54 protein-coding genes, 1 pseudogene and 1 riboswitch (2 of these 56 cut by a window edge) are annotated in these 54,791 nt (G+C 64.6%); of the genes and pseudogenes, 26 read left to right on the forward strand and 29 right to left on the reverse strand.

Annotated features, from left to right (window positions below; all coding sequences use genetic code 11):
* From EJ067_RS35040 to EJ067_RS02245, 3 genes are all read right to left on the reverse strand, one after another.
* Positions 1-143 carry the 5' portion of a hypothetical protein gene (locus EJ067_RS35040; protein WP_245468139.1) on the reverse strand. The gene continues 394 nt to the left of window position 1, outside the view, so the window shows 143 of its 537 coding nt (coding positions 1-143); the start codon lies at positions 141-143; its stop codon lies off the left edge, out of view.
* Positions 144-195: 52 nt separating this feature from the next.
* Positions 196-1,020, reverse strand: a complete 825-nt coding sequence (locus EJ067_RS02240; RefSeq protein WP_126084472.1) for a DUF2189 domain-containing protein — start codon at positions 1,018-1,020, stop codon at positions 196-198.
* Positions 1,021-1,180: 160 nt separating this feature from the next.
* Positions 1,181-1,885, reverse strand: coding sequence for a glutathione S-transferase family protein (locus EJ067_RS02245; protein ID WP_126084473.1), 705 nt, complete (start codon positions 1,883-1,885; stop codon positions 1,181-1,183).
* Between the two features lie 115 nt (positions 1,886-2,000).
* On the opposite strand from EJ067_RS02245, the gene EJ067_RS02250 reads away from it, so the two are divergent.
* Together EJ067_RS02250 and EJ067_RS02255 are read left to right on the forward strand one after the other, a co-directional pair.
* Entirely contained in the window at positions 2,001-2,354 is a 354-nt protein-coding gene (locus EJ067_RS02250) for a helix-turn-helix domain-containing protein (protein ID WP_126084474.1), read from the forward strand.
* Between the two features lie 67 nt (positions 2,355-2,421).
* Positions 2,422-2,937 carry a CAP domain-containing protein gene (locus EJ067_RS02255; protein ID WP_126084475.1) on the forward strand — a complete coding sequence of 172 codons (516 nt, stop codon included), beginning with the start codon at positions 2,422-2,424 and terminating at the stop codon, positions 2,935-2,937.
* A 7-nt stretch (positions 2,938-2,944) separates the two neighbouring features.
* Here EJ067_RS02255 and EJ067_RS02260 read toward each other — a convergent pair whose 3' ends face one another.
* The 5 genes from EJ067_RS02260 to EJ067_RS02285 form a co-directional block, all read right to left on the reverse strand.
* Positions 2,945-5,683 (reverse strand): EAL domain-containing protein, encoded by a 2,739-nt coding sequence (locus tag EJ067_RS02260; protein WP_245468140.1) that lies wholly within the window; start codon positions 5,681-5,683, stop codon positions 2,945-2,947.
* 218 nt (positions 5,684-5,901) lie between these two features.
* Complete coding sequence (locus tag EJ067_RS02265) at positions 5,902-7,434, reverse strand: DHA2 family efflux MFS transporter permease subunit (RefSeq protein ID WP_126084476.1); 1,533 nt, start codon at positions 7,432-7,434, stop codon at positions 5,902-5,904.
* A 406-nt stretch (positions 7,435-7,840) separates the two neighbouring features.
* Positions 7,841-9,109 (reverse strand): HlyD family secretion protein, encoded by a 1,269-nt coding sequence (locus tag EJ067_RS02275; protein ID WP_245468141.1) that lies wholly within the window; start codon positions 9,107-9,109, stop codon positions 7,841-7,843.
* Entirely contained in the window at positions 9,106-9,582 is a 477-nt protein-coding gene (locus EJ067_RS02280; RefSeq protein ID WP_126089466.1) for a MarR family transcriptional regulator, read from the reverse strand. Before EJ067_RS02280 ends, EJ067_RS02275 begins: the two co-directional genes overlap by 4 nt.
* A 101-nt stretch (positions 9,583-9,683) precedes the next feature.
* Positions 9,684-10,103: a Rid family hydrolase gene (locus EJ067_RS02285; RefSeq protein ID WP_245468388.1), complete on the reverse strand. Its 420-nt coding sequence runs from the start codon at positions 10,101-10,103 to the stop codon at positions 9,684-9,686.
* 204 nt (positions 10,104-10,307) lie between these two features.
* Here EJ067_RS02285 and EJ067_RS02290 point away from each other — a divergent pair, with 204 nt between their 5' ends.
* The 6 genes from EJ067_RS02290 to EJ067_RS02315 all read left to right on the forward strand — a co-directional run bounded on the left by EJ067_RS02290 (position 10,308) and on the right by EJ067_RS02315 (position 16,240).
* Positions 10,308-10,916, forward strand: coding sequence for a CDP-alcohol phosphatidyltransferase family protein (locus EJ067_RS02290; RefSeq protein WP_126084479.1), 609 nt, complete (start codon positions 10,308-10,310; stop codon positions 10,914-10,916).
* Between the two features lie 36 nt (positions 10,917-10,952).
* Positions 10,953-12,758, forward strand: a complete 1,806-nt coding sequence (locus tag EJ067_RS02295) for a bifunctional alpha/beta hydrolase/class I SAM-dependent methyltransferase (protein WP_189510326.1) — start codon at positions 10,953-10,955, stop codon at positions 12,756-12,758.
* 122 nt (positions 12,759-12,880) lie between these two features.
* Complete coding sequence (locus EJ067_RS02300) at positions 12,881-14,209, forward strand: phosphatase PAP2/dual specificity phosphatase family protein (RefSeq protein ID WP_126084481.1); 1,329 nt, start codon at positions 12,881-12,883, stop codon at positions 14,207-14,209.
* On the forward strand, positions 14,206-14,649 hold the full coding sequence (locus tag EJ067_RS02305; protein WP_126084482.1) for a hypothetical protein: 444 nt from the start codon (positions 14,206-14,208) through the stop codon (positions 14,647-14,649). The genes EJ067_RS02300 and EJ067_RS02305 overlap by 4 nt, the downstream gene beginning before the upstream one ends.
* The gene (locus tag EJ067_RS02310) at positions 14,646-15,305 is read left to right on the forward strand and encodes a lysophospholipid acyltransferase family protein (RefSeq protein ID WP_126084483.1); all 660 of its coding nucleotides are present in this window, start codon (positions 14,646-14,648) and stop codon (positions 15,303-15,305) included. Before EJ067_RS02305 ends, EJ067_RS02310 begins: the two co-directional genes overlap by 4 nt.
* Positions 15,305-16,240, forward strand: coding sequence for a phosphatidate cytidylyltransferase (locus EJ067_RS02315; protein ID WP_126084484.1), 936 nt, complete (start codon positions 15,305-15,307; stop codon positions 16,238-16,240). The genes EJ067_RS02310 and EJ067_RS02315 overlap by 1 nt, the downstream gene beginning before the upstream one ends.
* Positions 16,241-16,251: 11 nt before the next feature.
* Here the strand turns inward: EJ067_RS02315 and EJ067_RS02320 are convergent, their stop codons facing one another.
* The 3 genes from EJ067_RS02320 to EJ067_RS02330 are packed head-to-tail and all read right to left on the reverse strand — an operon-like array spanning position 16,252 to position 19,046.
* Positions 16,252-17,238, reverse strand: a complete 987-nt coding sequence (locus EJ067_RS02320) for an iron ABC transporter permease (protein WP_126084485.1) — start codon at positions 17,236-17,238, stop codon at positions 16,252-16,254.
* A 30-nt stretch (positions 17,239-17,268) separates the two neighbouring features.
* Positions 17,269-18,216: an ABC transporter substrate-binding protein gene (locus EJ067_RS02325; protein ID WP_126084486.1), complete on the reverse strand. Its 948-nt coding sequence runs from the start codon at positions 18,214-18,216 to the stop codon at positions 17,269-17,271.
* Between the two features lie 41 nt (positions 18,217-18,257).
* Positions 18,258-19,046, reverse strand: a complete 789-nt coding sequence (locus tag EJ067_RS02330) for an ABC transporter ATP-binding protein (protein WP_126084487.1) — start codon at positions 19,044-19,046, stop codon at positions 18,258-18,260.
* Between the two features lie 206 nt (positions 19,047-19,252).
* A riboswitch (cobalamin riboswitch) is annotated at positions 19,253-19,459 on the reverse strand.
* A gap of 309 nt (positions 19,460-19,768) precedes the next feature.
* On the opposite strand from EJ067_RS02330, the gene EJ067_RS02340 reads away from it, so the two are divergent.
* From EJ067_RS02340 to EJ067_RS02360, 5 genes are all read left to right on the forward strand, one after another.
* The gene (locus EJ067_RS02340) at positions 19,769-20,908 is read left to right on the forward strand and encodes an efflux RND transporter periplasmic adaptor subunit (RefSeq protein ID WP_126084489.1); all 1,140 of its coding nucleotides are present in this window, start codon (positions 19,769-19,771) and stop codon (positions 20,906-20,908) included.
* 2 nt (positions 20,909-20,910) lie between these two features.
* Positions 20,911-22,479, forward strand: coding sequence for an FAD-dependent monooxygenase (locus EJ067_RS02345; protein WP_126084490.1), 1,569 nt, complete (start codon positions 20,911-20,913; stop codon positions 22,477-22,479).
* Positions 22,480-22,595: 116 nt separating this feature from the next.
* Positions 22,596-25,697, forward strand: a complete 3,102-nt coding sequence (locus EJ067_RS02350) for an efflux RND transporter permease subunit (RefSeq protein ID WP_281058956.1) — start codon at positions 22,596-22,598, stop codon at positions 25,695-25,697.
* A 75-nt stretch (positions 25,698-25,772) separates the two neighbouring features.
* The gene (locus EJ067_RS02355; RefSeq protein WP_126084491.1) at positions 25,773-26,183 is read left to right on the forward strand and encodes a hypothetical protein; all 411 of its coding nucleotides are present in this window, start codon (positions 25,773-25,775) and stop codon (positions 26,181-26,183) included.
* 28 nt (positions 26,184-26,211) lie between these two features.
* Positions 26,212-26,544 (forward strand): hypothetical protein, encoded by a 333-nt coding sequence (locus EJ067_RS02360; protein WP_126084492.1) that lies wholly within the window; start codon positions 26,212-26,214, stop codon positions 26,542-26,544.
* Between the two features lie 122 nt (positions 26,545-26,666).
* Here the strand turns inward: EJ067_RS02360 and EJ067_RS02365 are convergent, their stop codons facing one another.
* Entirely contained in the window at positions 26,667-28,160 is a 1,494-nt protein-coding gene (locus EJ067_RS02365; RefSeq protein WP_126084493.1) for a winged helix-turn-helix domain-containing protein, read from the reverse strand.
* Positions 28,161-28,312: 152 nt separating this feature from the next.
* Between EJ067_RS02365 and EJ067_RS02370 the strand changes: the two genes are divergently transcribed.
* Positions 28,313-29,146: an AraC family transcriptional regulator gene (locus tag EJ067_RS02370; protein WP_126084494.1), complete on the forward strand. Its 834-nt coding sequence runs from the start codon at positions 28,313-28,315 to the stop codon at positions 29,144-29,146.
* An 83-nt stretch (positions 29,147-29,229) separates the two neighbouring features.
* A complete protein-coding gene (locus tag EJ067_RS02375) occupies positions 29,230-30,183 on the forward strand; it encodes an IS5 family transposase (RefSeq protein WP_126084495.1) in 954 nt (317 codons plus the stop codon).
* A 268-nt stretch (positions 30,184-30,451) separates the two neighbouring features.
* On the opposite strand, the gene EJ067_RS02385 is transcribed toward EJ067_RS02375, so the two are convergent.
* The 4 genes from EJ067_RS02385 to EJ067_RS02405 all read right to left on the reverse strand — a co-directional run bounded on the left by EJ067_RS02385 (position 30,452) and on the right by EJ067_RS02405 (position 35,304).
* On the reverse strand, positions 30,452-31,387 hold the full coding sequence (locus tag EJ067_RS02385) for a helix-turn-helix domain-containing GNAT family N-acetyltransferase (protein WP_126084497.1): 936 nt from the start codon (positions 31,385-31,387) through the stop codon (positions 30,452-30,454).
* A gap of 286 nt (positions 31,388-31,673) precedes the next feature.
* The gene (locus EJ067_RS02395; RefSeq protein ID WP_126084498.1) at positions 31,674-32,807 is read right to left on the reverse strand and encodes an alanine racemase; all 1,134 of its coding nucleotides are present in this window, start codon (positions 32,805-32,807) and stop codon (positions 31,674-31,676) included.
* Positions 32,804-34,105: a D-arabinono-1,4-lactone oxidase gene (locus EJ067_RS02400; RefSeq protein ID WP_126084499.1), complete on the reverse strand. Its 1,302-nt coding sequence runs from the start codon at positions 34,103-34,105 to the stop codon at positions 32,804-32,806. Before EJ067_RS02400 ends, EJ067_RS02395 begins: the two co-directional genes overlap by 4 nt.
* Positions 34,106-34,119: 14 nt before the next feature.
* Complete coding sequence (locus EJ067_RS02405; protein ID WP_245468142.1) at positions 34,120-35,304, reverse strand: MFS transporter; 1,185 nt, start codon at positions 35,302-35,304, stop codon at positions 34,120-34,122.
* A gap of 123 nt (positions 35,305-35,427) precedes the next feature.
* On the opposite strand from EJ067_RS02405, the gene EJ067_RS02410 reads away from it, so the two are divergent.
* On the forward strand, positions 35,428-36,054 hold the full coding sequence (locus tag EJ067_RS02410) for a TetR/AcrR family transcriptional regulator (RefSeq protein WP_126084501.1): 627 nt from the start codon (positions 35,428-35,430) through the stop codon (positions 36,052-36,054).
* Positions 36,051-36,253: pseudogene (locus EJ067_RS35045) on the forward strand (3-oxoacyl-ACP reductase); the annotation flags it as partial. The gene EJ067_RS02410 and the pseudogene EJ067_RS35045, both read left to right, overlap by 4 nt.
* On the opposite strand, the gene EJ067_RS02420 reads toward EJ067_RS35045, so the two are convergent.
* A complete protein-coding gene (locus tag EJ067_RS02420) occupies positions 36,250-37,101 on the reverse strand; it encodes a hypothetical protein (protein ID WP_126084502.1) in 852 nt (283 codons plus the stop codon). The pseudogene EJ067_RS35045 and the gene EJ067_RS02420 sit on opposite strands and share 4 nt — an antisense overlap.
* A 72-nt stretch (positions 37,102-37,173) precedes the next feature.
* Here EJ067_RS02420 and EJ067_RS02425 point away from each other — a divergent pair, with 72 nt between their 5' ends.
* The 3 genes from EJ067_RS02425 (at position 37,174) to groL (ending at position 40,212) form a co-directional block, all read left to right on the forward strand.
* Positions 37,174-37,974, forward strand: coding sequence for a class I SAM-dependent methyltransferase (locus EJ067_RS02425; RefSeq protein WP_126084503.1), 801 nt, complete (start codon positions 37,174-37,176; stop codon positions 37,972-37,974).
* Between the two features lie 226 nt (positions 37,975-38,200).
* Positions 38,201-38,497 (forward strand): co-chaperone GroES, encoded by a 297-nt coding sequence (gene groES / locus EJ067_RS02430; protein ID WP_040975262.1) that lies wholly within the window; start codon positions 38,201-38,203, stop codon positions 38,495-38,497.
* 62 nt (positions 38,498-38,559) lie between these two features.
* Complete coding sequence (gene groL, locus EJ067_RS02435; RefSeq protein ID WP_112097870.1) at positions 38,560-40,212, forward strand: chaperonin GroEL; 1,653 nt, start codon at positions 38,560-38,562, stop codon at positions 40,210-40,212.
* A 313-nt stretch (positions 40,213-40,525) separates the two neighbouring features.
* Here the strand turns inward: groL and EJ067_RS02440 are convergent, their stop codons facing one another.
* Together EJ067_RS02440 and EJ067_RS02445 are read right to left on the reverse strand one after the other, a co-directional pair.
* Positions 40,526-41,041 (reverse strand): OsmC family protein, encoded by a 516-nt coding sequence (locus EJ067_RS02440; protein WP_126084504.1) that lies wholly within the window; start codon positions 41,039-41,041, stop codon positions 40,526-40,528.
* 57 nt (positions 41,042-41,098) lie between these two features.
* A complete protein-coding gene (locus tag EJ067_RS02445) occupies positions 41,099-41,524 on the reverse strand; it encodes a GFA family protein (protein ID WP_126084505.1) in 426 nt (141 codons plus the stop codon).
* Between the two features lie 192 nt (positions 41,525-41,716).
* Between EJ067_RS02445 and EJ067_RS02450 the strand changes: the two genes are divergently transcribed.
* The gene (locus EJ067_RS02450) at positions 41,717-42,736 is read left to right on the forward strand and encodes an AraC family transcriptional regulator (RefSeq protein ID WP_189510328.1); all 1,020 of its coding nucleotides are present in this window, start codon (positions 41,717-41,719) and stop codon (positions 42,734-42,736) included.
* Between the two features lies 1 nt (position 42,737).
* Here EJ067_RS02450 and EJ067_RS02455 read toward each other — a convergent pair whose 3' ends face one another.
* Entirely contained in the window at positions 42,738-43,349 is a 612-nt protein-coding gene (locus tag EJ067_RS02455; RefSeq protein WP_126084507.1) for a LysE family translocator, read from the reverse strand.
* A gap of 98 nt (positions 43,350-43,447) precedes the next feature.
* Here EJ067_RS02455 and EJ067_RS02460 point away from each other — a divergent pair, with 98 nt between their 5' ends.
* Positions 43,448-44,416 carry a hypothetical protein gene (locus EJ067_RS02460; protein ID WP_126084508.1) on the forward strand — a complete coding sequence of 323 codons (969 nt, stop codon included), beginning with the start codon at positions 43,448-43,450 and terminating at the stop codon, positions 44,414-44,416.
* 171 nt (positions 44,417-44,587) lie between these two features.
* Here EJ067_RS02460 and EJ067_RS02465 read toward each other — a convergent pair whose 3' ends face one another.
* From EJ067_RS02465 to EJ067_RS02485, 5 genes are all read right to left on the reverse strand, one after another.
* Complete coding sequence (locus EJ067_RS02465; RefSeq protein ID WP_348639512.1) at positions 44,588-44,968, reverse strand: YkgJ family cysteine cluster protein; 381 nt, start codon at positions 44,966-44,968, stop codon at positions 44,588-44,590.
* Between the two features lie 211 nt (positions 44,969-45,179).
* On the reverse strand, positions 45,180-45,959 hold the full coding sequence (locus EJ067_RS02470) for an SRPBCC domain-containing protein (protein ID WP_126084509.1): 780 nt from the start codon (positions 45,957-45,959) through the stop codon (positions 45,180-45,182).
* Positions 45,959-46,279, reverse strand: a complete 321-nt coding sequence (locus EJ067_RS02475) for a metalloregulator ArsR/SmtB family transcription factor (protein WP_126084510.1) — start codon at positions 46,277-46,279, stop codon at positions 45,959-45,961. Before EJ067_RS02475 ends, EJ067_RS02470 begins: the two co-directional genes overlap by 1 nt.
* An 87-nt stretch (positions 46,280-46,366) precedes the next feature.
* Complete coding sequence (locus tag EJ067_RS02480) at positions 46,367-47,122, reverse strand: SDR family NAD(P)-dependent oxidoreductase (RefSeq protein ID WP_126084511.1); 756 nt, start codon at positions 47,120-47,122, stop codon at positions 46,367-46,369.
* 115 nt (positions 47,123-47,237) lie between these two features.
* Positions 47,238-47,897, reverse strand: coding sequence for a glutathione S-transferase family protein (locus EJ067_RS02485; RefSeq protein ID WP_126084512.1), 660 nt, complete (start codon positions 47,895-47,897; stop codon positions 47,238-47,240).
* Positions 47,898-48,065: 168 nt separating this feature from the next.
* Here EJ067_RS02485 and EJ067_RS02490 point away from each other — a divergent pair, with 168 nt between their 5' ends.
* Entirely contained in the window at positions 48,066-48,245 is a 180-nt protein-coding gene (locus EJ067_RS02490) for a CsbD family protein (RefSeq protein ID WP_126084513.1), read from the forward strand.
* 130 nt (positions 48,246-48,375) lie between these two features.
* On the opposite strand, the gene EJ067_RS02495 is transcribed toward EJ067_RS02490, so the two are convergent.
* The gene (locus EJ067_RS02495) at positions 48,376-49,509 is read right to left on the reverse strand and encodes a metallophosphoesterase (RefSeq protein WP_126084514.1); all 1,134 of its coding nucleotides are present in this window, start codon (positions 49,507-49,509) and stop codon (positions 48,376-48,378) included.
* Positions 49,510-49,633: 124 nt separating this feature from the next.
* On the opposite strand from EJ067_RS02495, the gene EJ067_RS02500 reads away from it, so the two are divergent.
* Complete coding sequence (locus EJ067_RS02500) at positions 49,634-50,221, forward strand: hypothetical protein (RefSeq protein ID WP_126084515.1); 588 nt, start codon at positions 49,634-49,636, stop codon at positions 50,219-50,221.
* 327 nt (positions 50,222-50,548) lie between these two features.
* Positions 50,549-51,811, forward strand: a complete 1,263-nt coding sequence (locus tag EJ067_RS02505) for an ABC transporter substrate-binding protein (RefSeq protein ID WP_348639513.1) — start codon at positions 50,549-50,551, stop codon at positions 51,809-51,811.
* A gap of 164 nt (positions 51,812-51,975) precedes the next feature.
* Here EJ067_RS02505 and EJ067_RS02510 read toward each other — a convergent pair whose 3' ends face one another.
* Positions 51,976-52,626, reverse strand: a complete 651-nt coding sequence (locus EJ067_RS02510; RefSeq protein WP_245468143.1) for a TetR/AcrR family transcriptional regulator — start codon at positions 52,624-52,626, stop codon at positions 51,976-51,978.
* 237 nt (positions 52,627-52,863) lie between these two features.
* On the opposite strand from EJ067_RS02510, the gene EJ067_RS02515 reads away from it, so the two are divergent.
* Positions 52,864-53,637, forward strand: a complete 774-nt coding sequence (locus EJ067_RS02515; protein ID WP_126084516.1) for an NIPSNAP family protein — start codon at positions 52,864-52,866, stop codon at positions 53,635-53,637.
* A 63-nt stretch (positions 53,638-53,700) separates the two neighbouring features.
* Here the strand turns inward: EJ067_RS02515 and EJ067_RS02520 are convergent, their stop codons facing one another.
* Positions 53,701-54,186, reverse strand: coding sequence for a sulfocyanin-like copper-binding protein (locus EJ067_RS02520; protein WP_245468144.1), 486 nt, complete (start codon positions 54,184-54,186; stop codon positions 53,701-53,703).
* A 208-nt stretch (positions 54,187-54,394) separates the two neighbouring features.
* Positions 54,395-54,791: the 3' portion of an alpha/beta hydrolase gene (locus EJ067_RS02525; RefSeq protein ID WP_245468145.1), read on the reverse strand. 419 nt of this gene lie beyond the right edge of the window; only the last 397 of its 816 coding nucleotides appear in the window; the start codon falls outside the window, past its right edge; its stop codon occupies positions 54,395-54,397.

The following is a 54,791-nucleotide window of genomic DNA, read 5'->3' on the forward strand; positions in this document are numbered from 1 at the left end:
ACCTGAAATGGCGTCGGCTCCGCAGCAGCGCTTTCAAATTGCACCAGTTGGTCGGCACTTGCTTGCGCGGACAGGAAGCAACCGGCAACGCAGAAGCAAGCGATACAAACGTGGCTGCCGAGCAATTTCAGCAATTTGCTCATCAGCCAGTCTCCAGCGGGTTTCGGGTCGGCCGCGCTGCGCGGGTCCTCCCCCCTACATCGGGCGGCGGGTCGGCCGAATCTGCTCCGGCTCCACAACCTTGCGGTAGAGATGCCAGGTCGCATGGCCGAGGACCGGCACGACGACGGCGAGACCGGCAAACAGCGGGATCGATCCGACCACCAGAAGCACAGCGACCGACAGGCCCCAGAGCGCCATCTGCAACGGGTTGGCCATCACCGCGCGCGCCGAGGTCTCGATCGCCGAGACGGCGCCGACATCGCGGTCGAGCAGCAGCGGGAAGGCAATCACGGTGGTGGCAAGCACGACCACGGCAAAGACGAAGCCGGCGGCGTTGCCGAGCAGGATCAGCGTCCAGCCCTTGCCGGTCGTCAGCACATCGCGCAGGAAGGTACCGACCGAAGCGGGCGGCTCGGCGCCGAAGAGGCTGGTATAGATCGTCTGCGCGGCGAACAGCCACAGAAGGAAGAGCGCAAAGAGCAGGATGCCGATCACCGCGATCGAAGGCAGCGCCGGCGAATGGCGCACGTCGAACGCATGGTGCCAGCGGGTGCTCATGCCGAGCTCGCGCCGGCGACTGATCTCATAGAGGCCGATCGCCGCGAAAGGGCCGATCAGCGCGAAGCCGGACATCAGCGGATAGACGAGCTGAATCGCATTGGAGCCGGAGCTCCACCGGGTCAGGATCAGGCCGACAATCGGATAGATCAGGCAGAGGAACACATAGTGCGAAGGCTTGGCCCAGAAATCGTCGGCGCCGCGCCGCAACGCATCCCACAGATCCGACGTGGTGATGTGGCGCACCGTGGGCTGCACATGCATCCCGTGCGCGTCCGCCATGACATGAAAGCCGGCCATAACCTTCCTCCGTTTCTCGCGGGGGCGGTCACCACCTGGGTGGCCGCCCGTAGCTGCCACTTAAGTACCTGTGGCAACATAGCGCATCTGCCAGGGTTTGTCGTCACCGGCGGCGCCAGCCGCGCTAGCGCCGTCGGCTGACCCGGAGGCCAGGCGCTATTCAGGCGGCGAAACGTTCGATCACATCCGCCAGCGGCACGTGCCCCAGGCATGCGCCCGAGCCGACAGGCATTTCGCCATTCTCGACGGCAAGTGCGTAGCGCACCTCCGGCAAGGCCTCGACGCGGCGGCGCAGCGCGGCAAGCCTGGGGTAATCGGCGCCCTCGATGGCCTGGTGGAATTCGGCCCAGCGCGCCACGCCGATCAGCGTGGTATCGGCCAGCGTCGGCCGGTCCCCGGCCAGGAACTCGGTTCTGTTGATCATCTCCTCAAGCTTGTCGTGACGCTCGGCGACGGCCTTGCGGCCGAAGTCGCGCAAGGTCGCCTGCAGCGCCGGATCGGGCGACGCCATTTCCAACGCCGCCCAAAGCGGCATGAAGGCGGCGGTGAAGCCGGTGTTCACGAAAGCCATCAGCTGGTGCATCCGATCGGCTTCCGGCGTGCGCGGATCGAAGCTGATGCGGCGCTGCGTATCGCGGGCCTCGAGCCATGCGGCGATCGCCATGGTCTCGGTCAGCACCTTGCCCTCGTCCGTGATCAGCACCGGCGTTTCCTGCCGGCCGTTGATGCCGGCATAGGCTTCGTTCTTCATGTCGCCCAGCATGTCCACCCGGCACAGCCGGTAGGGCAGCCCGAGGCGTTCGAAGGCAGCGACGAGCCCCATCGAGCTTCCCGCCGGGAAGCCGTAAAGGAGGATAGGTTCCATGTGTTGTCTCTTCCATGTTCGAGGATCACGCCGCGCAGCGAAACTTGACCCTAAACAACTGTCTTCCCATGTAAATTACGCACTATTTTGTAACCACGCGTCCAGGTCCCTCCCCATGAAAGATGTCGTCTCGCGCTGCCCGATCGAAGAGACCATGCGCGTGCTCAGCGGCCGCTGGCCGACCTTGCTGCTCTACTATCTGAAGGACGGCACCAAACGCTTCAGCGAACTCAGGCGCGACAACCCGACCGTTTCTCACCGCATCCTGGCGCTGGAACTGCGCAAGCTGGAGGACGCCGGCATCGTGCGGCGAACGGCGCATTCGGGCTATCCCCTGCGCGTCGACTACGACCTCACGACGTCCGGCCGCAAGCTCGTCCCGCTGATCGATGCGCTGGGGGCCTGGTGGGTGCATACGGCCGACGATCGGACCGGCGGCTCGGAAGCAAATCTCGAAACCGCAGCCTAGGGCCGTCTACCGAGATTTTCGCTGCCCCGCCCGGCAAAAGCCATGATCGCCATTATTTCAGGCGGGCATGACCGTTGCGCGACTCGAAAACCACCCGATCCCGAACCCGAACAGGCGCCTGCTGCTGAAGGGTGCGGCTCTTGCCGCGCTGGCGGGCCTTGCCGCCTGCTCCACCACCGTGCTGCCGACCGGCGAAGGCGCAGGCGTTTCGTCCTCCGCCACCACCACCTTGAGCACGATCCGGACATCCGCCGGACTGCCGGCGCTGGTTCCGGATGCGCAGCTCGAGCAGGCGGCGCTGCAGCAGGCCGGCTACATGGCCTCGCGCGCCCGCATGAGCCACACGACCGGCTGGGGCAAGGATTTCGCCTCGCGCATGAAGGGCAATGGGGTGCACGGCGCCGCGGGCGAGAACATCGCCGAGGGGCGCTTCGACCTGCAGAAGCTGTTCGACATCTGGATGCATTCGGACGGCCACCGCCGCAACATGCTCGACCCGGACTTCTCCCGCTTCGGCCTCGCCTATGTGCGCGACGGCCGCGATCCGAGCCTGCGCTACTGGAGCCTCGTGCTCGGGAGATAGGCCTCGCCTATCCCTGTTTTGTCGTCAGAGGTTTCGACGCCGGAACGCCTCGGCCGTCATCCGCCACGCTCGCCGTGTGGAGCAATTTCGCGATGCCCAGGGCAGAGACCGGTTTGCTGAAATGATAGCCCTGCATTTCATCACAATTGTTCTTGCGCAAGAAGGCCACCTGGTCGTCTGTCTCGACGCCCTCGGCAATGACCCTCAGATGCAGATTTTGACCCAATGAGATCACGGCGCTGGCGACAGCCTGATCGCTCTCGTCGGCGGCGAGATCCCTGATGAATGACTTGTCGATCTTCAGCCGCGCCACGGGAAAGGTCTTGAGCGCACTGAGGCTGGAATAGCCGGTTCCGAAATCGTCGATCGATATCTGAACACCCAGGCCCTGCAAGGCGTTCATCGTCGCAACCGCCAATTCGACGTCCTGCATGATAAGGCTCTCGGTTACCTCAAGCTCGAGATGTCTGGCATCCAGGCCGCTGTCCTTCAGTGCGTTCACGACCCGGCCAATCAGGTTCGGTTCCCTGAATTGCCGCGCCGAGACGTTTACGCATACGGTCAGGGGTGGCAGACCTGCATCCTGCCAGGCCTTGTTCTGCCGACAGGCTTCATGCAGGACCCAGTCGCCGATCGGCACGATCAGGCCGGTCTCCTCGGCGGTCGGAATGAATGTGTTCGGCGCCACCATGCCTCGTGTCGGATGCTTCCAGCGCAGCAAGGCTTCGACTGCAAAGACGTCCCCTGAGCGAAGATCGACCTGCGGCTGATAGAGCAGGACGAACTCCGAGCGAGCCAGCGCATTTCGCAGCTCTTCCTGAAGCAGGAATTTCTCATGCGCCCTGGTGTTGAACTCGGGAGCGTAGAACTGGAAATTGTCGCGGCCGAATTCCTTCGCGCGGTACATGGCAGCATCGGCATTGGCCAGCAGCTGATCCGGACCCGTCCCATCCTTGGGATAATTGGCGATGCCGATGCTGGCCGTCGCCCGCAGCCGGTGCCTTCCCAGATGAACCGGCTCCGCGATCGCCGACCGGATCTTTTGCAGGGTCTCGGAGATCAGATCGACGTCGGTCGGCTGATCGAACAGAACGATAACGAACTCGTCGCCGCCAAGCCGCACGACGGTGTCGGTTGACCGGACGCATTCGACCATACGGTTGGCGACGGTCTTCAGCAGCACGTCACCGGCGTTGTGGCCGAGCGTGTCATTGACGAGCTTGAAGTTGTCGAGGTCGATGAACACCACCGTCACCCAGCGCTCATATCGCTGCGCATACAGCAGAGCCTGTGAGAGCCGGTCCTCGAGTAGAGCGCGGTTTGGAAGCCCTGTCAGCACGTCATGGTTGGCCATGAAATGGATCTGGTCTTCAGCCAATTTGCGCTCGATGGCGATCCCCGCAATGCGCGTCGTGAAGTCGATCAGCCGTGTTTCTGCTTCGGTCGGTTCACGCACCGTCATCGAATACATCGCAAAGACACCCAGAACGGCGCCTTGATGCGACAGGATCGGTGTCGACCAGCAGGAACGATAGCCGAAGGGCGCCACCACGTGACGGTAATCTTCCCAAAGCGGATCCTGCATGATGTCCGCGACGATGACCGGTTCGCGCCGATAGACGGCGGTGCCACACGATCCAACCTTGGGGCCGATGGCGATCCCGTCGACGGCGGTGGTGTAGTCTTTCGCCAGGCTCGGCGCGCCGCCGTGCCGCAAATGGCTACCATCCTTGTCCAGCAGCAGGACGGAACCGAATATTCCCGTCAATTGCGACTCGACGAGGCGCATCAGGCGATCGAGCACGTCTTCGAGCAGGGCGCTCATCGCGATCATTTCCAGAATATGCGCCTGTCCATCCCGAAGGATGTCCGCTTGCTTGCGCGCGGTGACATCGTGAGCGATGCCAACCAGACCGATGATCTCATCCTGCGCATTGCGCAGCGGCACCTTTGTCGACGAAACCCACTTTCCGGCGCCCGACGCATCGACAATAAACTCCTCCTTGTCGATCATCGGTTGCCCACTGCGGAGCACGTTCTCCTCGATCGCGCGAAATTTCCGCGCAAGTTCCGGGGCATGGAGATCAAAATCGGTCAAGCCGATCATGTCGCTGGTCTTCTCCCGCCCGCTGTCGACCGCAAGCGCCCTGTTCGCCACGACGAACCGGCTTTCTGTGTCCTTGACCCAGAGATAATCGGGCACCCAGTCGATCAGCGTTTGCAGCGAGATGCGCTCGTCGACGATCTGTTGATTGGCAGCGAGCGCCGTAATGTCCTCATGCGTGGCCACCCAGCTGCCGTCAGGCATGGGCTGGTGGCAGACCTGAATTGCCCGGCCGTCGGCGAGGTTGGCGGTCCAGACTCTTGGAGCCATGCCCGAATTTATGGAACGGGCCAATGCAAGATAAGCGTCGGCATCTGTCGCGGATGTCCCGACGGCGACCCGACGTTCGACGATTTCCCGTAGCGTCAGCCCCGGCTGCAATTGTTCAGGCGCAATGCGGTAGATTTCCGCATAGCGGCGGTTGCACAGGATCAGCCGTTCACCGGCGTCGAAAAAGCAGATGCCCTGCGAAACGTTTTCGATCGCCGTCTCAAATCGCAGCGCCTGCCCTTCGAGCGTTGCGATCCTGGCTCGAAGGTCGCCCTCGAGCGTTTCATAGGAAGCGATCGTCAGCTTTGCCAGCGCGGCAAGACTGGCCGACTCCGGTGTTGCAGCGGCTTTCCTGGATGATTTTGTGCCCAAACAGAGTTCCTCCGGTTTGGTGCCGGCGCAAAGCAACACGGCTCGCTTTCAACCCAAAAGCGACCGCATCGTGATCGAGATATACTAATGGTAGGTGAACCAGGTCCGGGTCAGGGGGCAGGCAGCTGTGGAAATCTGAAAGTTCCGGGCTGTTCCTCGGACACGATTTTGAGCCCGGATGCAGGCGCAGCCGCTACGTCGCGCCAGCCCGCAAAACGTCAATCCATATGCGCTGCCGGCGCGCTACCGGCCGGCGCCGCTTTTGGCTTGCGCAGCAGGACCACGAACGGGACGGCAAGCAGCGTCATCACCATCAGGATTTTGAAGTCGTTGATGTAGGAGATCATCATCGCCTGGACGTTCACCAGCCTGTCGACCTGCGAAAGCGCGGCGGGGTCGCCGGCGGCCGCGGCCGGCGAGGCCGCCCACAGATTGGGATTGTACGGGTTGATGAAGGCGGACAACTCGCCATGGTTGATCTGCGTGTTCTGCACCATGAGCGCCGCGACCACCGATACGCCGATGGAGGAACCCAGATTGCGCACCAGGCTGAACAGCGAAGTGGCGTCGGTGCGGTAGCGCACGTCGAGCGTGGCGAAGGCAACCGCCGACAGCGGCACGAACACCATGCCCATGCCGAGCCCCTGGACGACGCCCGAGGAGATGATCAGCCAGTTGTCCATCTGCGGCGTGAAGCTCGCCATCGTGTAGAGCGACTGCGCGGTAAGCAGGAAGCCGATGGCGACGAGGATCCTGGCATCGATCCTGTGCATGATGCGGCCAACGAACAGCATCGAGATCATCGTGCCGATGCCGCGCGGTCCCAGCACAACGCCGATGGTCACCGTCGGATAGCCGAAGATGTTGGCAAGCATTGGCGGCAGCAGCGACATCGAGGCCAGGATCAGCACGCCCATGACGAAGATGAAGCCCAGCCCGGTCACGAAATTGCGGTCGAGGAAGATTTTTGGATCGATGAAGGGACGTTCGGACGTCACCGTATGGATGATGAACACCCAGAAACCGGTGATCGACAGCGCGAGCTCGATCCAGATCTCGGTCGAGGAGAACCAGTCGACCTCGCCGCCGCGGTCGAGCATCAGCTGCAACGCGCCGACGCCGAGCGAGATCATGGCGAAGCCGAAGAAATCGAAGCTGCGCACGCGCTTGGCGACAACCGGCAGATAGGCGGCCATGCCGATGAAGGCGAGGATGCCGACCGGCAGGTTGATGAAGAACACCCAGCGCCAGTTGAAATTCTCGGTCAGCCAGCCGCCGAGCGTCGGCCCGAGGATCGGCCCCAGCATGATGCCGGCGCCCCAGATGGCCATCGCCTGGCCATGGCGCTCCCTGGGATTGATGTCGAGCAGGAAGGTCTGCGACAGCGGCACGATGGCCGCGCCGAACACGCCCTGCAGCAAGCGGAAGAGCACCATGGTCTCGAGGCTCCAGGCGAGTCCGCAGAGCATCGAGAAGATGGTGAAGCCGACGACCGAGGCGAGGAACAGTTCCTTGCGGCCAAGGCGGTCGGCAAGCCAGCCGGTGACCGGCGTCATGATGGCCGCCGCCACGATGTAGGAGGTCAGCACCCAGTTGATGTTGTCGGGCGAGGCGCCGAGATCGCCGGTCATGGTCGGCAGCGCGACATTGGCGATCGTGGTGTCGAGCGCCTGCATGATCGTCGCCAGCATCAGCGCGACCGTGATCAGGCCGCGGTGCGGGACTTCCTTGAAGGGTTCGGGCGTGCTCATGGCGCTGAACTTCCGTCAGATAGCAAAAACGGGTACGCTAGAGCATGATGCCGAAAAGTGTGAAGCGGTTTTCGGGCGACATCATGCTCTATCTCTTTGATTTAGAGCCGGATTCAGATTTCAGGTCGATTGGACCTGAAATCATCCGGCTCTGGGTTTCCGGACGGCAAGGCCTTCCGTTGAGAGACCCTCATCGCGGTGGGACGCGACTATCGATGTGGGGGTTACATCGACCGAAAGTCTCTATTCGAGCGGATGCCTGCCGCCCGGAAACCTGAGGATAGACGGGTCCGTGTCGAAAGCTTCGGCATCGATCAAAGCCGCGAAGCGGCTCGCCTCAACGCTTGAGCTTTCACACTCCTCCCATCAGACCAATCCCCTGCTCCAACTCCTTGCTTGTGCGTGATTATTGCGCGTTCTCGCCGGCCGTGGCGTGGCCGAAGATCGACGGCAGGCCGCGCGCCACGCCGGTGTCGACGGTGACCGTCGCGCTCATGCCGGTGCGCAGGGCCATCTTGGCGTCGGGGTCGGCCAGTTCCAGGCGCACGGGAATGCGCTGGGTGACCTTGACCCAGTTGCCGGTGGCGTTCTGGGCCGGCAGCAGCGAGAACTCGGCGCCGGTGCCGGCGCCGATCGCCTTGACGGTCGCCTCGAAGGTCCGGCCCGGGTAGGTGTCGACGACGATCTCGGCCTTCTGTCCAGGCTTCATATGAGTGAGCTGGGTCTCCTTGAAATTGGCGTCGATCCAGGTGTCGCCGGTCTCGACCAGCGCGAACAGCGGCGTGCCGACGGCGACGTATTGGCCGACCTTGAAGGACGAGGCCTGGTAGACCACGCCGTCGGCCGGCGCCTTCACCGTGGTCTGCGCGAGATCGTAAGCGGCCTTGTCGCGCGCGGCGATCGCCGACATCACCGTCGGGTGCCTGTCGGTCTCGATGTCCGGGTTGCCGCCAAGCGCCGCCTTGGCGCTGACGATGCCCTGCTCGGCGACCGCCAGCTGCTGCTTGGCCTTGTCGAGGTCGTTACGGGCCTCGTCCAGCGAAGACTTGGCGTTGATGCCCTTCTGGGCGAGATCGGCGGCGCGATCATATTGCGACTGCGCATAGTCGACCTCGCTGCTCGCCGACTTTTCCTGCGCCATCGCCTGGCTGTAGGCGGCGCGCAGCTGCTCGACATTGAGGCGCGCGGCGGCCACAGCCGCGTCGGCTTGGGCCAGCGCAATGCGATAAGGCTCCGGGTCGATGACGAAGAGGAGGTCGCCGGCCTTGACCGTCTGGTTGTCGGCGATGCCGACCTGGACGATGCGGCCGGCCGTATCGGAAGCGATCGAAATCCTGGCCTGTTGCAGATTGGCGTTCTCGGTCTCCTGGTAGCGCCCGCCCGTCACCCAGACATAGGCGCCGCCGGCGAGCAGCGCCAGCGGCAGGGCGATCATCAAAAGGAAGCGGCCCAGGCGGCGCTTCCTCTTCGGCGCGGGCTGCGGCGCCGGCGCCACGGAAATGGGAGCGGGTGCCGGCTGCGCCGGGGCTTCGGCGATCGGCTCCGCCGACGCCTTGCCGACCGGCTCCGCCGACGCCTTGCCGATCGGCTCCGCCGATGCCTTGCCGACCGGCTCCGCAGGCGTCTCCATCTCCAGCTCGGTGACGTTGTCTTCGATCTTGGCTGCCGCGTTCATGTTGCTGCGCCTTCTGCCTTCATTTTTTCCAGGGACGACGCTTCGCCGTCCGTCAAATTCCGCACGATCGTGTCCAGCGTCCGGATCAGGACGTGGCGATCCTCCGGCGACACGCCGGTGAGCGATTCCTCATAGACCTCGCCGGCGAGGCTCTTGACGTCGGCATAGGCAGCGCTTGCCTTGGCGGTGGGAAATATCAGGCGCACCCGCCGGTCGGTCGGGTCGGTGCGGCGCTCGATCCAGCCGCCCTCCTCCATCCTGTCGACAAGACGCGAGACGCTGATCGGCTCGATTTCCAGCATGTCGGCGAGCCGCGCCTGGGTGATGCCGGCCTCCTTGGCCACGCGAACCATCAGGCGCCATTGCGCCGACGACAGGCCGAGCCCGCTGGCGCGCGCCTCGAAGCGCTTGCGCATCAGGCGCTGCACGTCGTGGATCAAAAATCCCAATCTGTCGATGCCGTCTGAAACCATGAGCGGCATATATAATAAGCGTGCTTACTATTCAAGCGGAATGCGTTGGTCCAGAAGCCGGGAAAGCGCAGCCCCTGGAAGAAGGGCGGATCGACCGCCGGCTAGTCGCGGAAAGCTGTCACGCGGATTTCAACATGCATTCCGGGATCGCCTAACACTGCCACTCCAAGGCATGTCCAGATTGGCTTGTGGTCTGGCATTCGCTTGCGAAACTGCCGCGCCATCTCAGCCGTTGCCGCGAGGATTGTCCCGTCCGCTTCTGGCGTGTGGTAGGAATTGACATGCGCTACATGCGACCAGTCCAAGCCGACGCTGTTCAGCATGAAGGCAACGTTGTCGAAGGCTTGGTTGATCTCGGATTCAACAGGGACACCAGACGGGATGTCGAGCGTGTCCGGGTTCCATCCGCCCTGTCCGGATAATTCCACCCGGCCATCGACTTCCAGCACCATCGAATAGCTGTAGTCGTTGGCGCTCTTTTCGCCCCATGGACCCGGCGCAGTCAGCTTGAACCTCGGCATGATCAAAGCTTACTCGAGCGATGCATAAATTCAACTGGACACCCTGGCCGGCGCCTGATCAAGAGGGCGACTGCGGCGGCTTGAGGCGATGCCTTCATAGTAAGGCGTCAACCGTCTGAAAATTCACTGTGTTTTTTGCCGCATGCTGGTGTCATTCGGCCTCTTCGTGATACAGGTGGAAGCGTGGATCGGGGGATCAACGCTATGCCGACGCTCTATGCGCTCAAGCCGGCTTTCCAGGACAGGCTGCGGCCGCTGGTCGGGAAGCTGGCCGCAATGGGCATCACGGCCAACGGCATAACGATACTTGCTGCCTTGCTGTCCATTGCCGCCGGAACGGCGATCGCGCTTTTGCCGGGCTGGCGCATCGTTCTTCTTCTCATTCCCATCGTGCTTTTCGTTCGCATGGCGCTCAACGCCATGGACGGCATGCTGGCGCGGGAGCATGGGCAGGCCTCGACGCTCGGCATGTATCTCAACGAGACCTGCGACGTCGCCTCGGACCTCGCGCTGATCCTGCCCTTTGCGGCCTTTCCGCAATTCGGCGGCCGGGGCGTCGTCGCCTTTGCCATCGCCGCTGTGCTTACCGAGTTCGCCGGCGTGCTCGGCATCGCCGCCGGCATCGGACGAAATTATGCCGGTCCGTTCGGCAAGAGCGACAGGGCGCTGGCGCTGGGCGTGGTCGCCGTGCTCGCCGCCGCCGGGCTGTGGCCGCCGGCAATCGCGTCGTTTGTGTTTCCGGCCATGGCTACGCTTTCGCTGCTGACCGCCATAAACCGGATACGCGCCGGTCTTATTGGCAGCGGCGGCTGAGCATCGAGGCTCGCCATGCCGCCCGGGGGAAACACCATGCTTCACGAACAGGTCGCCAGCGCGCCGGCGGAAAGCCTTGCGCGGCAAGCGCAGGAACGCACCTTCCGCAGCCATGACGGCACGCAGATCTTCTACCGCTTCTGGCCGCCCGTTTCTGCCAAGACAAAAGTCCCGGCAAAGGCCAAAGGCGCGGTCGTGCTCTTCCATCGCGGGCACGAGCATGGCGGCCGCATGGCGCATCTCGTGGACGAACTCGGCATGCCCGACCATGCCTTCTATGCCTGGGACGCGCGCGGCAACGGCCGCTCCGAAGGCGAGCGCGGCTATGCTCCTTCCTTCGCGGCGCTGGTGCGCGACATCGATTGCTTCATGCGCGAGATCGCCGCCAGGGACGGTTTTGCCGCGCCGGATATCGCGCTCATCGCGCAGTCCTTCGGCGCCGTGCTTGCCGCGGCGTGGGTGCATGACTACGCGCCGAAACTGCGCGCCATGGTGCTCGCCTCGCCCGCCTTCTCGGTCAAGCTCTATGTCCCTTTCGCCAAAGAAGGCATCGCGCTGTGGCAGAAGATCAAGGGGCGCTTCTTCGTCAATTCCTACGTCAAGGCGAACCTGCTCACCCATGACCCGGTGCGCATCGCTTCGTTCGAAAACGACAAGCTGATCACAAGGCCGATCGCCTCGAACATCCTCGTCGAGCTCTACCAGCATGCGGCGCGCATCGTTTCCGATGCCCGCGCCATCACCATGCCGACGCAGCTTCTCCTGTCGGGCAGCGACTGGGTGGTGCGCCATGCGCCGCAGCACGAGTTCTTCGTCAACCTCGGCAGCAGCGTGAAAGAACGCCATGTGCTGCCGGGCTTCTTCCACGACACGCTGGGCGAACGCGACCGCGCCAAGGCGCTCGACCTGATCCGGCCGTTCCTCGAAGGGCAGTTCGCCTCGCCGGCCGAAGCCGTCGACCTGAAGCAGGCGGATATCGCCGGCTACACGCGCGACGAGGCCGACAGGCTTGCCTCGCCGCTCGATCCCCTGTCACCGAAGGGCCTCTATTGGGCCTTGAGCCGCGCCTTCATCCGCCTCGGCAGCTCGTTCTCGCAAGGCATGAAGACCGGCGTTGCCACCGGCTTCGATTCCGGGTCGACGCTGGACTATGTTTATGAGGACGAGCCGCGCGGCCTCGGGCCGATCGGCCGCTTAGTCGACCGGACCTTCCTCGACGCCATCGGCTGGCGTGGCATCCGCCAGCGCAAGCTCAACCTCGAAGAGCTGATCGGCTCGGCGCTGGCAACGCTTAAGGCCATCGGACGGCCCGGTCATATCCTCGATATCGCCGCCGGCCACGGCCGCTACGTGCTCGACGCCATCGGCAAGAGCCCTGAACAACCAGCCAGCGTGCGCTTGCAGGACTACTCCGATCTCAACGTCGAGCTCGGCCGCAAGCTGATTGCAGAGCGCGGACTGCCGGCGAGCGTGTCGTTCCGGCGCGTCGACGCCTTTGACGGCGATGGGCTGGCCAGGCTCGATCCGGCGCCGGACCTCGCCATCGTCTCCGGCCTCTACGAGCTTTTCGCCGACAACGCGCTGATTGCCCGCTCGCTCGGCGGCCTTGCCCGCGCCATGCAGCCCGGCAGCCTGCTCCTCTACACCAACCAGCCCTGGCACCCGCAGCTCGAGATGATCGCGCGCAGCCTGACGTCGCATCGCGGCGGCCAGGCCTGGGTGATGCGGCGCCGCACGCAGGGCGAGATGGACCAGCTGGTCGAGGCAGCCGGTTTCGAGAAGCTCGACCAGCGCATCGACCAATGGGGCATCTTCACCGTCTCGCTGGCAAGGCGGCTTTAGGCATGATGCCGAAAAGTGTGAAGCGGTTTTCGGACGACATCATGCTCTATTTCTTTGATTTAGAGCCGGATGATTTCAGGTCGGATCGACCTGAAATCATCGGGCTTTAGGAACACCGAAGCATGCCCGCCAGCGTCGAGCCCCCGCCCCTTTCAACCAGCCCAGCAGCCGAAGCCTATGGCCGGATCGTGCTCCGTGCAGCCCTTTGGCTCGCTGTTCTGGCGCCCTTCTTCTATTCGACCTACGGCTTCGCCAACTGGCTGGCCTCGACGCGCTCGCATGTCGGCAGCATAGTGTTTTCCTGGGAGCACGCGATACCGTTCCTCGCATGGACGATCGTGCCCTACTGGTCGATCAACCTGTTCTACGGCCTGTCGCTGCTGCTCAACGACAGCAGACGCGGTGTCGACCGGCTGGCCAGCCGCTATCTCACGGCTCAGGTCGTCGCCGTCACCTGCTTCATCCTGTTTCCGCTGACCGCCACCTTCGTGCGGCCGGCGACAACCGGCCTGCCGGGCTTCCTGTTTGCCGTGCTCGGCGGCTTCGACAAGCCGTTCAACCAGGCGCCGTCGCTGCATATCGCGCTTTTGGTGATCATCTGCGATCACTGGCGCCAGCATCTCGGCGGCGTTCTGCTGCCGATCTGGCACGGCTGGTGCTTCCTGATCGGCGCCTCGGTGCTGACAACCTGGCAGCACCATTTCATCGATATCCCCACCGGCGCACTGCTCGGGGCCTTCGCGCTCTGGCTGTTTCCGGCCAAGGGCGAGCTGCCTTTCTCCGGCTTCCGCCTGAACGCCGATGCCAAGGCACGGCGGCTTGCGCTCTGCTACGCGTTGGGCGCTGCCCTCGCCCTGGCCGGAGCATCCGTCGGAGTCCGCTTCTCCGCTATCGCGCTGGTGCTTTTGTGGCCGGCGTTGGCGCTGGCCATCGTCGCCTTCGCCTATGCCGGGGCCGGCGCAAAAGTGTTCCAGAAGACGGCTGACGGTTATGCGCCGCTGGCAAGCCGCATCCTGCTCTGGCCCTACCGGCTGAGCGCCAGGGCCAATGTCTGGGCATGGACGCGCAAGCTGCCGCCAGCGGTGGCAATCGCCGACGGCGTTTTCCTCGGACGTTTTCCCGGCGCTGCCGAAGCCGATCGCTTCGGCACGGTGATCGACCTCGCCGCCGAGCTGGAGCGGCCGCGCGACGCGCCTGGCCGCTGGGAAAGCTTCGGCATGCTCGATCTCCTGCCGCCGCCGGCGGACGTGCTTGATCGGGCGGTGGCAGCCATCGAGCCAGCGCGCCGGCAGGGCACGGTGCTGGTCTGCTGCGCGCTCGGCTTCCAGCGCAGCGCCACGGTCATCGCCGGATGGCTGGTCTCGACCGGCCGATCGCACACGCCGGCGCAGGCGCAAAAGCAGCTCGCTGCATCAGGCCGGCCGGTGCATTTCCAGGACGAGCCGGCATGACGGACGAAGCCTATCGGCAGCGGACGGCCATCTTCGCCGCCATGCTCATCAAGCAGGCGGCATGGCCGGCCGCCATCGTTATCGCCGGCGACAGCGTCGCGCCGCTGGTCGCCTCGGCGCGCGGCGCTCTCCACGCGCCGATCGCGGTGCTGGCGCTGCTGGTCGCGGCGGCGAGCGCCATCGCGGTGCTTGGGCTTTCGGCGCTTCTTCTCTTCGATGCGCTGCTGTTCCGGCTGATGACGAGCCATGACGACGAGGCTTCCGGAGGTGCTGCGGTCGACGATCTGCTGGCACGCATGCGGCTGAAGCCGGCTCCCTCCTCTCTCCGCCCGCTCGACGACCGTATCGCCGGAACGCGCCGCCTGCTTGCCCGCCAGCGCATCGCCTTGGCAGTCTTCGTCGCCGCGTTCCTGACCGCCGGATTCTGGATGCCGCGATGAGCAAGCTTGCGCTCCGGACCTTCACCCTGCTGCAGACGGTGACCTCGGTCGGCCTGTCGGCGCTGGCCTGGGCGGTGACCGGCGTGCGCCCGATCTGGAGCGGCAGCCAGCCGTCGGAGCGGCAGCGCATCTATTTCGCCAACCACACCAGCCATGGCGATTTCATCCTTTTGTCGGCCTGCCTCAGCGAGAAGGAACGCGCCATCACGCATGCGATCGCCGCTTCCGAATATTGGGGGAAGTCGCGGCTGCGCCGCTTCATCGCCGAGGACATGCTCTCCTCCGTGCTGATCAGCCGGCAATGGACGAGTCCGGAGGAGAACCCGATCTCGGTCATGCTCTCGGTGCTCGACCAGGGCCACTCGCTGATCATCTTCCCGGAAGGCACGCGCAACATGAGCGACGAGCTGCTGCCGTTCCGCTCCGGGCTCTACAACCTGTCGATGACGCGGCCCGATGTGGAACTCATCCCCTGCTGGATCGAGAACATGTCGCGCGTGCTGCCGAAGGGCCAGTTCCTGCCGGTGCCGCTGCTTTGCCGCGTCGTCTTCGGCGCGCCGGTAGCGGTGGCGCCCGGCGAGGAACGCCGCGCCTTCCTCGAGCGCGCCCGCGCGGCACTTCTGGCGCTGAATCCGCGCCCTGATCGAGACGATTGATGCGCCACGAAATCAGCATCCTGATCATCGGCCTTTTCGTGGTGCTGAGCACCGCCAGCGTCACCGCCGGCATCCTTTCGATGCGCGCGCCGAAGCCGCTGAGCGCAACGCTGGTCAACCTCACGCAGCGCATCAACGCCTGGTGGGTGATGGTGGCGCTGATGACGGTCGCCTTCTTCTTCGGCCGCTACGGCATGACCATCCTTTTCGCGCTGATCTCGTTCGCGGCGCTGCGCGAGTTCGTGACGCTGACGCACAGCCGCCGCAGCGACCACTGGGTGCTGCTCGGCATGTTCGGCATCGTCATCCCGGTCCAGTACTGGCTGGTGTGGACGGCCTGGTACGGACTGTTCGTGATCTTCATCCCGGTCTACTGCTTCCTGCTGATGCCGGCGATCACGGCGCTTCATGGCGATACCGAGCGCTTCCTCGAGCGCATCGCCGCGCAGCAATGGGCGATCATGATCTCGGTCTATTGCGTCAGCCATGTTCCTGCCCTGCTGACGCTCAACGTGCCGGGTTTCGAAGGCCGCAATCTTCTGCTCATCGCCTTCCTGATCATCGTCGTGCAGGGCAGCGACGTGCTGCAGTACATCTTCGGCAAGCTGTTCGGGAAACACCGCTTCTCGCCGACCGTCTCGCCGTCGAAAACCTGGGAGGGGCTGATCGGCGGGCTGGTCGCCTCCAGCCTGCTCGGCGCGTTGCTCTCCTTCATCACGCCGTTTTCGCCGCTGCAGGCCTCGACGGTCGCCTTCGTCGCCTGCACGATGGGGTTCCTCGGCGGGCTCGTGGCGTCGGCGATCAAGCGCGACCAGGGCGTCAAGGACTGGGGCCACCTGATCGAGGGCCATGGCGGCATGCTCGACCGCACCGATAGCCTCGTCTTCGCCGCGCCGATCTTCTTCCACATCGTGCGCTATTTCTGGACGGTTTGATCGCCGGCGAACTAAAGGCGGTTGCGCATCAGCATGGTGACGACGAAGAAGGCGCCGAGCGAGCTGGTGATGATGCCGATCGGCAGTTCCTGCGGCGGCAGCAGCGTGCGGGCCAAGAGATCGCTGGCCAGGAGCAGGATCGCGCCGAACAGCGCGCAGATCGCTATCAGCGGCCGATGCAGCGGACCGGCCAGCGGCCGGCCGAGATGCGGGATCATCAGGCCGACGAAGCCGATGACGCCGGCCACCGCCACCAGAATCGCGGTGGCCAGAGCCGCGATGAGGAATGTCGTGCGGCGCATCCTCGCCACCGGCACGCCGAGGCTTTCGGCGGCGCTTTCGCCGGCGAGGAAGGCATCGAAGCGGCGGTGGTTCCAGAGCCCATAGGCGAGAATGATGCCAGCGCCGAGCGCCGCCAGGCCGATATTGTCCCAGCGGGCGAGACCCAGCCCGCCCATGGTCCAGAACAGCACCGAATGGGCGGCGCGCTGGTCGCCGGCGAAGACGAGATAGTTGGTCAGCGCGGTGAACATGAAGGAAACGGCGAGGCCGGCGAGGATCAGCCGCTCGGGTCCCTGCCCCCTCACCCGCGACACGAGCAGAAGCACGATTGCCGCTGCCAGTATGCCGCCGGTGAAGGCGGCAAGGGGAAGTGTCCAGATGCCGAAGCTGTCGCCGAAGACGGTGATGACGGAGACCGCGCCGGCGGCGGCGCCCGAGGAGAGGCCGAACAGGAACGGATCGGCGAGATCGTTGCGGGTCACCGTCTGCAGCAGCGCGCCGACGATGCCGAGGCCGGCGCCGACAGCAATCGCCAGCAACGCGCGCGGCAGCCTGAGGTCGACGACGATGCTGCCGACCGGACCGGATACCTGGTTCCCGTCCAGCCCCATCGCATGTGCCAGCGCGCGCACGACCTCGTGCAACGGGATGAGCGTCGAGCCGTAGGCGATCGAAAGCAGCACGAGCGCTGCGAGCAGCACCGCGCCCAGCGACATTGTAAGAACGAACGATCCGTATCGCAAAGGTCAGAACGCTTCCGGATACATGGCCCTGGCGATCTTGCCGATCGCCTCGATGTTGGCGGGTCCGGGCGTCAGCTCGGCGTAACGCAGCGCAACGAAGCGCTTGTTCTTCACCGCGTCGGTTTCCTTCATCGCCGAATGTGCCTCGAGGAAATCGAGCAGCTTCCGGTAGCCGCCGCCGTCCTGGTAGTCGAGCAGGATGAGGAATTGCGGATTGCGCGACGCGACCGTCTCCCAGTCGGTATTGCCCCAGCTCGTGTCCATGTCGGCCATGATGTTTTCCCCGCCCGCGGCGGCGATCATGGCGTTGGGGATGGCGAACTTGCCAGCGGTGAAGGGCTTGTCCTCGCCGGAGTCATAGAGGAACACGCGCGCGCCCTTATGGTCGCCCACCTTGGCGGTGATGCCGGCCAGCTCGGCCTTCCAGCCGACGACCAGCTTTTGCGCCTGCGCGTCCTTGCCGAAGATCTTGCCGAGCTTCTCGACGTCGCCAAAGAGCAGGTCCATCGAAGCGGCGGGCCGGTTCTTGTCGAGATGGACGCAGCTCTCGGTCAGTACCAGTGTCTTGATGCCGTGCGGGGCAAGCGTGTCGGGCGTGACCTCGCCGCCCGGCTTCATGCCGTAATACCAGCCGGCGAAGAAGAAGTCCGGCTGCGCGGCTACAAGGTTTTCCAGCGTCGGGTATTTCGGCGCCAGCTCGGGGATCGAGCCCTGCTCGGCCTTGAATTCGGGGCCAACCTTGTACCAGCCGGTGATGCCGGTGAGCCCGACGATCGACGGCTGCAGCTTCAGCGCGAACGCCATCTCGGCCATGTTGAGGTCCTGGATGACGGCGCGCTTCGGCGGCGCGTCGAAGGTGAGCGGCTTGCCGCAGCTGTCGACGGTCACCGGGAAGGCGAAGGCGGCCGAGGCGACAAAAGAGAGGGCAAGCGACAAAGCGAGGCGTTTCACGGGATGGTGCTCCTTGATTGGGTTGGATTGTCTGGATTGGCTCAGGACGGGGCTGAAGCGCGGGCGGGAAGCTCGAAGACGGTGAGCTCGCGGTCCTCGGTCGGGTGCTGGAGGCGCAGCACATCGATGCCGAACACCTCACGGATGAGCGGCTGCGCCAGCGCCTCGCGCGGCGGCGCCAGCGCGTGCAGCCGGGCGTTGCTCATCACCGCGACGCGGGTGGCGAAGGGCGCCACCAGGGCGAGATCGTGCAGCACGGCGACAACGGTCATGCCGAAGCCGGCGACAAGGTCGAGCAACTCGCCGCGGGCGCGCGGATCGAGGTGGTTGGTCGGCTCGTCGAGGAACAGGATTTTCGGCTCCTGCGCGATGGCGCGGGCGAGCTGCGCGCGCTGGCGCTCGCCGCCGGACAGCGAGCCTACTGTGCGCGCGAGCAGCCGCAGCAATCCGGTCCGGCGCAAAGCCTCGACGACGATGTCGCGATCGTCGTGGCGGCGCCTCAAGCCCGCATGTGGGACGCGGCCAAGCTCGACATAGTCGATGAGCGCGAGCCGCGGATCCGGCTGGTCCGTCTGGCCGACGACGGCGATGCTGAGCGCCCGCTCGGCGGCGGTGATCCGGTCCAGCCGGCGTCCGGCAAGGCGCACCTCGCCGCGGCTCGGCGGCAGCGCCCCGCACAGCATGCGCAGCAGCGTCGTCTTGCCGGCGCCGTTAGGGCCGATGATGGCGAGACGTTCGCCGCCGGTCAGCGACAGGCTGACATCGTCGACCAGCGTCCGGCCGTTGGCCGTCGCGCCGAGGCCACGGGCTTCGAGAAGCTGCGCGGTCATAGGCGGCCCCCCCGATGATCGGAGAGAGCTTCGCTGCGCATTTCTTGCGTCGCCGGATCACAGCAAAGCGTGCACACGAAAATGCGGTGGATGCGATCGATGGAGCCGTCCAACATTCCGTCACTTTCCAAAAACGGCGACGGAAGGATGCCGGACGAGCCGGCCGACAGGACCGGTGCCCGCGTCTCCTCCCGGCACACCCCGTCCGGTCAACTCGTGTCGATGGCAGGTCTCCTGGCTCGCGGGTCGCCGCGCCATCCGCCTTCCCAGCCTTGCCGGCCAGTGGCATTCCGGATGGAGCTCGCCGCTCACAGTTGCGGGGGCAGCCACGGCCTCGACCCTGAGCGGATCTCACCGTGTTCCCTTTTCACCCCTCGCCTTGCGGCTCGGGGACCATGACACCGCCATCGTAGGTTGTCCGCGCGCGAGTCGCAACGGACTTCTGCGCGACCTGATCACCCCGTGAAATTCCCAATTTGCAGCTCGATATGTAATAACGTTACATATGCTCGAAGGCCCTATGTCAATCCCTTTCCGGCACTGCCTCAGCCAAACATCGGAAAATTCTCAGAAACCGTTCGGGATTTTCCGGGCCGGAAACCGCAAGAAGATCGGGCTGGCGAAAGACAGGCCGCAAACGCCCGATCCCTCTCTCCAGCCGATATATTTCCCGGTCGCCGCATCCTCCCCGCGCGAACGCAACCTTGGTCGTGGAGACAAGCATGATTGCCGCACTCTCTGATAACAAGGCGCTGAGGCGTCGCCTTGTCGCCGGCTCGATCGCCGTCCTCGCCTGCGGCGCGGCCCTGGTCTGGCACGGCGCAAGAAGCGAAGCCTCGAACGCCACCCCGGCCGCCCCGGAGACGAAGCTCGTCAAGGCCATAGCAGTCGCTCCGATGCTCGGCGCGGACACCCGAACCGCCGTCGGCGAGATACGCCCGAGGCTTGAAAGCGACCTAGGCTTCCGCGTATCCGGCAAGCTGCTCGAACGCATCGCCGAGGTCGGCGCGACGGTGAGGAAGGGCGAGGTGCTCGCCCGCATCGACGATCAGGACTATCGCAACCGGCTCGCCAGCGCCGAGGCCGATGTCGCGGCGGCGCAGGCCGTGCTTGTCGAGGCAAGTGCCGCCGAGGCCCGCATCGGCGCGCTGCTCGCCAAAGGTTTCACGACACGGGCCAACTATGACGCGACGCTGAAGAATCTGCGCTCGGCGCAGGCCAAGCTCAAGTCGGCGAACATCGCCTTCGAGATGGCCAAGGACCAGCTCGGCTATACCGAGCTGCACGCGGAATTCGACGGCATCGTCACCGCGAGCGGCGCCGAAGCCGGCCTGTCCGTCAATGTCGGGCAGATGGTGGTCCGCGTCGCCGATCCGCAGAGCCGCGACGCCGTGTTCTCGATCGCCGAAGCCGCCTTCGCCAACACGCCCGATACGAAGCGGCCGCCAAAGGTGACCGTCTCGCTGCTCAGCAATCCGGCGATCACCGCGGCCGGCACCATCCGCGAGATCGCGCCGATGGCCGATGCCGCCACCCGCACTTTCCAGGTGAAGGTCTCGATCGAGAATGCGCCCGACGAAATGCGCTTCGGCGCCAGCGTTTCCGGCCGCGCCGAGGTCGCCGGCGCGCCGGTCGTGGTGCTGCCAGGCAGCGCGCTGTTCGACAAGGATGGCAAGCCGGCGGTGTGGATCGTGGCGCCCTCGTCGGCCGTCGAGCTCAAGCCGGTCACGGTTGCCCGATACGAGACCGACCGCATCGTCGTCAGCGACGGGCTCAGCAAAGGCGATCTGGTCGTCACCGCCGGCGTAAACCGGCTGCGGGAACACGAAAAAGTCCGTATCGTTGAGGGAGAAGGAAAATGACCATGTCCAAGACAAAGGTCCTCATCGCCGGCGCCGGTCCGACCGGACTGACGCTCGCGCTCTGGCTGACCAGGCTCGGTGTCCCGGTCCGCATCTTCGACAAGGCTGACGGTCCGGGCGAAACCTCGCGGGCGCTTGCCGTCCAGGCGCGCACGCTGGAGTTCCACCACCAGATCGGCATCGTCGACGATGTCCTTGCAGCAGGCATCCGGCTGGAGCGGCTTACCATACATACGCCGGCCGGCGTCGCTGCCAGGCTGCCGCTGTCCGACTTCGGCCGCGGCATCAGCCCCTTTTCCTTCGCCTTCGCCTTGCCGCAGGACATCCACGAGCGTGTGCTGATCACGCATCTGCAGCGCGCCGGCGTCGAGGTCGAGCGCGGCACCGAGCTCGTCGCCTTCCAGGACGAGGGCGATGCGGTCATCGCCACGCTGAGCAAGGATGGCCGCACCGAAACCGTCAGCGCCGCCTATCTCGCCGGTAGCGACGGCGCCCGCAGCACCGTTCGGCATGGGCTCAATATCGGCTTTCCCGGCGGCACCTACGAGCAGGCTTTCTACGTCGCCGACGTCAAGGGCACCGGCGAAGTCACCCACAACGGCATGGACGTCACCATCAGCACCTATGGCTTCGCCATCGCCATGCCGGTCAGGCAGTCGGGGTCGCTCCGCCTCATCGGCATCGTGCCGAAGGCGCATGAGGCCGACGAGACGATCAGCTTCGAGGCGATCCGCGCCGATATCGAGCGCGACACCGGCGTCAAGGTCCACGAAGTCAACTGGTTCTCGACCTACCGCGTCCACCATCGCGTCGCCGAGCGCTTCCGCGTCGGCCGCGTGTTCCTCGTCGGCGATGCCGGCCATATCCACAGCCCGGCCGGCGGCCAGGGCATGAACACCGGGATGGGCGACGCAGTGAACCTCGCCTGGAAGCTTGCAGCGGTGGTACAGGGCCGGGCCGACCCGCGCCTGCTCGACAGCTATGAGCCCGAGCGCATCGCCTTTGCGCGCAAGCTGATCGAGAGCACCGACACCGCTTTCCGCTTCATCACCAGCCGCTCGCGGCTCATCGGCCTGTTCCGGCGCTATCTTATGCCGAAGATCATGAATGTCGCACTGCATACATCGTTCGGCTCGCGCGCCTTCTTCGGACTGATCTCGCAGGCGGCGATCCAGTACCGGGCCGGGCCGATCAGCTCGGGCACGGCGGGCAAGCTGAACGGCGGCGACCGGCTGCCCTACGTCGCCCATGCAAATGGCGACAATTTCGAGCCGCTGCGCTCGCTCGATTGGCAGGTTCATGTCTATGGCGAGGCCAACTGCGATTTCCGGGCGATGCTTGCGCCGAGCGGCATCCCGATCCACGCCTTCGCCTGGACAGACGCAGCCGGGAAAGCCGGCCTGCAGCGTGACGCCGCCTATCTGGTGAGGCCCGACGGCCATGTCGCGCTTGCCTCCACGGTCCAGGAGGCAGCCGCCTTCCAGCGCTATCTCGCCGGCCTCGCCATCAGGCCGAGGCTTGCGGAGCGCGCGCCCTACCGAGTGCCGGGCACTATGCACAGCCTGGCCTGACTTTCCGGCGCCCGCCACGCGGCGGGCGCTGACCGAACCCCGACCGTCACTTGTTTTGGCCAGCCGGCAGCCGCCGGCGGAACGCGCCTTTGCGCGCGCTGAGAGGGATTTGCATCATGACCAGCTTCAATCTTTCCGAATGGGCGCTGCGCCACCGCAGCTTCATCGTCTATCTGATGATCGCTGCCGCACTTGCCGGGCTTTACGCCTATCGTGGCCTCGGCCGCGAGGAGGACCCCCCCTTCACCATCAAGACCATGGTGGTGAAGACGATATGGCCGGGCGCCAGCACCAGCGACACGGTGGAGCAGATCACCGACCGCATCGAGAAGAAGCTCGAGGAGCTGCCCGACCTCGACTACGTCAAGAGCTACACCAAGCCCGGCGAATCCGTCGTCTTCGTCAACTTGAAGGACACGGTGGCGGGCGACCAGGTGCAGCCGCTCTGGTACCAGGTGCGCAAGAAGCTCGACGACATCAAGCCGACGCTGCCCTCAGGCGTGCAGGGCCCGTTCTTCAATGACGAGTTCGGCGATACCTATTCGCTGATCTACGCGCTCACCTCCGACAGCCTCAGCCATCGCGAGCTGAAGGACCTCGCCACCAGCCTGCGCGCCCGGCTGCTCACGGTGAAGGATGTCGCCAAGGTCGATCTCATCGGCCAGCAGGACGAGAAGATCTATCTCGAATTCTCGACGCAGAAAGTGGCGGCACTCGGCCTCGATGTCGGCACGCTGTCGCAGGCACTGCAGGCGCAGAACGCGCTGACGCCGAGCGGCACGGTCGAGGCCGGCCCCGAGCGCATCGCCATCCGCGTCTCCGGCAGCTTCACCTCCGAGGAGAGCCTCAAGGCGATCAACTTCTACGCCAACGGCCATTACTTCCGGCTGGGCGACGTCGCCGAGGTCAAGCGCGCCTATTCCGACCCGCCGCAGCCGATGCTCCGCTTCAACGGCAAGCCTGCCGTCGGCGTCGCCATCTCGATGACCGCGGGCGGCGACGCGCTGGCGCTGGGCGAGAACGTCAAGGAGAAGATGCACGAGATGGAAGCCGAGCTGCCGCTCGGTGCCGAGCTTGGCATGGTCGCCGACCAGTCGCATGTCGTCGAGGAATCCGTCGGCGAGTTCACCAAGAGCCTCGGCGAAGCGATCGCCATCGTGCTCGCCGTGTCGCTGCTGGCGCTCGGCTGGCGCCCCGGCGTCGTGGTGGCGGTCGCCATTCCGCTGGTGCTGGCGATCACCTTCGTCACCATGGAGTATTTCGGGATCTCGCTGCAGCGCATCTCGCTCGGCGCGCTGATCATCGCGCTTGGCCTCCTGGTCGACGATGCCATGATCGCGGTGGAGATGATGATCGCGCGCATGGAGGAGGGCCACGACAAGATCTCGGCCGCCACCTATGCCTACACCTCCACCGCCTTCCCGATGCTTACCGGCACGGTGGTGACGATCGCCGGGTTCGTGCCGGTGGGCTTCGCCAAGAGCGGCGCCGGCGAATACTGCTTCTCGCTGTTCGCGGTCGTGGCCATCGCGCTCGTCGTCTCCTGGGTGGTCGCGGTACTGTTCACGCCGCTTACCGGCGTCTTTCTAATGCCCGATCGCATCAAGGGGCATGGCAGCCATCAGCCGTCGCGCATTGCCCGCGGCTTCCAGACGCTGCTCGATATGGCGATGCGGGCGAAGTGGCTGGTGCTGTCGGCGACGGCGGGGCTGTTCGCGCTCTCGGTCGTCGCCATGGGCTTCGTCGGCCAGGAGTTCTTCCCGAAGTCCGACCGGCCGGAGGTCATGCTCGATCTCACCTTGCCGCGCACCGCCTCGATCAAGTCGACGGATGCCGTGGTCGAGCGCGTCGAGAAGCTCCTCGCCGCCGATCCCGACATCGACCATTGGAGTTTCTATGTCGGCCAGGGCGCGGTGCGCTTCTACCTGCCGCTCGACGCGCAGCTCGCCAACGACTTCTTCGCCCAGGCCGTGGTGGTGACCAAGGGCCACGCCGTGCGCCAGGCCGTCATCGACCGGCTGGAAAAGGAGCTGTCGACCGGCTTCGACGACGTGATGGCCCGCGTCACGCCGCTAGAGCTTGGCCCGCCGGTCGGCTGGCCGCTGAAGTTCCGCGTCAGCGGTCCGGACCCGGACAAGACGCGCAGCCTGGCGCAGCAGTTCGCGCAGGTGCTGGGCAGCGACGCCGCCGTGCGCAACATCAACTACGACTGGAACGAGCCGGCCAAGGTGATCAAGGTCGATGTCGACCAGGACCGGGCACGCGCCCTGGGCATCTCCTCGCAGCAGCTGTCGGAGACTATCAACGCGGTGCTGTCGGGCTCCAAGATCACCCAGATGCGCGACGACACCTACCTCGTCGACATCGTCGCCCGCGCCGTGGAACAGGAACGCGCCAGCATCGACACGCTGCGCGGCCTGACGATCAGCGCCTCGGGCGGACGCCGCGTGCCGCTCGAGCAGGTGGCGAAGCTGTCCTACCAGACCGAGCCGCCGCTGATCTGGCGCCGTGGTCGCCTGCCGACCGTGACCGTCCAGGCCGACGTCGCGCCGGGCAGCGATGCCACAGCGGTGACGCGCAAACTGGAGAAGGCGATCACCGCCTTCAAAGCGGAGCTGCCGGCCCGCTACAGCGTCGAACAGGGCGGCGTGATCGAGGACAGCGCCAAGGCGCAGGCCAGCATCTTCGTGGTCTTCCCGCTGATGCTGTTCATCATGGCGACGGTGCTGATGATCCAGCTGATGAGCTTCCAGCGCCTGGTGCTGGTGCTGCTCACCGCCCCGCTGGCGCTGATCGGCGTCGCCGGCGCGCTGCTCATCTCCGGCGCGCCGATGGGCTTCGTCGCCATACTCGGCGTGATGTCGCTGATCGGCATGGTGATCCGCAACTCGGTGATCCTGATCACGCAGATCGACCAGCACATCGCCGACGGCGAGGAACCATGGGCTGCCGTGATCAGCGCCACTACGCACCGGCTGCGGCCGATCTTGCTCACTGCGGCGGCCGCCATCCTCGGCATGATCCCGATCGCGCCGACCGTGTTCTGGGGGCCGATGGCCTACGCGGTGATGGGCGGCCTGATGGTGGCGACGGTGCTGACGCTGGTGTTCCTGCCGACGCTTTACGTCACCTGGTTCGGCATCAAGGCGCCGGCCGAAACGACAGCAGCAGCGGATCCCGCCGTGGCGGTCGCCGAGCCGCAAGCCATCGCCGCCTGAGGCGGCCACGCATTCCGACAAGCCACGGCGGAATGCCGCCGTGGCAGCCAAACACGTAACCGAAGGGAAACGACCATGACACCGTTCTTTGGAAACCTGCTCATCCGCGTCAACGCCGGCTTCCTGATCCTGGCATCGGCCGGCGGGCTCGCCACCGACATTGCCGGCTCGTTCTTCGGACGCGGCGCCGAAGCCATACTGCTCGCCGACGCGCCCGGCACCGGCATCGGCTTCATCGAGGCGCACGGACTGGCCCTGATCATCGGGGTCACGCTCTCGCGCATCGCCTATTCGCGGACCTGGCATGCCTTCCTGGCTGCCGTCCACATGCTGCTCGGAACGGCAAACCTTTTGTTCTGGCAGTTCTTCATCGCCGCCGACGTGCTCGTCGTCGGCTACGTCACAACCGCGGCGCACTTTGTGTTCGTGGTTGCTCACCTAGCGGCGCTGGCGGGTACCGCCCGGCAAGCCGCGACCTCCCACTGACCTTCGATCAACATCAGGAGAAACGAAAATGCCTATGAAATCTTTCAGGAAAATGCGCTCGGCGGCGGCCCTGCTGGCAGTCGCTCTCGCCGCTGTCGAGATCGTCGGCAGCGCCGTTCCGGCCCTGTCGCTGGTCAGCGCGGCCGAGGCCCGCATCGGCGCGCCCTGGACGCCGCGCAGCGCCGCCGGTGTCGCTCGCCGCACCGCGACATGGCGGGTGCTCAGGCACACCACGGCCTGGGTCGCCACGCTGCCGGCAGGCTGCGTCCGCACCAAGGTCAACGGCTTCGACGTCTGGCGCTGCGGCGGCACCTACTACCGGGCCTATCAGGGCCGTTACATCGTGGTCGTCGTCGATTGAGGCGGCTCGGGCGCAGCCTTCCGCGCGTCGCGCTGAAACGGAATCAGGCGACGCGCCTTAACTCTTTGTCTTTGATGCAAGTCTTTATCCCAGAACCGCTGCACACTTCTGGGTGGCATGCATCAGCCGAGGGCAAGTCTGACGCCCTCGGCGAGATGCTCGGCATCGGCCCGGTTCTCGAACGGCACCCCACGCAGCGCATAGTCGAGCGGCGAGAAGGGATCGCCGTCCTCGATGAGGGCGATCTGCCGCCGCGCCTTCTCCATATCGCCCATCTGGGCATAGCAGGCGGCTAGTCTTGTCCGGATCCAGGGCGCGGGGCGCGTCGCGATCTCCAGCGCCTCCGCCGCCTGGCGGTATTCCCCCATCATGTAGAGCGCCAGCGCCCGGTCGAACTGGTACCAATGCGGGTGCAAGGGATCGATACGGATGCCGCGCGCCAGCCAGGTCAGCGCGTCGAGCGGCCGGCCGCGCATGGTTAGCAGCATGCCCATCTGCTCGATGCTGTCGGCATCGTAAGGGTTGAGCTGCAATGCGATGCGCATGTGATGCTCGGCCGCCTCGTGGTCGCGCATATAGAGGCGGATCAGCGACTGCACGCGATGGCCGGTCGGCTGGTCCGGCGACAATGCCAGGCCCTTGTCGGCAAGGTCGCGGGCATTTTGCAGCACTGCATCGCTGGCGCGGCCGAATTCCCCATCCAACGCCCGCGCCAGAGCGAGGTAGGTGTAGGCCAGCCCGTAGTTCGGATCCTTGGCGATGGCCGCCTCGAACAAGGCCTCGGCGCCGCGCTGGTCGGTCTGGGCCGGATCGCGCAACAGCGCGAAGCCGCGCAGCAGAAGCTCGTAGGCGGCAAGGCTGGTCACCGGCTTGCGCGCGGCATGCTCCAGCCCGGCATTGGTCACCCGCGTGACCAGCCGGCTGACGATCTGCTCGACGATCTCGCGCTCGATCGCGAACAGGCCCTCGCCATGCGACTGGTAGCGATCGCCCCAGAGCTGGCTTGCGGTGGCGATGTCGACCAGGCTGACGGCCACCACGACATGCTCGCCCTGCCGGCGCAGCGACCCCTCGACCAGATAGTCGGCACCGATGCGGGCGCGGATCTGCGGCCACTCGGCGCGGCCGAAGGAAGCGAAGGAAAAGCTCGAATTGCGCGCAAGCACCGTGACCGTGCCGAACCGCGCCACGCCGTTGATAAGGTCCTCGGCAAAGCCGTCGACCATCGCCTCGTCGGCCGGATCGCCGCTCTCGTTGCGGAAGCGCACCACCGCCACTATCGGCTGGCTGCTGATCTCGGGCGCGGCTTCGGCTTCGGCGGCAAGCATATAGCCGCGCTTGGAGACGGTGCGCACCATGTCCTCGCCAAGCACCTTGCGGATTTCGCGCACCGACTGGGTGAGCGAATCCTCGGTGACGTAGACGCCCGGCCAGACGACATCCATCAGCTCCGACTTCGGCACGACGCGCCCCATGTTGCGGGCGAGATGCGAAAGCAGCGCATAGGCTTTCGGGCGCAGGAACAGGGGCTCGTTGACGCCGCGCAGCGTGCCCATGGCGAGGTCGAGCGTGAACCCGCCAAACCGGAAGACCTGATCGGCCGTCGCCGTCGTCATCAGGACACCCCTTCCCGCCTATCGCGCGCAACGCCAAGTCGATCCCACTGAAACCGGCATGCGCATCGTCATTATTGCCCAGTGCGCAATTTCGATCAAACTGGCTGTCGGTGCGGTGCTTAGTCTCGGCCCCGCCAAAATGCGAGGAGCCTATGAACCCGACCGAGAAGGCGCTGTGGTTCGTCGAAAGCCACCTGCCGGATGCTATCTCGCTCGACGATGTCGCGCAAAGCAGCGGCGTGTCGCGCTTCCATGTGACGCGCGCTTTCGGCGCCGCCACGGGGCGCTCGGTGATGGGCTACATGCGCGCACGCCGGCTGAGCGAGGCGGCGCGCAAGCTTGCCGGCGGCGCGCCCGATATCCTTTCGGTAGCGCTCGATGCCGGCTACGGCTCGCATGAGGCCTTCACCCGCGCCTTCCGCGACCTGTTCGGCACCACGCCGGAACTGGTGCGCGCGCAAGGCTCGACCGACACCCTAGACCTCGTGGAGCCGATCCTGATGGACCAGTCGTTTCTCAGCAATCTCGAACCGCCGCGCTTCGAGACCAGCCGCCCCTTCCTCATCGCCGGGCTCGGCGAACGCTACAGCTGCGAGACCAGCGCCGGCATTCCGATGCTGTGGCAGCGTTTCGGACCCTATATCGGCAACATCCCCGGCGAGACCGGCGATGTCGCCTACGGCGTCTGCGTCAATGGCGACGATGCCGGCAATTTCGACTACATCGCAGGCGTCGAAGTGTCGGATTTCTCCGACCTGCCCAAGGAGTTTTTCCGGGTGCGCGTGCCGGCGCAGAAATATGCCGTGTTTGCCCACCGCGAGCACATCTCGACCATCCGCCGCACGGTCAACACGATCTGGAACAAATGGCTGCCGGCCTCCGGCCACGAGGTCGCCGATGCGCCGGAATTCGAGCGCTATGGCCCGGAATTCGATCCGCGCAGCGGCAATGGCGGGCTGGAGATCTGGGTGCCGGTGAAGGGCTGAGACGCTCTTCCTTCTCCCCTTGTGGGCCTGTTGCATAATTGGCTGGTTGTGATTCTCTGAGTTGGAACTCGGAGGGAATCGCGATGGCGGTGAAGCGGACGGGTCAGTTGAGCCTGGCGGAAGCATTTCTGGGCCAGAAGCTTGCTGGTGGATCCTCGCCGCTCGATCGGCTGTCCGGTCTGGTGAAGTGGTATCGCTTCGAGAAGTTGCTCAACCCGCTACGCGATGGCGGCCCGGGACGTGCGGCTTGGCCGCCATTGGTGCTGTTCAAAGCACTGCTGCTGCAATCGCTCTATGGGCTATCGGATCGCGAACTCGAGGAAGCGCTGGGCGACCGGCTGTCGTTCCGGCGCTTCGTCGGGCTTGGCCTTGAGGAGAGCATTCCCGATCACTCAGTGCTGTCGCGCTTCCGCAACCTGCTTGTCGGCGAAGGGCTGATGGAAAGGCTGTTTGGCGAACTGGACCGGCAGTTGGAGAAGGTCGGCGTAATCCTGAAGCGCGGCACGATGCTGGATGCGACGCTGATCGATGCGGTCTCGGCGCCGCCGACAGCCGAGCGGCCCTCGAAGGATGCTGATGCCCGTCCCGTGCGGCGGGGCAAGGGCGGCTTTACCTTCGGCTACAAGGCCCATGTTGGGGTCGACGAGGGCTCTGGTCTGATCCGCACGGTGATCACCACGCCGGCCAACGTCAACGACACGGTAATGGCCGATCACTTGATCCGAGGCGACGAGAAGACGGTGTGGGCGGATGCCGCCTATGACACGCATGCCCGGCGTGCTCGGCTCAAGGCCGAGGGCAGGAAGCCGCGCATTGCCCGCCGCCCCAATAAGCACCATTCGCTGCCCGAGCGGCTCAAGCGCTACAATCGCCTGATCGCACGACGGCGGGCGGCGGTGGAGACGACCTTCGCCACGCTCAAGAACCGCATGAAACTGACCACAATCCGCTATGTCGGATTGGCCAAGGCCGCAGCCCAGGTGACACTTGCCGCGATCGCTTTCAACATGCGCCGATGGGCGGCAATCACAGGATAGGTGCGCCTAGCATCCAGCCTAAGGCCGCCCGCCACCATCAAACTCCACCCCAAAAGCCAAAAATGAGCGAGACCTCACGGGCCAAACCGCCTCGCGGGTCTGTTCGCGCTAACTGCGCAACAGGCCCCTTGTGGGAGAAGGTGTCGCCGAAGGCGACGGATGAGGGGTGTTCCAGCGGAGTGAGACGCTGGCGTTCCCTGGAACACCCCTCATCCGTCTCGGCGCTGCGCGCCGATCCACCTTCTCCCACAAGGGGAGAAGGAAAAGGCTAAAGCTCCAAATCCCAGGTCTGGCCGACCAGATCCTTGCCGAAGGAATGGTGACGCTCTTCCTCAACCAGTTTGAAGCCCGCGGCCTGGTAGATGCGGCGTGCCGAACCCAGTATGTCGTTGGTCCACAGCGTCAGCGTCTTATAGCCCTTGGCGCGGGCAAAGGCGATGCACTCATCGACCAAGCGCTTGCCAATGCCAAGGCCGCGCGCCGAGGGCTCGACATAGAGCAGCCTCAGCTTCGCCACCTTGGGCGACTTGCGCACGACGAAGACCGAGCCGACCACTTCGCCTTCCCGTTCGGCGATCCAGCTGCGCTCCCATTGCGGGACGAAGTTCTTGACGAACTCGCCGAGGATTTCGGCGACCAGCGCCTCGTAGGTTTCGTCCCAGCCATATTCCTCGGCATAGAGCATGCCCTGGCGCCGCGTGACCCAACCGATGTCGCCGACCTGCAGCGGCCGCAGGATGTAGGGCACCTTGGGCTCGGGTTTGTCGCCGAGCAGATCCTGAACGGTGCGCATGGCCTTGACCAGCCGTTCCTGGTCAGCCGGCGCCAGACGATCGAGCAGCGCGCGCACCTGGTCGTGCGAATCCTGGTTGAGCGGCGCGAAGGCGTCCCTGCCCGCAGGCGTCAGCGCAATCGGCGAGCGCCGTGCATCGGCCTCGGAAGCGGCGCGCTCGACCAGGCCACGCTCCTCGAACTTCTTCAACAGCCGGCTGACATAGCCGGGGTCAAGGCCGAGGTCGCGGACGAGGTCGCTGGCGACGAGCCCGTCGCGATGGGCAAGCTCGTAAAGCACCCGCGCTTCGGTCAGCGAAAAGGTGCTCTTCAGCCAGCCTTCATCGAGCACGCCGATCTGGCGGGTGTAGAAGCGGTTGAAGGCGCGCACCGCATCGATGCGCTCCTTGCCGGGGTGATCGTGGATGGTCATGGGAATTCCTCCTGTTCCAGACAGGATCAATCATTTAGTTGACTGAGTCAATAAACTGGTTGCGGCGAACCTTTGTAAGCTGGCGGGACAGCGCCCCCCTCTGTCCTGCCGGACATCTCCCCCACTTGGGGGGAGATCGGACATCACGCCGACCTTCGCCAATCTTCAACGTTACAGGAAGGCGAAGCGCCGAAGCCGCTGATCTCCCCCCTTGTGGGGGAGATGTCCGGCAGGACAGAGGGGGGCGCGAAGGAATGCGACCGAACGCGTTTTTGGGCAGACGAATTCACCCCATCGGCAGCGCCGGCCAGAACTCCATGATCCGTCCCGCTGAGAACACCGCGATCGAGCCAAAATGCTGTAGCACCGCCTCGCTCTGCGTCGGCCGCAGGAAGGCGTAGTCGCCGGGCTTCACCTCCGTTCCGGCAGGAAGGCCCATGAACTGCTGGTTGGACGACAGCCCGATCAGACCGTTCGGCTTCATGCCTTCGGGAAACACCGGCTCGGCCATCCACTTGCCGCCATAGAGATAGCAGCCCTTGCGGGGAAAAAGGCCGAGCGCCTGCAGCGTCCCGGAAACCGCGGCCGGGCCAGGCAGCACCGGATCGATCGCCTTCAGGATCGGCGTCGCGATGAAGGCCGCCGGGTGGAAGCCATGGAGGCCAGGCGTGTCGAAATCCTTGGGCAGCACGAAGGCCGAGCCGATCGAGATTTCGTTCGCCGCCGCGCCGCCGTGCAGCAGCGCCGTCTTCGAGCCCCCGATGTTGAGGATGCGCCGCTGGTCCGCACCAAGAACAGCTACGAATTCCGCGGCCTTGGCCGAGGCCTGCTTCAGCGCTTTTTCAGCGCCACCGAACAGTCCGGGAATCTCCGGCGCATGCGCCTCATAGGCCATGATGCCTTCGCAGCGCAGGCGCTTCGGTATCGTCAGCGCCTTGATCTCGGCCGGATTGACGAAGCCGCCGCGATGCAGGCCGACATCGACCTCGAAGGCGAAGCGCAGTTCGGTGCCGAGTTCGGCGGCGAGCGCGCTATATTCGGCCAGCCGTTCGGCCGTGTCGATCAGCCAGCAGACGCGGGACCAGCCGGCGCCTCCCTTGGTGAGCGCGCCTCTCGCCGCGCCGACCGGCATCGGCTTGCCGTAGAGCAGATCCGCCTCGGGAAAGGCGTCGAGCACGGCCTGCGTCATCGGCGGATGGAAGGTCATGAAACGGCTGGAGCCGAGTGCGCCGGCAATATGCTGGAGCAGCGGCATGGAGGCGAGCGACTTGTCGACCAGCCGCACGGCGAGGCCCGGCGCCAGTCTTTCCTTCACCAGCGCGATGTTGCGGTCGAGCCGGTCGCGGTCGAGCACGAGCGCGGGCTGGAAGATGCCGGCTTGCCTCAGCGCCTTCGACAACTCGGCGAAATAGGCGCTCATTGGCGGATGCCAAAAGGACCGGGCTCGATGCCGAACAGGCCGGCCATGTAGGGCGACACGAAGCGGTTCTCGGGATCGATGTCGCGGCGCACGGCCATCGCATCGTCCCAGCGCGGATAAAGCTTCTTGAAATCCGCCGCCTTCAGGCTGTGCATCTTCCCCCAATGCGGCCGGCCGCCATACTTGCGGAAGATCGGCTCGGCCGCGCGCATGAAAGGCAGCGGATCGCTCGCCGCATCGTGGTGGATGGCGATCGAGCAGGTCAGCCTCTTGTGGAAGGGCGAGAGCCAGAACTCGTCCGGCGCCACGGAGCGCACCTCCATCGGGAAATAGACTTCCGGAAAGTGCTTTTCGGTCAGCGCGATGATCTCGGTCAGCGCCTTCGGACCTTCCTCGTAAGGCAGGTGGTATTCCATCTCGTTGAACCTGGTCTGCCGATCGCTGACATAGACGTTGAGCCAGTCCTGCACATAGTCCTCCGCCGGCACTTTCTTGACCGCGCCCTTGATCAGCGCGCGGCGCAACGACGGCAGCCGGCGCAGCGCTGTGCGCAGCTTGCGCAAGGTCGCCAGGCCCGCCTCGTCGTCCTCGGTCGGTCGCGGCGTCGGCTGCGCATCGCTCAGGTCGCTGGCGATGAACTGCGCATAGCCGGAAAACGGAATGTAGTAGAACTCGGCCGAACGGTGCGCGGCCATCATCGTCTCGAAGTCGCGCAGCATGTCGCCGATCGGCAGCGCCCATTTGCGACGGCGCAGCCGATAGGTCGCGATGTTGTTCATCGTCACTTCGGTGAGCACGCCGAATGCGCCGAGCGCAACGCCGGTGGCGCGGATCATGTCCTGGTCGCGCGCCCTGTCGTATTCGCGCAGTTTTCCTTGCCCGTCGACGAACTGAACCGTCTCGAGCTGCGTGTGATAGGCACCGAGCGCCGGGCCGGAGCCATGCGTGGCGGTGCCCAGCGCCCCGCCGATCGCCTGGCGGTCGATGTCACCCATGTTGGGCAGGCCCTGGCCGATGCCTTCCAGGATGTGCATCAGGGCGCCGAGCCGCGTACCTGCCCTCACCTTTGCCCGATTGGTTGCGGCGTCGTGCGAGACCAGCCCTTCGATCTTCTCCAGCGAGACGATGGTGCCGTCCGACTGCACCAGCGGCGTGAAGGAATGGCCGGCGCCGGCGACGCGCAGCGGACCGGGCGCCGAGCGCACCAGATCGGCCAGATCGTCGGCGTCTGCGGGCGTCGCGATGAGCTTCGGCGCGGCCTTCACCAAGCCCGACCAGTTGCTCCAGAAGTTCGTCATCGCTCTCGCTTCCATCAGGATGTTAGGCGTCGCCGCGCGACCAGCATGAAGACGCCGAGCAGCGCCACGCTGGCCAGCGCGCTCCCTGCGGCGAATTCCGGCACCGGACGGAAGTTTTCGCCGTCGATCAGCAGGGAGGCCGCGATCGGGCCGATGGCGAGACCGAAGAGCTGGGCTGCCGGCACCAGCAATACCGCGTTTCGCGTCTCGTCGGCGGTTATCGCCAGCCGGATCTGGTAGGGCACGATGAAGAGCAGGATGAAGCCCATCACCAGCGCCACCGTCCAGAAGATCGAGAGTCCAGGGCCGGAAGCAAGCAATAACGAACACAAGACCGCGATCGTGCCTATGACGGTTATGGCGAGGCGATAGTCGATGCGCGCCTCGAAGGCAGTCGCGGTCATTGCGCCGACCACCTGCGCGGCCAGGCTTGCCGATACCATCAGGCCGACGGTGCTGCCGTCGATGCCGAATTGCGCCCCGAGCGGTTCGAGAAACGCCCAGACCGCGCCGAAGAAGATGGAGTAGCAGAAGATCGAGAGCAGCGCGGTGATCGCCGGCGCAGTCAGCACATTGGACAAATGCTCCTCCTTCGGCAGATCGGCATAGTCGTCCGGCACCGTCCAGGCGACGGCCAGCGACAGGAGGCAGACGACGCCCAGCACGACGAAGCCGCCGGCGGAGCCGGCGACAGGCACGGCATAGAGCGCAAGCAGCAGCGCCAGCGCGCATTGCGCCAGGGTTTGCAGCGTGACGAAATAGCCGCCGATGCGCTCGGCCCGGCGCGAGCGGGCAATCAGCTCGGTGGCGACGGCGACAAGCCCGCCCTCGGCAAGGCCTGCGAGGATGCGCGCGCCGATCAGCGCATTGGGGCTTTCGGAAAAAGCCGTCCAAAAATTGGCGAGCGCGAGCACGACCAAAAGCACAGCGCTTTTCCAGCGCATGTTGCGCGCCGGCAAGAGCATCGCCACGATGGCCGAACCGATGGCGATCGCGATCATCTCGGCGGTGGCGACCAGCGCCAGCTGGTCGCCGGTGACGTGGCCCTCGTTATAGAGCGCGCCGAGCAGCACCGGCTGCAGGCCAAGGATGAGCACGCCAACCGATCCAATCCACAGCGCCGAGACAAGCTGCAGGCCGGTCGGGTTGCCGACCAGCCAGTCGCCCTCTTCCGCACGTCCGGCATCGGTGACAGTCACGAGACGCTCCTCCCTTGCAGCCCGATCAAAAAACTGACAAGTTGTCAGCATTTTTCACGAAACTGATACTTGATCATGTTTTTTGTCAACCGCAAATTCGCACGTGTGTGAAAGATTTGGCGCATGACGGAAGCAAGGCGAACAGCGACGGAACCGCGGCGCAGGCCTAAACAGGAGCGCAGCCGCGAGCGTATCGATGCGATTCTCGCCACGACCATGCGGCTGATCGGCGAAAAGGGCATCGACGCGGTGACGATGAAGGAAGTCGGCGCGCTGGCCGGCGGCCCGATCGCCACCGTCTATCACTACTTTCCCTCGAAGTCGGCGATCCTGGCGATGCTCTACGAGCGCTTTTCCGAGGAAAGCCGTGCCCGCTTCGGCGCGATCATGGCCGACATCCGTGGGCTGAACGACGTGACCGCGGCCGCCGACCGTCTGCTCGACGACTATTATGCCCGCGTCGCCGCAGACCCGGCGATCCAGGATCTGCAGAACGCGATCCAGGCCGACAAGGCCCTGCAGCATCTCGACATCGCCGAGACCAGGCACCAGGCCAAGATGTTCTGCGACCATGTCGACCGGCTGATCGAGCCCGAGAATCGCGAGGCGTTCGGGCGTGTCGTGTTCTTGATCTTCCAGCTTGCCGGCGGCGTCGTGCGGCTGGCGCTGACGCAAGACGAGGCGGAGGGACGGCGCACGATCGAGGATTATCGGTCGATCATCCACGCTCAGTTGAGGCTGTTTTTGTAGCTTGCGGATCTGTGACGATCGGAGACTTCAACGGCGGCCATGTCCGCGACGACGCCGACATCAACCGCGTCGTTGCCGGGAGCTCGGCCGCGCCGGCGTCGCCGACGACATCGGCCCGATGATCGCCTCGCTGCTGTCCGACGACAACCGCTGGGTCGACGCGCAGCGCATCGAGGTGTCGGGCGGCATGAATATCTAGGTGACCTGATGGATCAGTCCTTCGAAGCCGTCGGCGAGATTGGCATTGCCGGCGGCGATGAAGGCGGACAGGTTGCGGGCACGGCCGGGCGTCTTGTTGGCATCGAGCAGCACCGCCCTGCCCTCATGCATGACGAAATCGAACTTGCCGTAGTCGAAGCCGAGCTCGCGCCTTAGCGCGCGAAGCTCGTCCGGCACCGACACCGCTTCGCGGCGGATTGTGTCGTCGCCCTTGACGAGTGGCTGCGGCGAGACATGGCGGGTGCAGCGCTCGCGCTCGCCGCAGAACAGCCAGAAGCGGGCACCGAAGCCGTCCGGCTCCGGCTCGGGAATGAACTTCTCGACGACCAGATCCTGGCGTCCGAAGACCTCGATCGGAACGTCGGCGAGCGAGGCATGGATCTCGTAGCTGTCGAAAGGTTCGACGCCGGGAAACGGCTCCGGCCTGCCGGCCCGCCGCGCGCGGTTGTTCAGTTGCTGTTCCGGCGTTCCCCAATGGTTGAGGCTGCTCTTGACGATGACCGGCCCGTGCCAGTGATCGTCTCGGCCGATTGCTGCGCCACTGATGCGGCGTTTCGAAATGTCGGCGGCGCCGAGGTTGAGGCAGAAGGGAAAGCGGCGCGCATAGTCGACATAATCGAGCGGCGTCACGGTGGCGTCGAGATGCAGCACCGCGATATCGGCGGCGGGCTTCGCTGACGTGCCGCGCAGGATCCGGACCGAATGGCCGCGGCGCTTCAGCTCCTCCAGCAGGTCGAAGAGCATATACGGGCTATCACGGCGCAGCAGCAGCCCGCGCCGGCTCTGAAAGCGGTCATATTCGTGCGTGATGACCGCGATGCGTGCCATGCGCCCCCCTTGGCTTCTCGAGCGCCCTCGATTATTCGATCGGATACAACGCGCTAACCAGCCAGGGTTTGCATGACAGAACACTGGAATGCAATTCGCAAACACTGGCAGTTGCTCGGCTCGCCGCTGCGGCCGCCGGCTCAGGTGGTCGAGGCCTATGAACGCGAGCTCGAGCTTTCGCAATCGCACGTCGTTATGCTCGGGGTGACACCGGAACTCGCCGGGCTTGGCGCCACAATGACGGCGGTCGACGAGTCCGCCGACATGATTGCCGGCATCTGGCCGGGCGACACCGATACGCGCCAGGCGGTGCGAGGCGACTGGTTCGAGCTGCCGTTTCCCGGGGCAAGCATCGATGCGCTTATCGGCGATGGATGTCTCTCGGTCATCGGCGGCACCGAAGCAAGACGAGCGCTTTTTTCGGCGGTCGGGCGCGTGCTCAAAGCCGACGGCCGCGCCGGCATCAGGCTTTACGCCTCTCCCGGAACACCGGACGACGCGAAGGATGTCCGCGCCCTGGCGCTGAGCGGCGGCGTCTCGACCTTCCACGAGCTCAAATGGCGCGTGGCCATGACCGCAACCGGCGACGCGCCCGACCACATCATACCGGTGAGCAGAATCCTCGAACAATTCGAAGCGCTGTTCCCCGACCGCGCGGAGCTTTCGGCGCGCACGGGTTGGGAGCTGCCTGTCATCGGCACGATCGATGTCTACCGGAACTCCCCGGCCATCTACAGCTTTGCGCCGGTGAACGCGCTTGCCGAGGAGGCCGAGGCGTATTTCGGCGATGTCGGCATTGCCTCGACCGGCACATATGGGCTCGCCGAGCGCTGCCCGCTGCTGGTGCTGCGGTCGCCGAGACGCCGGGAATGACGGGCAAGATTGCGCATCCGTGCCTCGCAACAGCCGGCGCATTCCTCTGCGGGGTTCCGCGCGAGAAAAATTTCGCGCCGCCACCCCCTCCCGCGCGCCTTGACTCTCGCAACCCAGCAGCCTATCTCAGCGCCACGTTAGCACTCGCCTTAGGTGAGTGCTAACTCATATCCGGCATTGCCGGATGGAGGAACAGTTCTCACCGTTCTCATTCGAGGAAGACAAGATGGCAAAGTCCAAGTTCCGCCCGCTTCATGACCGCGTGGTCGTTCGCCGGGTCGAATCCGAATCCAAGACCGCCGGCGGGATCATCATCCCGGATACGGCGAAGGAGAAGCCGCAGGAAGGCGAGATCATCGCCGTCGGTTCCGGCGCCCGCGACGAAAGCGGCAAGCTCGTTCCGCTGGACGTCAAGGCCGGCGACCGCGTCCTGTTCGGCAAGTGGTCGGGCACTGAAGTCAAGCTCAATGGCGAAGACCTTCTGATCATGAAGGAATCCGACATCATGGGCATCATCGGCTGAAATTCGGCCTCTCCATCAACTGAGTTTTCGGGCTCTTCCCGAGCCCCTGTCAGGAGCTAACCATGGCTGCAAAAGACGTAAAATTCTCCCGCGACGCCCGTGAGCGCATGCTGCGCGGTGTCAACATCCTCGCCGACGCGGTGAAGGTCACGCTCGGCCCCAAGGGCCGCAACGTCGTCATCGACAAGTCGTTCGGCGCCCCGCGCATCACCAAGGACGGCGTCACCGTCGCCAAGGAGATCGAGCTTGAGGACAAGTTCGAGAACATGGGCGCCCAGATGGTCCGCGAAGTCGCTTCGAAGACCAACGACATCGCCGGCGACGGCACGACCACCGCGACCGTTCTCGCCCAGGCGATCGTGCAGGAAGGCAACAAGGCCGTTGCCGCTGGCATGAACCCGATGGACCTCAAGCGCGGCATCGACCTCGCCGTCAGCGAAGTCGTCACCGCCCTCGGCAAGGCTGCCAAGAAGATCAAGACTTCGGAAGAAGTCGCTCAGGTCGGCACGATCTCGGCCAATGGCGACGAGTCGGTCGGCAAGATGATCGCGGAAGCGATGCAGAAGGTCGGCAACGAAGGCGTCATCACCGTCGAGGAAGCGAAGACCGCCGAGACCGAGCTGGAAGTCGTCGAAGGCATGCAGTTCGACCGCGGCTACCTGTCGCCCTACTTCGTCACCAACGCCGACAAGATGGTCGCCGATCTGGAAGACGCCTACATCCTGCTGCACGAGAAGAAGCTCTCCAACCTGCAGGCCATGCTGCCGGTCCTGGAAGCCGTCGTTCAGACCTCGAAGCCGCTGCTCATCATCTCGGAAGACGTCGAAGGCGAGGCTCTGGCCACGCTGGTCGTCAACAAGCTGCGCGGCGGCCTGAAGATCGCCGCCGTCAAGGCGCCGGGCTTCGGTGACCGCCGCAAGGCCATGCTGGAAGACATCGCCATCCTCACCGGTGGCCAGGTCATCTCGGAAGACCTCGGCATCAAGCTCGAGAATGTCGGCCTCAACATGCTCGGCCGCGCCAAGAAGGTGTCGATCTCCAAGGAGAACACCACCATCGTCGACGGCGCCGGCAAGAAGGCCGAGATCCAGGGCCGCGTCGCCCAGATCAAGCAGCAGATCGAGGAGACCACCTCGGACTACGACAAGGAGAAGCTGCAGGAACGTCTGGCGAAGCTCGCCGGCGGCGTTGCCGTGATCCGCGTCGGCGGTGCGACCGAAGTGGAAGTCAAGGAAAAGAAGGACCGCGTTGACGACGCTCTGAACGCGACCCGCGCGGCTGTGGAAGAAGGCATCGTCGCCGGCGGTGGCGTTGCGCTGCTGCGCGCTTCGGCCAATGTCAAGGCCACCGGCGTCAACTCCGACCAGGCTGCCGGCATCAACATCGTTCGTCGCGCGCTGCAGTCTCCGGCTCGCCAGATCGCTGCCAACGCTGGTGCGGAAGCTTCGATCGTCGCTGGCAAGATCCTCGAGAACAAGGGCGCTACCTTCGGCTTCAACGCCCAGACCGGCGAGTATGGCGACATGATCGCCATGGGCATCGTCGACCCGGTCAAGGTCGTGCGCACCGCTCTCCAGGACGCGGCCTCGGTCGCCGGCCTGCTCGTCACCACCGAAGCCATGATCGCCGAGGCTCCGAAGAAGGAAGCCGCCGGCGGTATGCCGGGCGGCATGCCTGGCGGCGGCATGGGTGGCATGGGCGGCATGGACTTCTAAGAAGTCCATAAAGCACGCCCATCAACTAACATTGCTCAAGCCCGCAAGCGGGCTTGAGTGGCGGCATGGACTTCTAAGAAGTCCTGTCCCATCGCGAATAAGAAAGGGCGGCAGAAATGCCGCCCTTTTTCGTTAGGCTCGTTTGATTTTGCACTCGGTGACCTTCGCCACGCAGTCGACTCACGCGCCCGCATCGTCGAGGCCACGAGTTATGTGAAGGAATAGGGCCTGGCGCGAAGAACCGCGCTCAGGCCCAGCCCGGCATCCCCCCGCCAAGGTTTGGATTCCGGGCAACTCGCCTTACCGCGTCGCTTTAGCGCGCGACCCTGTTGAGCTTCACGAAAGTCCTGGGGCTGCGCTGGATCGTCTGGAAGATCACGCAGTAGCGGTCGGTGAGCTCCATCAATTGCGTCAGCCGGTTCTGCGGAGCGTCCGTGTCGATGTCGAAGCGCAAGCGGATCTCCTCGAAGCCGACCGGTACGCCTTCGGTGACGCCCAGCGTGCCGCGAAGGTCGACGTCGCCCTCGGCGGAGATTTCCGCCGACTTGATCGGAATCTCGAGCACGGCGGCTGCCGCCCGCATCGAGACGCCGGCGCAGGCGATCAGCGCCTCCAGCAGCATGTCGCCGGAGCAAAGCTCCTGCCCGCTGCCGCCGGCCTTCGGATGGACGCCGGCCAGCGCAAGGCCGCGCCCGGTCTCGACCTTGCAGGTCACGTGTGAGTCGTCGGCGCTACCCTTGGCCTTCAGCGTAAGAAGCGCCGCCCGGGCATCCCTGCGATATAGATCCTTGATCGGCTCCTGCGTGGCGCGAAATGTCGCGATGTCCATGCATGTTCTCCTGTCGTTGAATATGATTCCTGGAAATCGTGGGTCATCGCCTTGGAACTACTCAGGCACGCTCACGCCGGAGCCGCCCAGCTCGGCAGGAAAATCCTTCAGCTTCGGCAATCCGTCCTTCATCGGCAGGACCGTCTCGGCGTAGTTGACGTGGACCCCCGGCGCGAATTCCAGCGTCGGTATCGTGGCCGCGTAGACGTCGACCAGGCCGAGCGGCGGATGATCGGTCATCAGATGGCCGCCGCATTTGGTGCAGAACCGGCGATCGCTCATCGCCGACTTCTCGAAGCCGGACAGGAATTCCGCGCCCCTGGTGACCTTGACGTTTTCCGGCTTCCACAGCGTGAAGGCGTTCACGGGAGAGGCCGACCACGACCGACAGGAACTGCAGTGGCAGTAGCCCATGGCTTCGGCCGATCCGTGGACTTCGATTTCCACGGCGCCGCAAAAACACCCGCCCTTATGTACCGTCATGACTTCCATCCTTCCTTGAGTTCGACTGCGCTCGAGCGCCCGACCAAGGACGCAGCTCAGCACCAGTGCGGGTTTAAGGCTTCCGGCAACGAACGGAATGACGCGGCGTCCGCCTCACTTGACAGCGCGTCCGGAACTCGAATGGGATGTCGCGCCGGGTTGCCGCGCAACCTACTAATGGCCGGGGATGGGATGGCCGGGGACGCTCTGTCTGACCTGTTGAAAACGGTGCGCCTCACCGGCGCGACGTTCTTCGACATCGCGGCGCAGGACCCATGGGCGGTCTGCTCGCCCTCGCCTTCCTCGATACTGCCGCGGATACTGCCGGGGGCGGATCATCTGATTTCCTACCACGTGCTGACGGAGGGCCGTTGCTTCGCCCGCATCATCGGCAAGGAGGCGATCCCCGTGGAAGCCGGCGAGGTCGTGGTCTTCACCAACAGCGACCCGCATATCATGTCGAGCACGCCCGACCTCGGGGCCGATCCGCCGACGGCAGATGTCCTCGAAATCGCCGCCGCCAGCCAGACGCCGTTCCCGATCAATTACGTCAAGGACGGAGCGATGTCGGCGCGGCTGGTCTGCGGCTATCTCGCCTGCGATGCCCTGCCCTTCAATCCGCTGCTCGAAGCGCTGCCGCCGTTCATCAAGGCGGGAGACGTGAAGGGCGATAGCGGCTGGCTCGGCCAGTTCATCAAGCTGGCGGTGTCGGAGGTCGCGGAAAAGCGGGCGGGCAGCGAGACGGTGCTCACCAAGCTCAGCGAACTGATGTTCGTCGACGTGCTGCGCCGCTACGTGGAATCGCTGCCGCCGCAGCACACCGGCTGGCTGACGGGCCTGCGCGATCCGCATCTGAGCAAGGCGCTGGCGCTGATCCATGATCGGCCCGCGCACAATTGGACATTGGAGGCGCTGGCCAAGGAATCCGCGCTGTCGCGCACGGTTCTCGCCGAGCGCTTCACCAGGCTCGTCGGCATGCCGCCGATGCACTATCTCGCCAAATGGCGCATGCAGATCGCCTCGGAATTGCTCAGCGCCGGCAACAGCAATGTCGCCAGCATCGCAGCCGAGATCGGCTACGAATCCGAGGCGGCATTCAGCCGTGCCTTCAAGAAGATGATCGGAGTCCCGCCCTCGGCCTGGCGTCTGGGTGTTCGGCCTGCGCCCAGTTCCGGAAGCGGCGAGGCTTCCGAAACCAAAGGCACGGATTGAGCTAACGATCCGCCAGCGCCAGCTTGGCGCCGAGCATGACGAAGGCGGCGGCGAAGCTGCGGCGCATCCAGGTCAGCACCCTTGGCCGCGACACGATATGGCTGCGGACCGAGGCGGCAAATACGCCGTAGACGGCAAAGACGACGAACGTCATCAGCATGAAGACGCCGGAGAGCTCCAGCATCTTGGCAAAAGCGTGCGGCTCGGTGGTGCTGACGAATTGCGGCAGGAAGGCAAAGAAGAAGATCGACAGTTTCGGGTTGAGGATGTTGACCAGGACGCCGGAGGTGATGACCTTGCCAGTCGAGCGCGGCGCGACGTTCTCGTCGATGCTCAAGCCGCCCCGCTCCTTCAGCGTGTTCCAGGCCATGTAGAGCAGGTATGCGACGCCGAGATACTTCAGCGTCTCGAAGGCGACGGCGCTGGTGTGCAGCACCGCGGCGAGGCCGGTGACGGCCGCCGCCATGTGCGGGATGATGCCCAGCGTGCAGGCAAAGGCAGCGATGATCGAGGCGCGCGCGCCACGCGAAAGGCCGGCGCTCAGCGTGTAGAGAACGCCGGTGCCGGGCGATGCGACGATGATCAGCGACGTCAACAGGAATTCAATGCTCACGATTTCCTCCATTATGCCGAGCCCCGAACCATACCCCATGGCTGTGCAGAATGGCAGATTTCCGCCAACGATGTTTCTATTAGGAACTATCTCGTAAGATGGCTTCCCATAGCCAGCAAGCCGATCTCGAAACCTCCATGCACTCATCTGAATGGCTGAAGTTTTGGCGCAAGCGACGCCCGGACGACGTTTCGCCCCACATCATGCTCGCCAATCTCTCGGGCGACGCGAACAAGCGCCTTGTTGCATTGCGATCTGCCATGCGAGCCTTCCCCGGCGTTGCACGCATTGGCGACGGGTCATGGAGATTGGGCCGCGAAACAGAGCTTCCCATTCGCCTGCACGCAATCCGGGCCATCTTCGTGACCTGGAGCGAATTCGTGTTCGTTGGTGTACGCAGCGATGCCCGGCGGGAAGCTTTCGATGCCCTTGCCGTGCCGCTGGCCAAACTCGATGAGGGCCTTCCGGACTTCTACAATCGCAACATCATAAGCAGCGACTATGCGGTCGCATCCTGGCAAGATGCAACTGAAGCTGCCCGGAGGGGAGTTTCGCTGGTCGAGGCAATTGATGCGCTCGCATTTCGGGACCTGCCGTTCGACCAGGGCCGTTCCTACAGGGATTTTCTCGACACACTAAGCATATACGGTCCAACCGGACGCGACGACATGGCCAGGTGGCGGGCGGCGCAACGCGCCGCGATCGGCGCGGATTGTGCTCTCTTGCAGGAGCAAGAGATGACGCAGGCGGAACTTGCGCTGGCGCCACTATGGCCCGATCCTGCCAGTGCCGCGCTGGAGACCAACCTCACGATGAGCCTGAGCGCACACAATATGCGAGACTTGGGGACCCACGTCGAAAAGTGGCTGCGTGAGCGCAAGGACGGCTCCCTGGTCCTCAACATGGGCGTTGAGCAGGCACAGGAGCGTGTCGTTCGGATCGCGAATCTTTCGCCCTCGTTCTGGGGAATCCGCCCCGCCGCCGACACGCTGTACGCATTGGACTATTGCCTTCACGGGGATTTGGGGAACCCAAACTGGGGCAGTGAGACACAACGTCGGCCCTGAGCGGCGAACGGCAGCCCGGAGGGGCGCGAAGGAACGCCAACCTTGCCTGTCTTCTTCGAAAACTATTCAGAGGTATGATTGAAACTCGGCTGAGAAGCCGGCGGGACAGCGCCCCCCTCTGTCCTGCCGGGCTTTCGTCGTTCGCGAAGCCAAGCAATGGCTTCGTGTCCGCTACGCGGACCACTCCTCAACCCCCCTAAGGGTAAGGGGGGAGATTGGCAGCTCCACGGGCAGCCCATATGCCGCCCTCGCCATCAGGCAGTCGTCGCCGCCGGGCATGCAGGCGCGGCAGACATGCGGGCGGATTTCGTAGATCGCGCAGGCGGTCCCCTTGCCCACCTCGCCGCTAAGTGCCGAGCAACGGCCGCCTTCGCAGCGCATGCCGGACTGATCGGCGGCGACGAGCGCTTCAGGGATGCGGTCGAGCTCGGCGTCCTCTTCAGTCGAGAAGCGCGGCCAATCCGCCGAATAGGCGCAGCAGGCGCCGCAGCTCTGGCAGTCGAAGGCGGTCGATGCGTCGGTCAGGGCCAGGAAGGAATGGTCGTACGGCAAGGCGATCCTCGTGCTGCCTGTGCCTCTAGCACAGAGACGTGGAATCCGCCTGTCTCGACCGGACAAGATTTTTTTTTGATTTTGCCGGGAACCTTTTTGCCGGCTTCAGGTTTTATCCCTGCTGTCGGCAATTCACGAGCAATCTGGAAGAGTTGACAGCAAAAGACGCCTCCCGCGCCGTAAAAAGCGCGAGAGGCGTTTTCTATCGGGCCTACATGATGGTGCTCATCATCGGCAGGATTTCATAGCGGAAGCCGCGGCCTGAACGCGCAACCGGATCGCTGTCGGTGACGGCCCTCGCCTCGGCCTCGCTGCCGACGCGCAGGATCAACAGGCCCCAGGGCCCGGCGGGATCGGCGACCGGACCGGCGATCATCATCGTCCCGGCGCGAAGCTGGTCGCGCAGAAAATCGGCATGCGCGTTCATCAGCGCCCTTTCCTCTTCCGTCAGGGTGAAGGCGAAATCCGGCCGCGGCGGGATCAACCGGCAATGAAAGACCGAAGGCGGTTTGGAACCGGCCTCCTTGGCAAGGAAGTCGCCGAGCCAGCCAAGCACCCGCTCCCAGCCGGAACCGTGGTCGCGACAGGAGTCTTGGCGCGCGCCGAAGCCGTCATGGCGCAGCGTCAGCCGCGTGCCGTTCTCGACCGCTTCCAGCGTGTAGGTGACGGTGGTGACGTGATCGCCGTCCCACGGCGCTATCCAAGTCATCACCAGGCGACGCGGCGGCTCGACCTCGAGATATTCGCCGCCGACATGGAAATCCTGGCCGTCGGCGCCCCTGCCCTCCGAGCGCCAGGCGCCGCCCGGCCGGACATCGGCCGTGTGCTTCGTCGTCCGGTACATCTCGTCTGCGCCCCACCAGAGCGGGATCTGGTCCTCGGCGGTGATGGCGCGAAAGACGCGCTCGGGTGGCACCGCCACAGTCACCGTGGCGAGGATTGTGCCCGCCGAAACGTCCGCGATCGCGCGCGGCCTGTCATTGCTCGCCATCACTCGTCCTCCAGATAGGATTTCAGATTGCCGAGGCTTTGCTGCCAGAAGTCGCGGTAGGGCAGGATCCAGTCGGCGACGTCCTTCAATTCGGCCGGCTCCAGCCGGTAGACGCGCTCGCGGCCGCGCCGTTGCTCGGAGACGACGTTGAGCTCGCGCAGGATCCTCAGATGCTTGGAGATGGCCGGACGGGTCTGCGAGAAGGCGGAGGCCAGTTCGTTGACCGGCGCCGGCCCCTGCCGCAGCCGGTCGAGTATGGCGCGCCGCGTCGGATCGGCAATGGCGCGAAAGACGGAACGGTCCTGCTCAGCCTGCGGCATGATGCGTATCCATTTGGTTACGTATTATGCCGAAATGCGGTGCCGGTCAATCGTCCTCGAACGGCGCCCTATTCGTTCATCGACGGCTCAGCGCTCCTGATCGGTCGGGCGGATCAGGATTTCGTTGACATTCACGCGCGGCGGCTGGCTCACGGCATAGAGGATGGCGTTCGCGATATCCTCGGCGGTCAGCGCTTCCATCGTGGCGAGACGGTGCTCGAGCCCGGCCTTGAACTCCTCGTTGGTGATGTGGTCGCCGAGTTCGGTGCGCACCAGGCCGGGCTCGATGACGATGACACGCACCTTGTCGGCATAGACCTCGCGTCGCAGCGACTCCGAGAAGGCGACCACGCCGAACTTGGTCGCCGCATAGCCGCTGGCGCCGGGGTTGGCGACGCGGCCGGCCACCGACGACACGTTGACGACATGGCCCTTTGAGGCTTTGAGGTGGGGCAGCGCTGCCTTGGTGGTTCCCATCAGACCGATCAGGTTGAGCTCGATCATGCGGCGCCAGTCATCGAGATCGGCTTCGGCCGCGGGCGCAAGCAGCATGACGCCGGCATTGTTGACGAGGATGTCGAGCCGGCCCCATTCGGAAACGGTCTTGTCGACCATGGCGGTGATGTCGCCGCCCCTGGCGATGTCGGCTTCTATGGCGAGCGCGGAGCCGCCGGCCTTCTCGATACGGCTGACCAGCGTCGCGAGGCGATCGATGCGGCGGGCGGCCACGGCCACCTTGGCGCCGGCGGCTGCAAGTGCGGCGGCCGTCGCTTCGCCGATGCCGGATGAGGCACCGGTGACGAGCGCGACCTTATCCGAGAGGGAGGAATTTGCGGATGTCATGAGATTTCTCCAGGTGCCCGCCTCCCCTTCACATAGGCCACGCAGCCCGTTCTTGAAGTCCGCCATCAGAGCAGTTGACGCAATCGCGACCAAACCGCCGCACCCTGAAATTGCCCTAGTCCTGCTCGTGCGGTCCCGGCTCCGGCCAGGGCTCCTTCGCCGCCTGCGCGTACCAATACCGCATCGCCGGCGTCGCCAATACCGCATCGACATAGGCGCGGGTGACGGGCGCAAGCGCGCCGCCATAGGTGTCGAAGCGGGTGACGATGGGCGCGTACATGGCGTCGGCGGCGGTGAAATGGCCGAACAGGAACGGGCCGTCCTTGCCACAGCGCTCGCGGCACTGCCGCCAGATCGCTTCGATGCGTGCGCGCTGCGTCTCGCCCTCGGCATCGAGCGGCTTATAGGCCTTCGGCCGGCGCAGGTTCATCGGCCAGCCATAGCGCACCTCGCGGAAGCCGGAATGCATCTCGGTCGCCACCGAGCGCGCCAAGGCACGAGCGCCGAGATCCTGCGGCCAGAGCATCTTCTCCGGAAAGAGGTCGGCCAGATATTCAAGGATCGCAAGGGTTTCCCAGACGATCCTGCCATTGTGATCCAAGACCGGAACCAGGCCGGTCGGCGAGACCTTGGCGAGGTTGGCGGCAGTCTCGGGCGTGCGCAGGCGCACGAACCCCTCGTCGAAAGGGATTTCCAGGTGCTTCATCGCCACCCAGGGCCTGAGCGACCAGGACGAAAAGCATTTGTTGCCGACGTAGAGTGTGAATTCGCCCATGGTTACCCCGATCCGGACTACGACACCAAGCTACCCGCTTCGCCTCGCCGCCGAAAGTCACCGCCGCGACGTGGCAGGCCGCACGGAACCCACAGGGCAATCGTTCCGTTTTAGAGACGGATGCGGTTCTCGCATCCGTCTCTTGTTCCAGACCCAGGAGATGCGGACATGGTGAACAGGGATCAGGTCGTCGGGCTTGCCAAGCAAGTGAAGGGCTCGGTCAAGCAGGCGGCCGGCAAGGCCACCGGCAGCAGGCGGATGCAGGTGGAAGGCGTATCCGAAAAGATCGCCGGCAAAGTGCGCAAGGCCTATGGCGACGTGAAGGACAAGGCCCGCAAGATGCTCTGATCCGTTCCACCCCTGACGAGGCCGGCGCGCGGTCCGTGCGCCGGCCTCTTCGTCGTTTCAAGCAGCCGACTGCGCCAAGAGGACCGGTAAGCTCGAGCAACCGCCTGGAGGCGCGACCCTTCCCCAGAATTCAAGTGGCCCAGCTTTTGGCGAAGGCATTGGTGAAGACGACCTCGCCGTGGTCTCCAGCCGCCTCACCCAGGACCACGTCCATGTGGCCATCGGTCACGCGCGCCAGCGCGAACCCGCCCATATAGGCGGCTTTCGGCTTGACGAGATCGAGCCCGTCGCGCTGGTAGATCATCGGCACCGCGTGCTGATGGCCGTGGAAAATCGCGATCACATTGTAGCCCTTCAGCGCGGCGATGAGCGCCTGGCGGTCGGCCTCGGCCCACCAGTGCGGCCGGCCGGCGCCGTCGTCGTCATAGGTACGCATCACCGGGTCCCAGCGCTCGACCGAGAAGGTGTCCCAGCCATAGTGCTGGAAGAGGATTACCGGGCGGCCGTCACCGGCGCAGGTCGCCAGATCCTGCTTCAGCCAGGGCAGGCTGTTCACCGCGCCATGACCGGTATCGCCGGCGAAGCGATGCGTCTGGATGAGATGCAGGCCGCCCCAGTCCCAGGAATAGCAGTCGGTGTCGACGTCGTAGTTGGTCGCCGGCACCGGCGGCTTGAAGAAGACCCCGGGGCGATGGTTGACCTCGACATAATCGCGCATCTCGCGGCGGTACCAGTCGACATGGCGCTTCGGTCCATTCTGATCGAGATCGTGATTGCCGAGACCGACATAGACCGGGACATGCACGCGATCGGGGCCGATGCCTTGCTGGTAGCGCTGGCTGAACTGCAGAAGCTGCGTGCCTTCGCTCGGCTGGGTGATCTGGCCGCCGCCGTCGTCGGTGATGTCGCCGCCGGTGACGAGGCCGAGCGGCGTGCCGATGCGCCTGCCGGCCGAGCGCAGGCCAGTGGCCGCGCCGTTGATCTCGGCTGGCCACTCCTTGTCGTCGATGGCGTTGAGCGCCGCGACATTGCGCAGCAAAGCAGCGTCGGTCTTGCCCTCCTGCTCGCAATGCGGGCTCAGGCCGCTCGCCATGCGGCAGGCATGGACATCGGCGATGAACAGGAAGGTGGCGTCGATCGGCTGGATGCGCTTTCCGGTCTGGCCGTATGCCTGGCGACCAAAAGCGCCGGCCGCCGCAAATCCCGCCATCCGTGCCAGGACTGCGCGACGGGAGATCGAATGGGTTCGGCTGCGATTCATCATGGCCGAGATTCAGCACAGGCGGCGCCCGGCCGTCCAGTTCCCTCCCCGACCCGCCAAGCATCGACATGGCGGTATGGGTCTGGCAGTCTTGCGCCTTCAACTTGAGCGGGAAGAGGAGGATGCGATGAAGGCCGCAACGATCGGCATGGCCCTGCTTGCCACGGCGGGCACCGCGCATGGCGCCGAATGCGTCGACGCCAAGACCGCCAAGACCGGCTTCGTGCTGGAGATGCGGGGCATCCGCAGCGAGTTCCGGCCGGCGGCCGGCGGCATGGTTTCGGTCGCCAACACATACCAGTCGGAATCACCGCAGACACAATATCTCTATGCCGGGCTGATCGAGGTGTTTCGCGACAGCACGACCGGCCATCTGGCGATGATCCCGCTCGGCGATCTGAAAAAGCTGTTTCCGCTGAAGGCAGGCGCGAAGAGCACGACGCAGTTCGTCGAGCTATCGCCGAAGAAGCAGCCGAAAGGCACCAAGACGCTGGAACTGGCGGTGAAGGGCAAGGAGACGTTCAGCCTCGGCGGCTGCAAATACAACGTGCTGGCGGTCAAGGAGACGATCAAGAACCAGGCCGGCGAGACGCTGGACACGTTCACCGCGCTCTACGCGCCGGATCTCGGCGCATCGCTGGCCCGGCGCTATGACGAGGGAACGAATTCGGAGAGCGTGGTCGGCTACGAGACGATCAAGCCGCTGGCGAATTAGACTAGGTCCAATCTACACTTCAGGATTCTCAACGCTGGCGCGTTGGTGCATGGCGTTGCGGAACCTCCGAGTCGTGCGCCAGTGTCGTGATTTCGAAGTTCGCATTATTGCGATATCGCGGTCCGAGCGAACTCGAAACGACACTGGAACAGATTCGACGTATTCGGGTCATAATCTGCGCATATCGCCAAATTCCCCAATATGCCATAGTCGCTCAGAGGCGTCGCCAACCGGTGTTCGCCCCCACCTTCAGGACCGCGATCGATACCAAGACGATCGACGCGGAGGAACTTGCATCGACCGCAAGCCGACGGAGGAAATTGGGCCATGAAACATGGATCATCAGAAGAACACCCAACGAGGGTTGAACCTGCCGCTGGTCAGCGAACGATGAATCGCCGAGATGCGCTCAAGGCAGCAGGTCTGGCTGGAGCCGCCCTATCAACGGGTGCCGTGTCGGTCTGTGCCGTTGCAGCGCCGGTCGATGCAATGGAAGACCTGGTTGCGGCCGCCAAAGCGGAAGGGCAGCTTACCGTCATAGCATTGCCTCGCGATTGGTGCGAATACGGCGTCGTGATAGACGGGTTCAAGGCGAGATACGGTCTGACAATCAACGAACTCCGGCCCAATGGCAGCTCAGCCGATCAGATTGAGGCGATCAGGGCTGGGCGAGCCAAGACCGACTCCCAGACCCCGGATGTAGTCGACATTGGCATGTCCTTCGCCTCATCGGCTAAGGAGGATGGCTTGTTGCAGCCGTACAAAGTGTCAACGTGGGACACAATTCCGGAAGCCGCCAAGGATGCGCAAGGGTATTGGTGTGGCCGCTATTACGGAGTCCTTGCGTTCGAGATCAACGCTGACCTCGTCACCAAGATGCCACAGGATTGGGCGGATCTTGCCGTGCCGGAGTATAGGAATTCGGTCGGCCTCGCCGGCAATATTTCTTCAAATCAAGCAGTCCAGAGCGTGTTCGCCGCAGGCTTGTCGGCGGCTAAGGGTAACGTCGAAGAAGCCGCTGCTCAGGGGCTGAAGTTCTTCGCCAATCTCAATGGAAAGGGAAATTTCGTTCCCATCATCGGTGATACCAACTCACTTGCTGACGGCCGCACGCCGATCCTCGTTCGCTGGGACTACCTCGCGCTCGGCGACCGCGAACGGCTCAGGGGGAAAACGAGGATCGAAGTCATCAGGCCAAGGACCGGCGTCGCTGCGGGTGTCTATGTCCAGGCGATCAGCGCCTATGCTCCGCATCCAAACGCTGCTCGGCTATGGATAGAATACCTCTATTCAGATGAGGTGCAGCTCGCATTGTTGAAAGGCCATTGTTATCCGATCCGGTTCGCGGACCTCGCGCGTAGAGGATCGGTCCCTATCGATTGGCGCGAAAGGCTCCGGCACCTCGACCATGAGGGGTACGATGTCGACCCGATATTCCCAGCACTCAAGGACCAGGAGAGGGCGAGAGACGTCATAACCAACGGCTGGGACGATATCGTTGGTGTCAAGGTACGTTGCCTGCCTGCTGACGGGTACCTTGGCCCGGTATCCTTCAACAGTAGCATGGCTAGCGGAGCAAACGGTTCCTAGTTCACGAGTTTGAGGTCAGCGACGGCCTCGTGTGTCGTGATTTCGAAGGTCGCATTGTTTCTATATAGCGCTCCGAGCGAACTTCGAAATCGAAACGACACAGGAAATCAATGAGTTACTAGGATGTTTGATGCCGTTGGGACAGAGCGGGCGGCGTTCCGGCATCAAGATGGTCTGCGCAGCACCCTGCGGCGCCGCCTCGCTGTGACCGGGGATGAAGCTGGGGACCTGGCCTGTTGCAACTCCTTCAGGCAATCGCGCAGCAGGCCAGCGTCCTGCGCGGTCTTGGCCATCGACATGGCGCCCGAATAGGCGGCGACGGTGAGCGCCGCGAAGCGATCCGGATCGGTCCCGCCCTCCCCGCCGCCCTCTTGGTCGGTGCGCAGCTTGTCGGCGATCGCCAGCCGCCACCCGGCGAAGATGTCGGCCAGCGCAATACGAAAATCGGCATCAGCGAGCGACAGCTCATGCGCCAGGTTGTTGAGCGGGCAGCCGCGCACATAGCCCTGTCGCTCGAGCTGCGCCGCAACCGCTTCAAACACCGTGCGCACCCCTTCGCGGGCCGAGGGCGCCGCCCGGACCGGCTCGACCCAGGTCTCCTGGACCGCTGCCGCCACGCGCTCCTCGATCACCGCCAGCGCCAGCGCCTTCTTGGTCGGGAAATGGTGGTGCAGCGCGCCGCCGGTGACGCCGGCCGCCGCCATCAGGTCGCCGAGGCTCGAGGCATGATAGCCGCGCGCCTGGAAGGATTCCTCCGCCACGTCGAGCACGCGCCGGCGCATGCCTTCCGGGTCGTTGGTGCGTTTTTGGCGCATCGCCATCTCCTCCATCTTCCCTTGGGAGAGAAGGTGCCCGAACCAAGTGAAGCCGGATGAAGGGCGCTCCGGCCTGGCAAGGACGGCGTTCCGTCCGGCACCCTCATCCGTCTTGGCACTGCGCGCCAATCCACCTCTCCCGCAAAGGGAGAAGGAAGAGAGAAATAGCAGATTGACAAAACAGGACAACCGGTCTGTTTTACAAAACAGGATGATCACCCTGTTTTGGAGTCGACAATGGACCTTGCTCGAAACAAAACCTCTGCACGCCTTGCGTCACCGATCGTGGAACTCAGGCAGTACACGCTGAATCCCGGACGGCGCGAAACGCTGATCGACCTCTTCGACCGCGAGTTCATCGAAAGCCAGGAAGCGGTCGGCATGACCATCATCGGCCAATTCCGCGATCTCGACCGCCCCGACATGTTCGTCTGGCTGCGGGGCTTCGAGGATATGCAGGCAAGGAGGAACGCGCTCACCGCCTTCTATGGCGGACCGGTGTGGGCCGAGCACCGCGACGCCGCCAATGCGACGATGATTGATTCCGACGATGTGCTGCTGCTGAAGCCGGCATGGAAGGGCGCGGAGTTCAACCTGTCGGGGCTGAAACGGCCGACCGCCTGCGAAATCGAAAACAGGAGCCAGGACGACCATTTAGACAGCATTGTTGAGATAAAGATTCATCATTTGCACCCGGGCACGGAAGCTGACTTTGCCGAGCGTTTTCGGGCGGAAGCGGTTCCGCAACTCACGGCAAACGGCGCACGCCTGGTCGGTGCCTTCGTCAGCGAGCATGCCGAAAACACCTTTCCGCGGCTGCCGGTGCAGGCAGGCGAAAACGTCTTCATCTTCGTCACCGGTTTCGACGACAAAGAGGCACACGATCGATGCAAGGTCGCCCTCGCCGCCTCGGGATCACAGGCGTTCCGCAAAGCTTTGGAGCCGAGCCTCACGAAGCCGTCCCAGGTGCTTCTGCTTTCGCCGACGTCCCGATCGCTGGTCGGCCGGTGATCCCTGCCGGCAGGCTGCCTGCCCACAGATGCGGAATGTCAGCCGCTTCGCCCGGTTCGGCTGCTATGGCTTGACTGTGAATTCTGTCCACATGCCCGTCGCGAAGTGACCGGGAACATTGCAGATGAGCACGTATTTGCCAGGTTTCAGGTCTACGGTAAGCGTGCCCGAAGCGCCCGGGTCGAGCTCCGAAACCTCTCCCTTGTCGCCGGCCTTGTCCTCATCGACCCGGTTCTCGGCATCAATATAGGGGAGCGGGTCCTTGGGATCCGCACGATACATCACGATCATTTCGTGGATGGTATCCTTGGAACTGTTCTTCACCTTGAAGGTGATCTTGCCGGCCTTCACTGTCGCGGGCTTGGCCGTCATCCCCATGGTTGCCTTCGACATGTCGACATTTGGCGTTCCATAGGCGAAGCCGGTGGTCATGGGCGTGTTGGCCCCTTTGTCCCACAACGAAACCTGAACAGTACGGGCAGCCTGAGCAGCGCCAGCCATCGCAATCGCGGCAAGCGCCAGTGCTGCACTGCTTACGATCCTTTTCACAGCGAAGTTCCTTCCAGCAGACACCGGTGAATCGACACCGGCAATCGACCGCCTAAGGGCCGCGAAACCAACGAACGGCCCAACGGTAACTGCATGGTTTCACCTCCGGTCACCCTCAGCCTTGCGCTGAATCAAACCTTCCGGGCCTTAATGAACCGCCCGACCGATGGATACTCAGCGGATCTCCGAGATCGAATCCAGCAGGATATCACCAGCCCCGAAGGGTCTGGCTTAAGACTTCGGCGATAAAAGCCGGGTCCTCCCAGTGCGGGTTGTGGCCGCAATGCTCCGCCAACACCACACGTGAGCCGGCGAGCGCCTCAGCCAAAACCTGCTGGTGTGCCTGCCCGAAGAGCGGATCGCAGGCGCCCGCTATGATCAGCGTCCGGGCCCGCACGGCACGCGCCGCAGCTCCCAGATCGGTCCGGCGAATTTCTTCCAGAATGGCGCGCCAGCGGGCCGCAGGCATCGCCGAAGCGTCCTTTGCCATGCCGGCAAGAAAGGCCCGCGGCACGCCGGGCCCGCATTGATGCCACCAGTCATAGAACGGATCGGCAGGCGAGATCGGATCGCGTAGCGCCGCCACACCGGCCGCCAGCGGATGG

The organism is Mesorhizobium sp. M1D.F.Ca.ET.043.01.1.1 (assembly GCF_003952385.1).
Classification (GTDB): Bacteria; Pseudomonadota; Alphaproteobacteria; order Rhizobiales; family Rhizobiaceae; genus Mesorhizobium.

What these genes read in the sequence shown, in the direction of transcription:
- EJ067_RS02365 (WP_126084493.1), bottom strand. Translation starts at nt 28,160, where the DNA reads ATGACGACGGCGACGGCCGATCAGGTCTTCCGGTTTGGCGGGTTCACG.
- EJ067_RS02360 (WP_126084492.1), top strand. Translation starts at nt 26,212, where the DNA reads ATGCCTATGAAATCTTTCAGGAAAATGCGCTCGGCGGCGGCCCTGCTG.
- EJ067_RS02310 (WP_126084483.1), top strand. Translation starts at nt 14,646, where the DNA reads ATGAGCAAGCTTGCGCTCCGGACCTTCACCCTGCTGCAGACGGTGACC.
- EJ067_RS02510 (WP_245468143.1), bottom strand. Translation starts at nt 52,626, where the DNA reads ATGCGCCAAAAACGCACCAACGACCCGGAAGGCATGCGCCGGCGCGTG.
- EJ067_RS02250 (WP_126084474.1), top strand. Translation starts at nt 2,001, where the DNA reads ATGAAAGATGTCGTCTCGCGCTGCCCGATCGAAGAGACCATGCGCGTG.
- EJ067_RS02490 (WP_126084513.1), top strand. Translation starts at nt 48,066, where the DNA reads ATGGTGAACAGGGATCAGGTCGTCGGGCTTGCCAAGCAAGTGAAGGGC.
- EJ067_RS02475 (WP_126084510.1), bottom strand. Translation starts at nt 46,279, where the DNA reads ATGCCGCAGGCTGAGCAGGACCGTTCCGTCTTTCGCGCCATTGCCGAT.
- EJ067_RS02295 (WP_189510326.1), top strand. Translation starts at nt 10,953, where the DNA reads ATGCTTCACGAACAGGTCGCCAGCGCGCCGGCGGAAAGCCTTGCGCGG.
- EJ067_RS02495 (WP_126084514.1), bottom strand. Translation starts at nt 49,509, where the DNA reads ATGATGAATCGCAGCCGAACCCATTCGATCTCCCGTCGCGCAGTCCTG.
- EJ067_RS02485 (WP_126084512.1), bottom strand. Translation starts at nt 47,897, where the DNA reads ATGGGCGAATTCACACTCTACGTCGGCAACAAATGCTTTTCGTCCTGG.
- EJ067_RS02290 (WP_126084479.1), top strand. Translation starts at nt 10,308, where the DNA reads ATGCCGACGCTCTATGCGCTCAAGCCGGCTTTCCAGGACAGGCTGCGG.
- EJ067_RS02385 (WP_126084497.1), bottom strand. Translation starts at nt 31,387, where the DNA reads ATGACCATCCACGATCACCCCGGCAAGGAGCGCATCGATGCGGTGCGC.
- EJ067_RS02515 (WP_126084516.1), top strand. Translation starts at nt 52,864, where the DNA reads ATGGACCTTGCTCGAAACAAAACCTCTGCACGCCTTGCGTCACCGATC.
- EJ067_RS02470 (WP_126084509.1), bottom strand. Translation starts at nt 45,959, where the DNA reads ATGGCGAGCAATGACAGGCCGCGCGCGATCGCGGACGTTTCGGCGGGC.
- EJ067_RS02300 (WP_126084481.1), top strand. Translation starts at nt 12,881, where the DNA reads ATGCCCGCCAGCGTCGAGCCCCCGCCCCTTTCAACCAGCCCAGCAGCC.
- EJ067_RS02330 (WP_126084487.1), bottom strand. Translation starts at nt 19,046, where the DNA reads ATGACCGCGCAGCTTCTCGAAGCCCGTGGCCTCGGCGCGACGGCCAAC.
- groES (WP_040975262.1), top strand. Translation starts at nt 38,201, where the DNA reads ATGGCAAAGTCCAAGTTCCGCCCGCTTCATGACCGCGTGGTCGTTCGC.
- EJ067_RS02420 (WP_126084502.1), bottom strand. Translation starts at nt 37,101, where the DNA reads ATGGCACGCATCGCGGTCATCACGCACGAATATGACCGCTTTCAGAGC.
- EJ067_RS02400 (WP_126084499.1), bottom strand. Translation starts at nt 34,105, where the DNA reads ATGACGAACTTCTGGAGCAACTGGTCGGGCTTGGTGAAGGCCGCGCCG.
- EJ067_RS02355 (WP_126084491.1), top strand. Translation starts at nt 25,773, where the DNA reads ATGACACCGTTCTTTGGAAACCTGCTCATCCGCGTCAACGCCGGCTTC.
- EJ067_RS02320 (WP_126084485.1), bottom strand. Translation starts at nt 17,238, where the DNA reads ATGTCGCTGGGCGCGGTGCTGCTCGCAGCGCTCGTGCTGCTTTCGATC.
- EJ067_RS02375 (WP_126084495.1), top strand. Translation starts at nt 29,230, where the DNA reads ATGGCGGTGAAGCGGACGGGTCAGTTGAGCCTGGCGGAAGCATTTCTG.
- EJ067_RS02460 (WP_126084508.1), top strand. Translation starts at nt 43,448, where the DNA reads ATGGCTTCCCATAGCCAGCAAGCCGATCTCGAAACCTCCATGCACTCA.
- EJ067_RS02425 (WP_126084503.1), top strand. Translation starts at nt 37,174, where the DNA reads ATGACAGAACACTGGAATGCAATTCGCAAACACTGGCAGTTGCTCGGC.
- EJ067_RS02345 (WP_126084490.1), top strand. Translation starts at nt 20,911, where the DNA reads ATGTCCAAGACAAAGGTCCTCATCGCCGGCGCCGGTCCGACCGGACTG.
- EJ067_RS02315 (WP_126084484.1), top strand. Translation starts at nt 15,305, where the DNA reads ATGCGCCACGAAATCAGCATCCTGATCATCGGCCTTTTCGTGGTGCTG.
- EJ067_RS02255 (WP_126084475.1), top strand. Translation starts at nt 2,422, where the DNA reads ATGACCGTTGCGCGACTCGAAAACCACCCGATCCCGAACCCGAACAGG.
- EJ067_RS02480 (WP_126084511.1), bottom strand. Translation starts at nt 47,122, where the DNA reads ATGACATCCGCAAATTCCTCCCTCTCGGATAAGGTCGCGCTCGTCACC.
- EJ067_RS02450 (WP_189510328.1), top strand. Translation starts at nt 41,717, where the DNA reads ATGGCCGGGGACGCTCTGTCTGACCTGTTGAAAACGGTGCGCCTCACC.
- EJ067_RS02350 (WP_281058956.1), top strand. Translation starts at nt 22,596, where the DNA reads ATGACCAGCTTCAATCTTTCCGAATGGGCGCTGCGCCACCGCAGCTTC.
- EJ067_RS02240 (WP_126084472.1), bottom strand. Translation starts at nt 1,020, where the DNA reads ATGGCCGGCTTTCATGTCATGGCGGACGCGCACGGGATGCATGTGCAG.
- EJ067_RS02285 (WP_245468388.1), bottom strand. Translation starts at nt 10,103, where the DNA reads ATGCCGAGGTTCAAGCTGACTGCGCCGGGTCCATGGGGCGAAAAGAGC.
- EJ067_RS02245 (WP_126084473.1), bottom strand. Translation starts at nt 1,885, where the DNA reads ATGGAACCTATCCTCCTTTACGGCTTCCCGGCGGGAAGCTCGATGGGG.
- EJ067_RS02395 (WP_126084498.1), bottom strand. Translation starts at nt 32,807, where the DNA reads ATGAGCGCCTATTTCGCCGAGTTGTCGAAGGCGCTGAGGCAAGCCGGC.
- EJ067_RS02265 (WP_126084476.1), bottom strand. Translation starts at nt 7,434, where the DNA reads ATGAGCACGCCCGAACCCTTCAAGGAAGTCCCGCACCGCGGCCTGATC.
- EJ067_RS02280 (WP_126089466.1), bottom strand. Translation starts at nt 9,582, where the DNA reads ATGGTTTCAGACGGCATCGACAGATTGGGATTTTTGATCCACGACGTG.
- EJ067_RS02275 (WP_245468141.1), bottom strand. Translation starts at nt 9,109, where the DNA reads ATGAACGCGGCAGCCAAGATCGAAGACAACGTCACCGAGCTGGAGATG.
- EJ067_RS02505 (WP_348639513.1), top strand. Translation starts at nt 50,549, where the DNA reads ATGAAACATGGATCATCAGAAGAACACCCAACGAGGGTTGAACCTGCC.
- EJ067_RS02440 (WP_126084504.1), bottom strand. Translation starts at nt 41,041, where the DNA reads ATGGACATCGCGACATTTCGCGCCACGCAGGAGCCGATCAAGGATCTA.
- EJ067_RS02445 (WP_126084505.1), bottom strand. Translation starts at nt 41,524, where the DNA reads ATGACGGTACATAAGGGCGGGTGTTTTTGCGGCGCCGTGGAAATCGAA.
- EJ067_RS02370 (WP_126084494.1), top strand. Translation starts at nt 28,313, where the DNA reads ATGAACCCGACCGAGAAGGCGCTGTGGTTCGTCGAAAGCCACCTGCCG.
- EJ067_RS02410 (WP_126084501.1), top strand. Translation starts at nt 35,428, where the DNA reads ATGACGGAAGCAAGGCGAACAGCGACGGAACCGCGGCGCAGGCCTAAA.
- EJ067_RS02500 (WP_126084515.1), top strand. Translation starts at nt 49,634, where the DNA reads ATGAAGGCCGCAACGATCGGCATGGCCCTGCTTGCCACGGCGGGCACC.
- EJ067_RS02305 (WP_126084482.1), top strand. Translation starts at nt 14,206, where the DNA reads ATGACGGACGAAGCCTATCGGCAGCGGACGGCCATCTTCGCCGCCATG.
- groL (WP_112097870.1), top strand. Translation starts at nt 38,560, where the DNA reads ATGGCTGCAAAAGACGTAAAATTCTCCCGCGACGCCCGTGAGCGCATG.
- EJ067_RS02340 (WP_126084489.1), top strand. Translation starts at nt 19,769, where the DNA reads ATGATTGCCGCACTCTCTGATAACAAGGCGCTGAGGCGTCGCCTTGTC.